We start from the raw sequence: 55,652 nt of genomic DNA, 5'->3' as shown, positions 1-55,652 counted from the left end.
CAGCACGCGATCGACCGTTGAAATGCTCACATTTGCGGCCTTTGCCAGGTCGGGGATCGTGGGGCGAGACATCAGCAACCTCTCATTATCTGATGCCATTTATGAGAGGTTTTGGGAGAAAAATCTACCAGTTCGTTGACAGATTGGGTAATTTTCGCGATTTCATCGTCCAGAAAATGCCAGCTTGGCAGGAGAGCTTGGGAGAGCTCTCTCATCTGGAGGAAAATACTCTCATGACTGCGACCTTTCAAAAGGTGGCGCCGCTTTCGGGCGGCGAAGGCGATCGCACGCCTATGAATAGCCGAGCTGGCCTCGTTCTTGAGATGCGGTCGATCACCAAGGCATTCCCTGGTGTTCTTGCGCTCGATGGCATGAGCCTGAAGGTGCGTGCCGGCACGGTGCATGTCCTCGTCGGGGAGAACGGCGCGGGCAAGTCGACGCTTATGAAGATCCTGAGCGGCATCTACGCAATTGACGGTGGAGAGATCTTTTTCAGGGGCGAGAAGCTCGATCACCAGAGCGCTGCCGGCGCGCTGGAACGAGGGATTTCGATGATCCACCAGGAACTCAGCCCGGTGCTCGACATGACCATCGCCGAAAACATCTTTCTCGGCCGCGAGCCCACTTATGGCCAGACGGGCGTTTTGTCCCGGTTCGTCGATTTTGATCGGATGAATTCTGAAACCCAGACGCTCCTCGATCGCCTGGGCCTCAAATACAGCCCCAAAACGAAGATGCGCGACCTGTCGATCGCGACGATGCAACTCATCGAGATCGTCAAGGCGATTTCCCGCAAGGCCTCTCTCGTCATCATGGACGAACCGACGTCGGCGATCAGCGACACGGAAGTTACGATGCTCTTCAGGCAGATCGCAGACCTGAAAGCAGCAGGCGTCGCGATCATCTACATCACCCACAAGATGGACGAGATCTTTCAGATCGCCGACGACATCACGGTGATGCGTGATGGCCAGTTCGTCGCAGCGGCGCCGGCGAGCGAATACGAGCCGGCAAAGCTGATTTCTCAGATGGTGGGCCGCACCATCTCCAGCATATTCCCGAAAGAGGAGGTGCCGATCGGCGAGGTCGTCCTTTCTGTCGAGAACCTCTCTCGTGACGGCGTTTTCGAAAACGTCAGCTTCGAAGTCCGTGCCGGCGAGATCGTCGGCCTTTCCGGCCTGATCGGCGCCGGGCGGACAGAGGTCGCCCGCGTGATCTTCGGCTTGGACGCGGCAGACGCGGGCGTCATCCGCCTGAATGGAAAACCGCTAAAGCTCGCGTCCCCGAAGGATGCCATCGCCAACGGCATCGCCATGGTCTCGGAGGATCGCAAGGCGGAAGGTCTGGTGCTTTGCCGGTCCGTCGGCGAAAACATTTCGCTTGCGAACCTCAAGAAATTCGCGTCCGGCCTTTTCATCAGCGAGCGGCAGGAAGAGACCGCCGCCCAGCGCATGATCAAGATGCTCCAGATCAAGACGCCCGATACGGCAACGATCGTGGAGAACCTCAGCGGCGGCAATCAACAGAAGATCGTTCTGGCCAAATGGCTGCTGGGTGATCTGAAGCTGCTCATTCTCGACGAACCCACACGCGGCATCGACGTCGGGTCGAAATCCGAAATTCACAGGCTGATGACCGAGTTCGCTCGCCAGGGGCTCGCAATCGTCATGATCTCATCCGAGCTGCCCGAGATCCTCGGCATGAGTGATCGCGTGGTGGTGATGAGCGAAGGCCGGGTCACCGGCGAACTGACAAGAGACGAGGCCAATCAGGAAAACATCATGCGCCTCGCCACGGGAGGACACTGATGAGTATTGAACGCGCAGACGCGGTCGCGAAACGAGAAGGCCATGTCATCTCAGGCTCTCGGAGCATGAGCTTTTCTCAGATCTATCGCAAGTACGGCACAATCCTGATCTTCGCCGGCATCTGCGTCCTTGCCTCGATCTTGAGTCCGACATTTCTGACTGAGGCCAACCTGACCAACGTCCTGCGCCAGGTCGTCGTGGTGAGCCTTCTCGCGTGCGGCGTTACCTTCATCATCATTCTGGGGCATATCGATGTGTCGCTGGGATCGGTCCTGGCGCTCTGCGGCGTCTTGGCGGCCAGCGTGATGGCGATGACCGGAAGCGTCGTTCTGGCGGTCGCCGCCGGTGTTGCGGTCGGGATCGTCACCGGTGTCATCAACGGCTTCATCATCACCTTTTTCCGCATCCCGTCATTCATCATGACCTTGGCGATGACGACGGTGGCGCGCGGCGCTGTACTGCTTTACACGGGCGGTTCGCCGGTGACGGGACTGGGCGACTTCAAAGTGATCGGCCAAGGCTCGCTCGGCCCGGTGCCGATTTCCGTGACCATTCTTGCGGCCATCGTCATTGTCTCCTGGATTCTTCTCAACAAGACCAAGTTCGGCCGATACGTCTATGCGGTAGGCGGTAACGAGCGTGCCGCCCGCGCTTCCGGCATCAATCCGGACAGCATCGTCGTGAAGGCCTTCATCTTCAACGGCATCCTGTGCGCGGTCGCAGGCATCGTGCTCATGTCTCGCATCAACTCCGGCCAGCCGGCCGGCGGCGTCGGCTACGAATTCGATGCGATCACCGCTGTCGTCGTCGGCGGCACCAGTCTGATGGGCGGGACTGGAACCATCACCGGCACGATCATCGGATCGATGATCATCGGCGTCATCAACAACATGCTCAATCTCATGAATGTCAGCTCGTACTGGCAGCAGATCATCAAGGGTCTGATCATCGCGATCGCCGTGATCCTCGACGTCTGGACCAAGTCTGCCCGCAGCAAAAAGAAGGCATGACCACCGTTCTTCAGCAGGCCCGCGCCTGCATGGGAACCAACTCCTTGTCGGCGGGGGCTTCCCGCATCCGGAATGAACCTGAAACTCTATGGGAGGATCCTATGAAAGCCATTTCCAAACTCGCTCTCGCCTGCGCCATATCCCTTGCCGCCATCTCCACCGGCGCCGCATTCGCCGCCGACAAGTTCGTCGTCGGTTACGCCAACATGGCGGATACTGATGTCTTCGTCATGGCACGCAAGAACGCTTTCATCGCAGCGTCGAAATCCGATCCAGCAGTCGAAGTGAACTTCTCCGACGCGAACAACGACGTCAGCAAGCAGCTCGACCAGATCGACAACTTCATTGCGCAGAAGGTCAACGCGATCGTCGTCGTGCCGGTCGACTATCAAGGCATCGTACCGGGCGTCGAGAAGGCGAATCAGGCGGGCATCCCCGTCATCGCTCTCGGCATCCAATCGGCGGGCGGCAAGTACACGTTCGTCGGCTCGAAGAACATCGATGCCGGCCGCCTTCAGGGCGAGTACATGAAAGAACGCCTGCCGAAAGACGCCAAGATCCTCTACCTCGAAGGCACGCCGGGGCTCTCGCACACGCAGGAGCGCAAAAAGGGCTTCGCGGATGCGCTCGGCCGTTCCGACGTGACCACTCTCGCCAGCCTCTCAGCCAACTACGACCGCGCAGAAGGCATGAAGGTCACAGAAGACTGGATCCAGAGCTTTCCGAAGTTCGACGCAATCGTCGCAGCCAACGACCAGATGGCGCTGGGCGCGCTGGAAGCACTTCAGGGCGCTGACCGACTCAAGGGCGTGATGATCTCGGGTGTCGATGGCACGGCCGATGCTCTGAATGCGATCAAGGCCGGCACCATGTCCCAGACCATCTTCCAGGACGCTGCAGGCCAGGCGAAGGCCGCCTTCGAGGTCGTGGAAGGCCTGAAAGAGGGAGGGGATGCTCCGGCCGAAAAGCTGGTGCCGTTCGCTTCGATTACCAAGGACAACGTTGACCAATACGCAAAGAAGTAAGCCCTCCTAAGGGTGCGTGCCGGGATGGGGCTCCCGGCACGCGTTTCCCGCCAGGGGCAGTGCTTGCAAGCCGCAAATCGCTGGTTCTCCAAACGACAGGAATTATCGAAATGACAGTAAGGATCGCCGTCATCGGGGCGGGACTGATGGGAGCCGACCACGCGCGTATCGTGGCGGAAGATCTGCCTGGGGCGCACCTCCAGGTCGTCTGCGACATGGATGCAGACCGCGCCCGCAGAGTGGCAGACGCCTACAACGCCCATGATGTCGACTCTGATCCCGACCGGGTCGCCGCTCGTCCGGACGTGGATGCGGTTATTATCGCAAGCCCCGATTTCACCCACGCGCCCTTGTCGCTCTCCTGCATAAAATCCGGCAAACGGGCTCTCTGCGAAAAGCCGCTGTCGCAGTCCTCGCAAGAATGCGTGGAGATCATGCAGGCGGAAGAAGCCTCGGGATCGAAGTTCATCATGCTCGGCTTCATGCGCCGCTTCGACCAGTCCTATGTCGAAATGAAGCGGGCTCTGGAGCACGGTGCGATTGGCCGAGCCTTGATGATGCACAATTTTCATCGAAATGTCGCAACGCCCGCCTCAGACTTCACCGGAGCGATGGCGATCACCAATTCCGCCCCGCACGAGTTCGATGTCGTCCGCCACGTCCTCGACACCGAATACGTATCGATCTCCGCCTTCCAGCCGAAGCGTTCCGACTCGCTGGTCGCACCGGTCTATATGGTGCTCGAAACGGCGGACGAACAGCTGGTCAATATCGAGATCAACAACAACGCAGCCTACGGATACGACGTCCGCGCCGAACTGGTTGGGGAGAAGGCGACTATTGCCATGAACGCCGTCAACTACACTCGCGTCGACCGGGAACTCGGCCAGAGCACAAGCTACGACGCTGATTGGCGCGGGCGCTATGCCGAAGCCTATCGCCGTCAGAACCGCGCCTTCCTTCGTTTCGTTGAAACCGGAGTATTCCCGAACATCGCCTCGAGCAGTTGGGATGGATACTGCGCCGCAAAGGTCGCCGAGGCCGGCGTCAAAGCCTTGAACGACGGCCGCAAGACACCCGTGGAAATGATCGCAAAACCGGAGTTTTACGCATGAAACTGGGATTCGTATCAGACAGCCTCGGTGGGCTGCCCTTCGAGGCGATGCTCGATCACGCTCGAAGGCTGGGGGTCTCCGGCGTCGAGGTCAATACCTGCGGCTGGTCGACGGCGCCGCATTTCAATCTGTCGACGATCCTGCGGGACAAGAATGCGCAGAAATCATTCCTCAGAGCTTTCGCCGACCGCAAACTGGAAGTGATCAGTTTGAACGCCAACGGAAATCCGCTGCATCCGACCGATCCTGCCCAGAGGCAGGGTCTTGAGGATACAATCCGCGCAGCGGGCGAGCTGGGCATTAAGACCGTTTGCGCGATGTCAGGACTTCCAGCCGGGAATGCTACCGACACCATGCCGAATTGGGTGGTTTCCTCGTGGCCGCCGGAAACGCAGGCGATCCTTCGCTACCAGTGGGAGGAGAAGCTCCTCCCGTACTGGACCAAGATCGTGGCGCTCGCCAGGGATCACGGTGTGGAACGCATCGCGTTGGAACTGCACGGCAACCAGTGCGTCTATAATGTGCCTTCGCTGTTGAAGCTTCGCGAAGCCGTCGGCCCGGTCGTCGGTGCGAATCTGGATCCGTCACATCTCTTCTGGATGGGTGCCGATCCTCTTGTGGCCGCAGAAGCGCTCGGCGACGCCGTCTACCACGTGCATGCCAAGGACACCTTCCTCAACGGGCCGAAGCAGGCCGTCACCAGCCTTCTGGAGAACGGCAGCCTGATGGACATCCCGGCGCGCAGTTGGTCCTACATCACGCTGGGATTTGGCCATGGCGAAGAATGGTGGCGGCAGTTTTGCTACAGGCTGAAGATGGCCGGTTACGATGGCTGGCTCTCCATCGAGCATGAGGACGTGCTTCTGAACAGCCTAGAAGGGCTGGAAAAGTCCGTAGCGCTTTTGCAGGGCGTCATGCCGGTTGCAGCGAGCGATTTCAAGCCGCAGGCGATCTAGCCGAGCGCAGCGCGCTTGCTCGAAAGGTGTTCTTTCGAAAGTGATTGCAATGCTACAGGATCAGCCCTCTCCTCCGTCGACACTGCACGAATTGAAGTGCCTGATCGCCCGCCGACAGCTCATGTTCCCAATTGGTCTCGAAGACGTCGCAAGGGAGATCCTGGAAAAGCCGGAGATGACGGCCTTTGAAAGTGCTGCCGCGGTTGCGCGCAGGTGTCGCGTTTCTCCAACGACGGTCCACCGATTCGTACGGCACATCGGGTTCCAGACATTCAGCGAATTTCGCGCGATGATAAGAGAACATCTCCGCAGGACTGCCGCCAGTCACTGCTGAAGATGTCGCGATTTCTGCCGCCGCATCAGGGGGCTTGAAGGCTCAGGCGCTTTTCCAACCCTGCCAGAGGCTGAAGGCGGAGACCGCAACCAGGAGCAGCCCGGCGAAGCGACCGACAAGGGCCGTGACGTCGGGATTGGCGACAAGCAGGTCACGGCTGCGGCCGGCCGTCATCGCCAGCGTGCCGTAGATGGCGAACTGGGTGGCAACCGTCATGGCGCCCATGATCAGGCCCTGCATCCAGACCGGGCCGTATTCCGGTCGCAGGAACTGCGGATAGACGGCGAACATGAAGATATAGGCCTTCGGATTGACGAGACAGGTGACGGCGCCCTGGCGGAAGGCGCGCCAGCCGGAGCGCGCCGTGCCCGGCCCGACCGCCTCGACGGTGATCGAACTGCGGATCAGCGAAATGCCGATCCAGATCATGTAGGCGACGCCGGCAACGAGCAGAACGTTGAAAAGCTGCGGCAGCATGGTGACGAGCAGACCGACGCCGGCCGCGCCATAGGCCGAATGCACGGCGCCGCCGGCCATGATGCCGCCTGTCGCCGCCAGCCCCCGCCTGACGCCGCCGGTCAGCGAATTGGCGAGCACGAAGAGCATATCCATGCCCGGCACGATGATGATGCCGAAGAGAAGGGTGAAGAAGAGCCAGAGGTTTTCATGGTAGTTCATGTCAGTTACCGCCTTGCCGGTGCATGGGCCGTTTTGAAAGACCCTGATTGATTTCAATCCGATAGGCGGCTCTATACGCAAACCCAACTGACAGTGTATTGTCAGGAGCCTAAGGGATGGGAGAGGCAAAATGCGCAAGGCCTCGCGGCTTTTCGAGATCATTCAGATCCTGAGGCTCGCCAGAAAGCCGATGACGGCGGCTGTGATGGCCGAAACGCTCGAGGTGACCGTGCGGTCGATCTATCGCGACATCGCCGCCCTTCAGGCGATGCGGGTGCCGATTGAGGGCGGGCGCGGCATCGGCTACATCATGCGGCCGGGCTTCGACCTGCCGCCGCTGATGTTCTCGATCGAGGAGATGGAAGCGATCGTGCTGTCGCTGGCGCTGCTCGAACGCACGGCCGACGAGGAGCTGAAACAGGCCGCCCGCCGGGTCAACCGGAAGATATCAGGCGCCGTGCCGGCGCCGCTCCGCCAGGCGATGGATAGCAAGGCACTCTATGCCTGGGGCTCGATCGCGCAGCCGGCGGGCTTCGATCTCGCGATCGTGCGCCGGGCGATCCGCGACGAATGCAAACTCATGCTCGGCTACCGCGACGAAGTCGGCCGCGCCAGCGAGCGGACGATCCAACCGATCGCTCTGATCTATTATTCGCAGACCGCCAACATCGTCGCCTGGTGCGAGCTGCGCCAAGCCATCCGCAATTTCCGCAGCGACCGGGTGGAGCACTGCGCGGCACGCGACGCGTTCTTCAAGGGTGATGGCGACAGGTTGCGGGAATTGTGGACGAGCGGCTGGACGGAGAAGGCTGTGCCGGTGTAGCGGACGGGCGTTTATGCGAACAGGTTGGCAGAGTTTAGGCACGAGCGGGAGATCAGCGCCATGCGGCCCCGGGGAAGCGCTTTCGTGCCTGGCACATCTTCGACGTCGCCAAAGGACCGCCGACATCTGCCCCCTCGGCTCAAAGGCCGAGGATGACGGAGGGTGGGGTTGCGTTCCGCCAAACTCACCGTCGGCGAGTTGGGCGCTTCTTCGGAGAGGTACCCCGCAATCTCGGTCAATTTCTGTCATAGGGTCGGTAAAGGCCGAGCATGACATAAGCAGCAGTTGGCCAACTTTTATCGACAATCTCTCCCAGCCTAATAATCCAGCGTCCGGCTCTCCTCACGACCGAAGCCGCGGATTTCAATATAGTCGGGGTGGAGTTCGACGATGGCGAAGGCGTTTTCGCTCTCGGTGTCGACCACGCCCTTAAAATTGACGAAGTGGCAGGCGCCGACCTTGCCGTAATTGCCGGCGTGGTTATGGCCGTTCAAATAGGCGACGACGTTGTCGTGCGCGGCGAGCAGCGCGACAATGTGGTCGCAGTCCCACATATCGTGCTCGCCCGCGGGGTAGACCGGATAGTGATTCATGACAATCACCTTCTCGCCGGCCGCGGCAGCGCTTGCGATCTCATCGCCGAGCCAGGCGAACTGCTCGTCGCTCAGCGCGCCGTTCCACGGATGGGCGTTTCTTTCGCCCCTCGCCTGCAGGTCCGCCAGCATCTTTGCCGCAAGGGCGCGATGCGGATGGCCTTCGGGCGGCGCGAAGGTGCTGACCTCGTTGCCGTCGAGCACGACGAAGCGCCAGCCGTGGCGGCGGAAGCTGTAATAGGGCGACGGCATGCCGAGACGCGTAGAGATTTCGGAAAGATGGCCCGCGGAGACCGAGAAGTCGTGATTGCCGAGCAGGAAGAGCGCCTCGTGCCGCAGTCTCTTATAGACCGACAGGATGTCGTCGAAGCTTTTGAAGCTGCGGTCGATGACATCGCCAAGCGTCATGACGAAGCTCAATTCCTCGCCGTTGAAGACCTCGATCGCCTCGGCGAGTTTGGCGAGGCTGTTGGCGTAATAGCGGTCCATGGCCGCATGCGGAGCGATTGCCGCATATTGCGGGTCGGCGATGATGCCGAAGCGGAACAGGGGAAGAGCGGAAGAGGACATGGAGCGTGATTAGGAGCGGCCGGTGACAGGGATGTGACGATGTCCTAAACCATGATCGAACTGCGTCAACTGTCGAGATCTCCGAGTGTGCGGAGCCTATCGATCAAAACCGCCAGAACGTCGTGTAGATCTGGTGCGACATAGGCACATAGATTTTCAATGTCCGGCGTCGGCTGAACGAGGTCGGGCACCATTATGGTCATCAGACCGGCACGAGATGCCGAAAGCACACCGTCGTGGGAATCCTCGAGTGCAACACAACGGAGCGGGTTCACCCCTAACCGGCTTGTGGCTTTCAGATACGGCTCCGGATGAGGTTTCGCCGCGGCATAATCTCCGCGGGCAATGATATGCACAAAGCGATCCTTCAGATTCACCGCCAGCAGATGGCTAAGCACTGTGTCATGATCGGAGGAGGTGACGATGGCCCACGGAAGTTGGATTTCCTCCAGCCAGTCCAATATTTCAATGACCCCCGGCTTGAGGTGCAGCTCTGTTGCGACCATCGTCTGGAACCGATCCGAAGCTTGTTTCCACAAGTCCTCGATGGGAAATTCACCGCCAAGGTGCATGCCCAAAAGCGCTCTGGCCGACGTGCTGGGTAATCCAACCGTTTCCAGATAGACGGAGACCGGGATTTCAAACCCATTTTCCTTAGCGGCCATGATAACGGCGTCCCGATACAAAGCCTCGGTATCGAAAATTAGGCCGTCCATGTCGAACAGGACGGCTTCGGGCTTGAAGGGAAGCTGCTTCATCATTGATCTTTGGGCGCTCAGAACTTCAAGGTTTCGCGACGGGCGCATAAAACGAAACACCCGGCGTTTGGGCGCCGGGTGCTGAATTGAAGAGCAGAGACATCGCCGCCCATGGCGGTGAGTCTGGTGCTGCTTACTTCGTGGCTTCTTCGTAGCGCTCGAGGACGTAGTCCCAGTTGATCAGGCTATCGACGAAGGCCTCGAGATATTTCGGGCGGGCGTTGCGATAGTCGATGTAATAGGAGTGTTCCCAGACGTCGACGCCGAGGATCGGGGTGGCGCCGTGGACGAGCGGGTTTTCGCCGTTCGGGGTCTTGGAGATTTCGAGCTTGCCGTTCTTGACGGAAACCCAGGCCCAGCCGGAGCCGAACTGGGTGGCGCCGGCATTGGCGAAATCGGCCTTAAACTTGTCGTAGCCGCCGAGATCGGAGGCGAAAGCTGCTTCGAGCTTGCCCGGCAGCTTGTTGCCGCCGCCGCCCTTCTTCATCCACTTCCAGAAATGGATGTGGTTGTAGTGCTGGGCAGCGTTGTTGAAGAGGCCGGCATTGGTGCCGAAGGACTTCTTGACGACGTCTTCGAGCGACAGATCCGAAAGACCGGCTTCGGCGGCGAGCTTGTTGCCGTTGTCGACATAGGCCTTATGGTGCTTGTCGTGGTGAAACTCCAGCGTTTCCTTCGACATGAAGGGAGCAAGCGCTTCGTAATCATAGGGAAGTTCAGGCAATTCGAAAGCCATGTCAGATCTCCTCTTGGCAATAGATTGCGTCATCGGCAGGTGTGGCGGAACATAGGAGGGGAAAGGGGAGAGGCAACCAGCGAAATGTCAAAAAACGATCCGTCGAAGGAAAATTTGCCTCAGTTGCAGCGTTGGAATCGGTCGCGCAAATCGCCTGGGATGCCCGCCTCGAAAACCGCTTCCCCGGCGATTCACTGCAACGGAGACCCGATATGAACAGGAATATAATCCCGCTTCTGACCATTGCCGCGCTTATTAGTCTCGCGGGCGCAGCTCATGCCTCTTCGGACGATGCCTGGAAACAGCTGGCAGCCGATGTCGAGGCCAAGTGCAAGAAGGCGGCGGTCACGCTCGAAAGGCCTGCCGCCCGCGTCGATCCCTTCGGCACCAGCCATTACGGGCTGGCCTTGGTGACGGGCAAGCCGAAGGGCGCCAAGGGGCTGGTCGCCCAGATCTGCGTTTATGACAAGCAGAAGAAAACCGTGGAGATCGGCAGCGAACTGGATGCCAAACAGCTTGGCCTCGCGCCGCCAAGATAGGCTGCGTCGGCCCGTGCTGTCTCCGCCAATCTGTGCCTTCGGTCACATTTTGAGGGGAACCGGACGCTACCCTTAGGAGTTGAAGTCTGGGCGTTAGGGAGGTGCGGGATGTCAGAGCTTGGCAGCAGGCCGGAAGATCAGCAGAAAATCTATCAGCGCTGGGCGCCGGTTTATGACCGCGTCTATCGCGGCCTCCTCAGCGACGGCCACCGCAAGCTGGCAGCACTCGCCGCCGCGGCCGGCACCGATATTCTGGAAGTCGGCGTCGGCACCGGCCTGACGCTCAGGCACTATCCCAGCCGCTGCCGGGTGACCGGCATCGACATTTCCGAACATATGATCGCCCGGGCGCGCGAAAAGGTGCGCCGCGAGACGCTGCAGCATATCAGCGCGCTCGAGGTGATGGATGCGCATGCGCTGCGCTTTGCCGACCGGTCTTTCGATGCGGTTTGCCTGCCCTTCGTCATCACGCTGATTCCCGAGCCCGAGCGGGCGCTCGACGAATGCGCCCGGGTGCTGCGGCCGGGCGGCGAGATCATTCTGGCCAGCAAGCTCGGCGACGGCGCCGGCCTGCAGGGCGCGATCGAGGCGGCGGTGGCGCCGCTGGTGCGTCACATCGGCTGGTCGTCGGCCTTCCGCATCCACCGCATTCTCGCCTGGGCCGAGCGGCGCGGCGATTTTTCCGCTGCCGAGATCCTGCCGGTCTTTCCGAACGGCTTCTTCAAGATCGTCCGGCTGAAACAGCGCGGACTTTCCGCCTGAATTAAAAATTTTCCCGCATCGCGGATTCTGATGCTACCGTTCGTCTGAGGGGACCGCATGACATCGGATATCTTCTTCTTCATCGTGGTGGGCTTCTGTGCGCAGATCGTCGATGGCGCACTCGGCATGGCCTTCGGCGTGCTGTCGACGACCAGCCTTCTCGCCTTCGGGGTGCCGGCGGCCAATGCCAGCGCCATGACGCATGTGGCTGAGATGTTCACCACGGCAGCATCCGGCATTTCGCATGCCTATCACCGCAATGTCGATTGGCGTCTGGTGGCGCGGCTGGCACCAGCCGGCATGATCGGCGGCGCGATCGGCGCCTATCTGCTGGCCAATATCGACGGCAAGGTGATCGCGCCCTTCGTGTCGGCCTATCTGATCGCCATCGGCCTGTTGATTTTCTACAAGGCCTTTCGGCCGCCGGCCAAGCGCGAGGTTCGCGACTGGGCGGTGCCGCCCGTCGGCTTTTGCGGTGGCGTTCTCGATGCGATCGGCGGCGGCGGTTGGGGCCCCGTCGTCACCAGCACGCTGGTCGGCCGCGGCCACGACCTGAAGCGGGTGATCGGCTCGACCAATTTTACCGAATTTGCAGTGACGCTGACGATTTCGCTGACCTTCATCCTGACGCTCGGCTGGTCGGAGCTCAATTCGGCGATCGGCCTGATCATCGGCGGCGTCATCGCCGCTCCTTTCGGCGCCATCCTCGTCAAGCGGCTGCCGGTGCGGGCGCTGATGGTGGCGGTGTCGATGATCATCATCGTGACATCGGCAATACGGCTGCTCTAAAGGCCCGGACTACAGATTTCGGCCGAAATAGACCTCTACGGAGGCAATCTTCTCACCGCGGAAGCGCAGGCTCTCCATGTTGGCGAAGCTTCCGCCTTCCAGTTTTTCGGCGCGGTACCGCACGGCTGCCTCGTCGCCGTCGACCGCCAGGAATTCGATGTGGATGGCGCGGAAGAACGGCTGCTTCGGCCAGCAGCGCTCGAAATAGGCCGCCCGGTCGATATGGTCGTCACGCGGGCTGGAGAAGGTGAAATCCTCCGTCAGCATAGCGATGACTTTATCCTTGCGGTCTTCCAGATAGGCGGCGTAGAGATCGCGGACGGTCTGCTGCCTCGTGCGCATATCGTTCATGGCAATATCCTCCGATTAACCGATTGCATCATGCAATCAGTATATCTAGCACTTTTACCCGAGATGATCCAGTTTCGGCGCAATCGCGCCTTCATGATCGACGCCGAGGCAAGGAATGACCGATACGCAATTGGACGCGGCGAGCGTGAGCGCAGGCTCGATCTACTGGAAGCGCAATCTGGCGATCTCGCTGATCGGCTCCTTCACCACCATCGTGGCGATGACGCTGCTGCTGCCTTTCCTGCCGCTTTATGTCGAGGAGCTCGGCGTCAGCGATCATGCGGCAATCGTGCAATGGTCTGGTATCGCCTATGGCGCCACCTTTCTGGCTGCGGCTCTGGTCGCGCCGCTCTGGGGGCGGCTCGGCGATATTTACGGGCGCAAGCTGATGCTGGTGCGCGCGAGCCTCGGCATGACGCTGGCGATCTCGCTGATGGGCATGGCCGGCAATATCTGGCAGCTGGTGGCGCTGCGCCTCTTTGTCGGGCTTGCCGGCGGTTATTCCTCCGGCTCGATGGTGCTGGTGGCGACGCAGACGCCGAAAGACCGCTCGGCCTGGGCGCTCGGCCTTCTCTCCTCCGGCATCATGGCCGGCAATCTCGTCGGGCCGCTGATCGGGGGCGTGCTGCCGCCCATCATCGGCATCCGCGGCACCTTTCTTTCCGCCGGGGCGATGATCTTCTTCGCCTTTCTCGCCACGACCTTTTTGATCAAAGAGGAAAAATCGCCGGCCCGCAAACAGGCGGCCAAGGCAAGCGGCGGCTGGAAATCCATCGCCGACAAACGGCCTGTCATCGCCATGCTGGCGACCGGCATGCTGTTGATGTTCGCCAATATGTCGATCGAGCCGATCATCACCGTCTATGTCGCGCAGATCGTGCCGGCCGCCGATGCGGTGACGATGATCTCCGGCATCGTCATGTCGGCGGCCGCCCTCGGCAGCATTCTTTCGGCCTCATGGCTCGGCAAGCTTGCCGACAGGATCGGCCATTGGCCGGTGATTTCAGGCGCGCTCGCCGTCGCCGGGCTGCTGCTGATCCCGCAGGCCTTCGTCACCAGCGCCTGGCAGCTGATCATCCTGCGTTTCCTGATGGGCGCGGCCCTCGGCGGGCTGCTGCCTTGCATCGCCGCCGTCATCCGTCACAGCGTGCCGGACAGTGCGGCCGGCAGCATTCTCGGGTTTTCCATCTCCTCGCAATATGTCGGCCAGGTGGCCGGCCCGATCCTCGGCGGCTTCGTCGGCGGGCATATCGGCATGCGGGCGGTTTTCCTCGGCACCTCGGTGCTGCTTGTCGCCGGTGCTGCCTATGCCTGGCTGGTGAGGCCAACAGATAAGCAGACATCCCACCTGGATTAGCGCCGTCCGCAGATCAGCTCGACGCCCGAGCGGGCGATCGCTTCCAGCGTCTCGCGGCTGTCACCGGCGCGGGCGCGCACGGCAAGCGAATGCATGACGGCTGAGGCGAGCCTCGCCATCATCTGCGGATCGGCGCCCTCGGGAAGCTCGCCGCTTTCGACGGCAAGGCGCATGCGCTTTTCGATCTCGCCGTCGAAATCGTTGAGGCTGCGGCCGAGCACCTCGCGGACGCGCTCATGCTGGATCGCCTCGGCCGTTGCCGTGCCGATCAGGAAACAGCCGCGGGCGGCGGTTTCACCATGCAGATAGATCGAAAGCGCGCTCTCATAGACGCGGGCGAGATTGTCGCGCAGCTGAAGTGACGGATCGAGCGCCTCTGCCAGCGCATCCATGCCGTCCTGCCGATAGCCCTCCAGCGTATCGAGATAGAGATCCTCCTTGTCGCCGAAAGCCCCGTAAAGGCTCGGGCGGTTGAGGTTGGTCGCAGCACTCAGATTGTCGAGCGAGGCAGCCGCAAAGCCCCTGTCCCAGAAAACGTCGCGCGCCTTGCCGAGTGCCGCCTTGGCGTCGAAAGCCCGTGGGCGACCGCGTTTCTTCTCGTCCTTCATATTCTGTACCGGTTCGCATTAAATTCTTGACGAGGGTTATTTTATGCGAAACAGTACAGATGTTCAACGCCATTAACGGCGGCATCGCCCGCCTCATCAGAAGGAAGCCTGTCATGAAACTCTATATGCACGCCGCCGCATGCTCGCTTTCGCCGCATATCGTCTGCCGGGAGCTGGGGCTCGACATCGAACTCGTCCAGGTCGACAGGCAGACCCACAGAACAAGCGACGGCAAGGATTATCTCGCCATCAACGGCAACGGCTACGTGCCGGCATTGATGCTCGACGATGGCAAGGTGCTGACCGAGGGACCGGCGATCGTGCAGTTCCTTGCCGACAGTGTGCCGCAAGGATCGGCCATGCTGCCCGAGGTCGGCAACCTCAAGCGCAACGAGGTGCAATCCTATCTGAATTTCATCACCGCCGAGCTGCACAAGCCGATGGTGCTGTTGTTCAACCCGCTTTACTCAAGCGTGCACGAGCAAATCCGGGCGCTGATATCGAAGCGGCTCGCCTGGCTGGACGGTCGCCTCGCCGGTCCCTATCTCACCGGCGAGGCCTTCACGGTGGCGGATGCCTATCTCTTCGTCTGCCTGAACTGGTCGCCCTGGACCGGCATCGATCTTCAGCAATGGCCGGGCTTGCACGGCTTCATGGCCCGCGTGGCGGCACGCCCGAAGGTGCACGAAGCGCTGCAGGCCGAAGAGCTCGAGGCCTTCGACGCGGACGGCGTCTATTTCGCGCCGCAGGCCTATCTCGCCTCGGCAGGCCGGACCGGCTCGCCGGTGCGGCCGTAACGTCGACTGCCCTCAGAGGGCGTTGACGGCCACCGGCAAAGCGCGCTTGTGGGCGGTGGCGCGATAGGCGGCAAGGATGCGGCGGCGGGCGATCTCGCCGACAGGCTTGCCTTCGAGGAAATCGTCGATCTCGTCATAGCTGACGCCATAGGCCTCCTCGTCGGGGCGCAGCGGCCGCTGGTCCTCGAGATCGGCTGTGGGAACTTTGAAGACCAGCTCATCAGGGGCGCCGAGCCGCTTTGCCAACAGGCAGACGCGGCGCTTGTTGAGGCCGGCGAGTGGCAGAATATCGGCGGCGCCATCGCCGAATTTGGTGAAGAAGCCCATCACCGCCTCGGCGGCATGGTCAGTGCCGATGACAAGGCTGCCGAGCGCGCCGGCAAGGGCGAACTGGGCAATCATGCGCTGGCGGGCCTTGATGTTGCCGAGGATGAAATCCTGCCGGCCGGCATCGGCAAAGGCAAGACCGCCGTTCTGAGCGGCCGCCAGCATCGCATCCGCCGCCGCCTTGATGTTGACCACCATCGAGCGGTCGGCGCCGATTGTCGCGAGCGCCCGCTCGGCATCGGCCTCATCCGCCTGGACGCCATAGGGAAGGCGCACGGCAATGAACTCCGCCGCATGGCCGCTGTCGCGCAGCTCACGCACCGCCTTCTGGGCAATCAGCGCCGCCGTCAGCGAATCGACGCCGCCGCTGATGCCGAGGACATAGCCGCGCATGCCCGAGGCCACGAGATAATCCTTGAGGAATTCGGTTCGTCGCTCGATCTCACGCTCGGGATCGATCTCGGCGGCGACGCCCAGCTCACGGATGATCTCGCCTTGTTCATCGGACAGCACGGTCATGGGGTTCTTCCTCTGTTGTGGGATTCGCGGGCACTATGGCGGAAAGATATGGGAAGGGTAAGGTGTGTGGCACCCCCCTCTGCCCTGCCGGGCATCTCCCCCACAAGTGGGGAGATCGGATGGGCGCGACGGCTTCCCCAACCAACACCCCTGACATCAATCGTAGATTTTGGGCGAGGCATAACCTCCTGCCAATCTCCCCCCTTGTGGGGGAGATGCCCGGCAGGGCAGAGGGGGGTGCTACCGCGCGCACCTACCTTGCGATCGTAAACAGCTCCACCGGCTCGGCGAAACCTTTCAGCCGATGCGCCCCGACGGAGACGGCATCCCCTGCCCCGGCCTCTTCGCAGAACGGCGCCGACATCAGCACGGGCTCGCCCAATTCGCTGCAGGCGGTCTGGATGCGGCTGACCAGATTGACGTCGCCGCCGATCAGCGTGAAGTCGAGGCGGCGGCCGGAGCCGACATTGCCGTAGCTGACTTCGCCGTAATGCAGCGCGATTCCGGCCTTCACGCCGATGCCTTCATATTGGAAATGGTCGATCTCATCGAGGATGTCGCGGGCCGATGCCAGCGCGGCGCCGCAGGAATGGGCGGCATCGTAACCCGGGAAGAAGGCAAGCACGGCGTCACCCATGAATTTCAGCAGTTCGCCGCCTTCGCGGGTGATCGCCGGCACGATCCTGTCGAAATAGGCATTGAGCAGGCCAAGCACCGTGCTGCCGGGCAGCCGGTTCGACAGCTCGGTAAAGCCGCGCAGATCGCAGAGCAGCAGCGCCGCTTGCATCGATTCGATCTCGCCGCGGCGGATGCGGCCGGCCAGAATCCGGCTCGCCGTCAGCGGACCGATATAGGTGTCGAGCAGGCTGAGCTCGACCTGGCGAAGAATGCGCAGTTCGCTGGTGTTGCGCAGCGCCGGCAGGATGCGTTCGATCAGCTGCTGCTCGGAGGCGCTGAAGCCGCCTGGCCGCCTGGTGCCGAAGACGGCGGCGCTGACCGGGCCGTCGCCATTGCAGAGCGGCGCGATGACGAGCTGCATCAGGCCGCGATCGGCAAAGACATCGATGTGCTGCCAGCGGCCATGCACACTTTCGCCGGCGCCGACGACCAGCGGTTCGCGGGTGTCCATGACCTTGCGCAGCGGCGTATTGGCAATCGCAACCCGGGCACCGTGTTCGCGGTCGTGGATCTCGACCGGCTCGCCCGGCGCCCAGGCGATGGTGCGGCCGATGAACTCGGGATGCAGCGTCATCAGGTGCAGGGTCAGCCGGTCGACGGGCAGACCAAGCGCCTGAAGCCTGCGGCCGAGGCCGGAGACGAGGCCCGCTTCGTCGAGCGCGTGGCATTCGTCGCCCGAGAGCCATTCGATGATCGAGAGCAGCGCGCCGGCGCTGACGGCATTGCCGGCCGCCTTCGGCTGAAACCGGGCGGGATCGGGGGCATGGATCGCTGATGTCATGGCGTTCTCCTCCTTCAAACTCTAGTGAGCGCCGCCGCCGGAGAGCTGGCCGGGTTTGCTGAGCAGCAGGCTTGCCAGCAGGGCGACGACCAGGGCGACGCCGAGCAGGAAGAAGGTGTCGCTGAAGGCCATGATATTGGCCTGCTTGCGTATTTTGAGCGCAATGGCGACGACGGCCTTGTGGCCGGCGAGCGCCTGATCGCTGACGCCGTGGCTCATGAAATAGGCCGTGAGTCTCGCGACCCGATCACGCGTGGCTTCCTCGAAGACGGAGACCGAGTTGGTCAGGATGTTCGAGTGGAACTGTTCGCGCTTCGACAGGAAGGTCTGCAGCGAGGCAATGCCGACCGCGCCGCCGAGATTGCGCATCATGTTGAACAGCGACGACGCCGAACCGGCATTCTCCGGCTCGATGCCTGAGGTGGCGATCGCCGAAAGCGGCGTGAAGACCAGCGCCTGGCCGATGGCGCGCACGATGTTCGGCCAGAACAGCTGGTCGCTGGCATAATCGCCGGTCATATGCACGTTCATGAAGTTCGAGGCAGCAAAAAGGGCAAAGCCGACGACGATCAGCAGGCGGAGGTCGAAACGCTTCATGAGCCGCGGCACCAGCGGGATCAGCAGCAGCTGCGGGATGCCGGTCCACGCGAGCACCATGCCGATCTGCTCGGAATTATAACCCTGGATACGGGTGAGATAGATTGGCAGCACGAAGACCGAGCCGTAAAGCGCGATGCCGAGCAGGAAGTTGGCGACGATGCCGAAGCCGAAATTGCGGCGCACCAGCAGACGCAGGTTCAGGAGCGGATGGGCCGTCTTCAGCTCGATCACGATGAACAGGGTCAGCGAGACGGCGGCGATAACAGTGAGGCGCAAGATGAAATCGGAGCCGAACCAGTCTTCCTTGTTGCCCTCTTCCAGCACCGTCTGCAGGACTGCCAAGCCAATCGCCATGGTGACGATGCCGGGCCAGTCGCCCTTGGCGAGCAGCTTCAGGTTCATCGGCGCCCGGTCGAGCGAGGCAAAGAGCAAGCCGATCATCAGCGCGCCGGGCACCAGATTGACGTAGAAGATATATTCCCAGCCCCAGTTCTCGGTGAGGTAACCGCCGATGGTCGGGCCGATGGCTGGTGCGAAGGTGGCCGAAAGGGCAAAGAGCGCCAGCCCGATCGGCTGCCTCGCCTTGGGCAGCAGGGTGATGATGATGGTGAAGGCCATCGGGATCAGCACGCCGCCGGAAAAGCCCTGAATGGCGCGCAGGACGATCATCTGCTGCAGATTGGCCGCAAAGGCACAGGCGACGGAGAAGATCAAAAAGAGGATGGCGTTGACGAGCAGATAGTTACGCAGCGAGAAGACCCGCGTCAGCCAGCCGCTCAAGGGAATGACGACGATCTCGGCGATCAGATAGGAGGTCGAGATCCAACCGCCGTCATCGCTGCCGGCGCCGATGGCGCCCTGGATATCGGCCAGCGAGGCATTGACGATCTGGATGTTCAAGACCGCCATGAAGGCGCCGAGGGTGGAGCCGACGACGGCCATCCACATGCGGACCGGGCTGATGGCGGCGGGCGCCGTAGCGGCGGGGCGCGTGAGCGAATTGCTGTTTGCGGCGATCTGAAGAGTGGCCATGGCTGATCTCTTTCCGGTTCTCGCGGAAAACCTTTCATGACGAGGTTCGGACGAATTTGGAAACGGCGGAAGGGCTATCCGGCGTGCCGGGATAATCCTTCCTCGGCCAGAGAGGTCTCTGCAGCCTTGGTATCGATTTCGGGTTCGACCGACATGCCGGAGCGCAACAGTCCGCTCAACGCCTCGTCGTCGATGACGATCTTGACCGGGATGCGCTGGACGATCTTGGTGAAGTTGCCGGTGGCGTTGTCCGGCGGCAGCAGCGAGAATTCGAGGCCGCTCGCCGGCGAAACACTGTCGACATGGCCTTTGATCGCCATGTCGGGAAAGCTGTCGACCTTGATCTCGACCGGCTGGCCGGGGCGGACACGGGTCAGCTGCGTTTCCTTGAAATTGGCGACGACATAGACGGCATGCAGCGGCACGACGGCCATCAGCTGCGTGCCCGAGGTGACATACTGGCCGACGCGGATCGAACGGGCGCCGACCGTGCCGTCGACGGCGGCGACGATATCAGTATAGGACAGGTTGAGTTCGGCCTGCTGGGCGGCGGCTGCCGCCCGGTCGCGCTCGGCAATCGCCTGCTGGCGCTGCGTTTGAAAGACCGGCACCTTGTTCTCGGCCGCGACGAGGGCTGCCCGGTCGCGCTCGACCGCGGCGGCGGCCTGGTCGCGGGCCGACTGGCTCTGTTCGGCGCGCGATTGCGTGCCGGCGCCGCTGGTGATCAGCCGGGCCGAGCGGGCGGCGTCGGAAACGGCAAAATCGAGCGAGGCCTGCGAGGCATCGATCGTCGCCTTGGCCTGGCCGATCACCGACTGCTGCAAAGCGATCTGGGCGTCGATATTGGCGATCGCGGCATCGGCCGCCTTCACGGCGGCCCTCGCCTGCGACAATGCGGCCTGGAAGTCGCGGTCGTCGATGCGGGCAAGAACCTGGCCTGATTTGACCGGGTCGTTGTCATTGACCAGCACCTGTCTGATATAGCCGGCGACCTTCGGGGCGACGGTGGTGTAATCGGCCTTCACATAGGCATCGTCGGTGGATTCGATGAAGCGGCCGACCGTCCAGTAGCGGTAGCCGAAATCGCCTGATAAACCGACGCCGGCAAGCAGTGCTGCGGCGATGACCGCGCGCTTGACGATCTTGCGGCCGGTTTTCTTCGGCGCGGCCGCGGCTGGGGCTTCGACGACAGCCGCTTCGGCTACCGGGGCGCTTGGCGCTTCGGCCGCAGGCGCGCCATCGGCCTGCCGGGCCGTGTCGAATACATCCTTGCGGGGCAACTCAACCATTGTGTTTCTCCTTCAATGCCGGCCCCCGTTTCAGAGGCCCTGTTCGATTGAAGGGACAATGCGCCCTGCCGTTCATTGTGATAATCTGCTTAAATCGGGAAGGATCATCAACTCTCAGCGGATAATCCGAGGGCAATATGGATCGGCTGACAAGCCTCACAGTCTTTGGCCGCGTGGTGGAATGCGGCGGTTTTTCCGCCGCCGCGCGCCGGCTCAACATGTCGGTCACCATGGTCGGCAATCATGTGCAATCGCTGGAAGACCGGCTTGGTGTCAGGCTCCTCAACCGCACGACGCGCAAGGTCAGCCTGACGGAAACCGGCAAATATTATTATGAACGCTCCTCGCAGATCCTTGCCGAACTCGACGAGGCCGACCGGACCGCGGGCGCGCTCAGCACCACGCCCCGCGGCACGCTGAAAGTCTATACCAGCAGCGCCATCGTGCGGTTCCTGCTGCCTGTCGTCAGCGAATATATGGAGCTTTATCCGTCGATCGCGCTCGATTTCAGCATCGGCGAGCGGATGGTCGACATGATCGAGGACGGCTACGATCTGGTGATCCGCACCGTGCCGCCGCCGGATTCCTCGCTCGTCGCCCGCAAGCTGACGCCCTGGCGCCATGTGCTCGTCTGCTCGCCGGCCTATTTCGAAAGCCATTCGATGCCGCAAAGGCCGGCCGAGGTCGCCGATCACAATTGCCTGCAATATGCCTATTACCCCTATGGCGAGGAATGGCGCTTCGAGGATGGCGAAGGCCGGCCGGAAAGCGTCAAGATCGGCGGCAATGCCGTCTCCAACAGCGCCGAGATGCTGCGCTTCCTGACGCTGAATGGCCAGGGCATCTTCCTGGCGCCGAGCTTCGTGGTCTTCGACGATATCGCCGAAGGACGGCTGGTGAAGATCATGCCGGACTACCGGCCGATCGAATTCAACATCAACGCAGTCTATCCCAACCGCAGCCATCTGGCGACGAAGGTGCGGCTGTTCATCGACCTCCTGGCGGAGAGATTTGCGGAGCATCGGAAGTGGATGACGTGAGGCGTGAGGCGGCAGACCTCAGCGCGAGAGGCTGCCCCTCACCCTAGCCCTCTCCCCGTTCTGACGGGGAGAGGGGACGTGCCCTGCGAGACGTTGACGAGGGACGGGGAGGTTCACGGCTTGTCGCCTTCGCCCCGCAGGCGGGGAGAAGGTGCCGGCAGGCGGATGAGGGGCGGACCGGGCTCTGCTTCGCCGAACCGCCCGGCCCTACGCTTGCGCTTCGGGCGTTCGTCATTGCAATCGATTCACTGGATCGATTGCTCCCGCTCCGCGGGACCATTCCTCACTCCTCGCTCTCGCTTCTGCCGTGGGCCCAGTCCATGTAGAGGTCCAGCGCCTTGCGGGTGACCGGGCCTTCCTGGAGGTTGCGGTCGTCGAGGCGGATGACGCCGACGACTTTGGAGTAGTTGCCGGTCGTGAAGATTTCGTCGGCGGCGAGGAAATCCTCGACGGACAGCGTGGCTTCGACGACGTCGAAGCCGGCCTTGCGCAGGAGGTGCATGACGCGGGCGCGGGTGATGCCGGCGAGGAAGGTGCGGTTGGCGGCGGGCGTCATCACCACGCCGTCGCGCACCAGGAAGACGTTGGACGAGGCGGTCTCGACGACGTTGCCGTTGAGATCGCGCACCAGCGCATTGTCGAAGCCGCGGCTGCGCGCCTCAGTGATCATGCGGCCGCTGTTCGGATAGAGCGAGCCGGTCTTCGCCTCGGTCATCGCCGTCTCAGGCGACGGGCGGCGATAGGGCGAGACGGTGAGGCTGGTGCCGCCATGGCCGCCCATCGGCGCCTCGAACAGGCAGAGCGCGAAGCGGGTCGATTCCGCATCGACGGAGACGACGCTGCCGGGCGAACCATGTTCGCCCCAATACATCGGCTTGATGTAGATCGGCGTGGCGCCGTCGAATTTTTCAACGCCCTCCCAGGCGAGCGCGGCGATTTCCTCGGCCGATTTCACCGGCTTCAGCCCCATGGCAAGCGCCGAGCGGTTGATGCGCTGGCAATGCAGGTCGAGATCGGGGGCGATGCCGTCGAACCAGCGGGCGCCGTCGAAGACCGTGGAGCCCAGCCACATAGCATGCGAGGTCGGCCCGATCAGCGGCGGATTGCCCGGAAGCCATTCCCCGTCGACGTGAGTCCAGGTGGTTGAACGCGGTGATGTATCGACGGCCATATTGCCCTCCCCTCTCAAGTCGGGACAGCAAAAGCCGCCGCGGCAGGCGGGGTCAAGGACAAATCCGGGCGGCAAATGCGGAAGCAAGAAAATGTTGAGGGATGGCGCCGGGCCGCAATATTCGTGCGCGGCGGCCGTGGCGTAAGCGATGGGTGCATCAGCAAAAATGATCGAATGGACCGTTGGAACGGAGGCATGCCGCATGCGATCATAGGTGCAAATCGCCGGACAGCAGCAAGGGAAGACGCCGATGAAAGCCATGTATTATGAAGCCTTCGAACAGGCGCCCGAGATCCGCACCCTGCCCGATCCGACGCCTTCCGAGGACGGCGTCGTCATATCGGTCGGCGCCAGCGGGCTCTGCCGCAGCGATTGGCACGGCTGGATGGGACACGACCCCGATATCCGCCTGCCGCATGTGCCGGGACACGAGCTTGCCGGAAAGATCGTCGCCACCGGCCGCGGCGTGATGCGTTTCAAGGTGGGCGACCGGGTGACAGTGCCGTTCGTTTCCGGCTGTGGCCATTGCGGAGAGTGCCATTCCGGCAACCAACAGGTCTGCCCCAACCAGTTCCAGCCGGGTTTCACCCATTGGGGATCCTTCGCCGAATATGTGGCGATCGATTATGCCGACACCAATCTGGTGCACCTGCCTGATACGATCGACGATGCGACGGCGGCAAGCCTCGGCTGCCGCTTCGCCACCTCGTTTCGCGCCGTTGCCGACCAAGCCCGCACCGGGCCGGGCGAATGGATCGCCGTGCATGGCTGCGGCGGTGTCGGCCTGTCGGCGATCATGATCGCCACCGCGCTCGGCGCCAATGCGATCGGCATCGATATTTCCGAGGAGAAACTTGCCTTCGCCAGAGAGTGCGGAGCAGTGGCAACGGTCAATGCCTCCGGCGTCGCGGATGTGGCGGAGGCGGTGCGCGAGATCACTAAGGGCGGCGCGCATGTCTCGATCGACGCGCTCGGCCACCCCGCCACCTGCTTCAACTCGATCAAGAACCTGCGCCGGCGCGGCCGGCATGTGCAGGTGGGGCTGATGCTCGGCGAATATGCCACGCCGCAAATCCCGATGGCGCAGGTGATCGGCCACGAATTGGAGATCTACGGCAGCCACGGCATGCAGGCCTGGCGCTACGACGCCATGCTGTCGATGCTCGCCGCCGGCAAGATCGCCCCGCAGAAGCTGATCGGACGGCGAGTCAGCCTGGAGGAGGCCGTGCCGACGCTGATGGCGCTCGACAAGGCGGAGGCCACGGGGATCAGCGTGATTACGCGGTTTTCGTGAGGGAGTTTTGCTGTCTCGCCTGTGACAAGCGTGAGAGGGAACCAAGGCGCTGCCACGATTCCGCTTCTCCCCCGCGGGGAGAAGATGCCGGCAGGCAGATGAGGGGGTGAGCGGCACTGCCGCGAATGCGCTGAGCGCAAGCGAAGGGCAATAATGAATGATGTGCCGTGCGGCCCCCTCATCCGACCCTTCGGGCCACCGACCGGGGTCGAGCCACAGGTCTCGACCCGTCCTTCGGACCCCCTCTGGGGAGAAGAGAGAACGGCAGGCGCCAGCCTTATTCAGCCACGCCGATCGAGGCCAGGTACTGCGCCGAAGCCCGGATCTTCGACTTGTCCTTGATCTCGATGATCAGGCGGGGATTGCTTTCGAGCTTGGCAAGGGCGGCGAAGACGGCGTGCCAGTGGATCGAGCCCTCGCCGAGGCTCCAGTGGCGATCGGCATAGCCGTCGGCATCCTGCAGATGCACATGTTGCAGGCGGTTGCCGGCGGCCTTGACGTAATAATCCACCGGCGGCGCGCCGGTATAGCCATGGGCATAATGGGCGTGGCCGGTATCGATCGAGACCGCGACGGCGGGCGAATTGAAGCTGTCGGCAAGCGCCACGCGGATATGAGGGTCCTTGTCCTCGATGTTTTCGAACACCATGGTACAGCCGATATCCTCGGCGCGCCTGACGGCATCACTGAGCGTCAGATGCACACGCTCGACCAGATCCTCGCGGGCGCCGTCATTGTTGTCGAGGTTGTTGTAGGACCACGAAGTGTAAGGGCTGTGGACGACCATCTGCGTCGCGCCGACGGCGGCGCAGACATCGAGGCCCTGCAGCAGGCGCCTGGAGACGACGGCGCGGATATCGGGATCTTCCGAGGCGATGGTAAAACCCCAGAACGGGCCGTGAATGCCGAGACGGCCGGTGTGACCGTCGAGAAGCCTGCGGGCGCGTTCGGCGAGCGGCGCCCAGTCGCCGTTCAAGACCTCGGCATCGACGAAACTCTGCAGTTCGAGATCGCGGGACTTTTCGAACAGCCAGTCGCGATGAAGCTCGACGTCATCGAGCGTCATGGCGGCGCCGACGACGGGAAGAGAAGACATGGGTGTGCTCCATCGATGAACGCCGTGACGGCGTGGGGGATGGCCGGAACAGCCGCCGCGTTCTATGCGCCCCTTCTGTGTCGGCGGTATTACAGGCGCGGAACCTTTCGAAACGCCGCAGCCCTGTCATTTCCGCACGGCTGGCACAGCGCTGGCGGACCTTGCGAAATAGATCCGCCGCACCGATATCAGCCTCTCAGCTTCGTGAGGCATGTCCCATGCCCGAGCTATGTGGCGACGGTGCCCTCGGTAACAAGGCTGTTGTCAAAGGCGGTGCAAAGGTCTAACGGCTGCGCCCGCAAGAAAAAGCCCCGGGAGAAAAGCCCGAATAAAGAAAGGGACATGATGTCCAACTCATTTGTGACAATGCCTGCCGGCGAAGAGGCGAAGCGCTTTTTCGTCCTCGGCGACCGGATCGAGCGACAGGTCCGTATCCGCGGAACCTGGCTCAACATCTTCGACGTCACCGTACCATCAGGCAGCCGCACCCCGAAACACGCGCATGCGAGCCCGGAAGTGTTTCGCATCCTCAAGGGACGTTTGACGATCTGGCGGCTCACCGACAACGGCCCTGAGGAGATCGAGGCCGGCGCAGGCGACATAGTCACCATCCCGCCCTTCATGGTGCACGGCTATTCCAACCGCGGGATGGCCCCGGCTGTCTTTTCCGCGATCGTCGATCGCGACATGGCGGAATTCATCGAAGCGGAAGGCACGACCGAGCCGCTGAAAGCCCCCTCGCCTGAGACTATTGCCCGCATGACGGCGGCGGCCAATGCTTACGGGATCACCATTCTGGCGGCTTGATGGCGCGAGCGCGTGATGCCGGGTCCCTTCGGGCGGCTTTCGGCATCATGCGGAAACACCAACAAGATTTTTAAAACCTTCAATCAGAACGCCGCACTGCCGCCGTTTCAAAACTGTCACATCAATAGGCTATGAGGATTTTTGCTTAGCGCCTCTTGCGCCGGCACCGTTTCACCGCCAAAATTGCGACATGCCCGACAGCGACCCATCCAGTACAAGCTCCGCCCGTTCCAGCCGGGATCTTCCGGCCGAGGAAGCTGGCGACCACTGTAGACGGCGCGATGACCTCCGCCTCGCCTCGGGTAGATCCCGCAGAGAGCGGCCTTCTTCCAGATCATTGCGAATGACGCGCCGCCACATGGGCGGCTCCTGCCGAATCACTAATGTTTTTCGACCGCATTCCCGACCCTTCCGCCCGGGTCGGTCTTGCCGCCTCACGGAATTCTGAAGACCGATGAAAGCGACACTGATGTGATACGATGACGGAATGACGATGGGTGACGCTGATATAGCGTCGCTTCGAACCCCTCGCCGCGCCGCCTTGTCGATGCGGCATTGAAACCTCAACGAATAGGGTCCCTGTGTTTCTGGAAATCGGAATTGTGGCGTTTCTCACCATCGTCAATGGTGTGCTCGCCATGTCGGAGTTGGCTGTTGTGTCTTCTCGAACAGCCCGCCTAAAAGTTCTCTCCGACCATGGGAGCAAGGGGGCAGCTCAAGCCATTAAACTTGCCGAAAACCCCGGTCGTTTTCTCTCTACGGTTCAGATCGGCATTACGCTGGTCGGTGTTCTCTCGGGCGCTTTCTCAGGGGCCACCCTCGGCAGCCGCTTGACCGGATGGCTGGAGACACAGGGGATGTCATCGACGTTAGCCGACGCGATTGGCGTCGGTTCGGTCGTTGTGGCGATCACCTATCTTTCTTTGATTGTCGGCGAACTTGTTCCGAAGCAGATCGCATTGCGAGAACCCGAAGCCGTTGCGGCGAAGGTCGCACCGGCCATGGCGGTCCTTTCAAAAATCGCGCTGCCGCTCGTGTGGCTTCTGAACGCTTCCGGAAATCTTGTGCTGAAGCTCCTGGGCCAAGCCGGAAAAGGCGGCGACAACGTTTCTGACGAAGAGATCAAAACCGTTCTGGCCGAGGCGCAGTCGGCCGGCGTTATCGAAAGCGAAGAGTCCGCGATGATATCAGGCGTCATGCGCCTGGCGGACCGCACCGCCCGAGCGCTTATGACGCCCCGACGCGATGTCGAAATTATCGATATCGACGACAGCCTTGATGAAATTCGCACTCAATTGCACCGGACGAAACGGTCTCGGCTGCCCGTTCGCAAAGGCAGTTCGGACGAGGTGATCGGCATCCTTCCGGTCAAGGATTTTTACGACTCGATGTCGGAACACGGCAGTGCCGATATTAAGGCCCTGACGCAGGACGTCCCGGTGGTTTCAGACCTTTCGACCGCGATCAATGTGATTGAAGCCATCAGGAAATCGCCAGTCCACATGGTGCTGGTTTTTGACGAGTACGGCCATTTCGAGGGGATTGTTTCGTCAGGCGACATTTTGGAAGCGATCATGGGGGCTCTGCAGGAGGGACCTGTGGACGAGCAGGCCATCGCGCGCCGCGACGACGGTTCCTATCTGGTGTCCGGCTGGACGCCGATCGACGAATTCGCCGAGTTCCTGAATCTCAAGCTCGATGACGATCTCGAATATCAGACTGTGGCCGGCCTGGTGCTGGAAGAGCTGAAACATCTGCCCGAGTTGGGTGAGAGTTTCACGCGAGGCGGATGGCGCTTCGAAGTCATCGATCTCGACGGCAGGCGCGTCGACAAGATACTTGTGTCTGCGGAGTGAAGCTCGGCGGGGCATACTTGGCTTGAGATCATCGAGCCGGACGGCCGCAACCTGGACAAGATCCGCATCCGCCACATGGAAAATGTGGCCTGATATCAGGAGTAAACGCCATGGCATGGTCCGCAAGCCAATATGTGAAATTCGAGGATGAACGCACACGGCCGGCGCGTGACCTTCTGGCGCAAGTGCCGCTGCAAAAGATCCGCCGCGCCGTCGATCTCGGCTGCGGGCCGGGCAATTCGACCGAGCTCATCATCGCTCGTTATGGGGCGGAAGGCGTTTCGGGCATCGACAGCGATCTCAACATGCTGGAGGCGGCCCGCAAGCGGCTTCCCGGCACCGCCTTCGTCGAGGCCGATCTCGGCAGCTGGCAGCCGACTGAGACCGCCGACCTGCTGTTTGCCAATGCCGTCTTCCAATGGCTGCCCGATCATCTCGATATTTTCGACCGGCTGATGGACGGGCTTTCCCCGGGCGGGGCGCTGGCGGTGCAGATGCCCGACAATCTCGGCGAACCCACCCATCTCTTGATGGAGGAGACGGCGCATGCGGGGCCGTGGAAGGCCGCCTTCGAGGAAAAGAGCGTGCGTCGGCAGGCCTTGGCGCCGCCTTCGGCCTATTATTCCAGGCTGATCGCCAAGGCCGCGCGCGTCGATATCTGGCACACCATCTACAATCACCCGATAGCGGATGGCGCGGCGATCGTCGAATGGGTGAAGGGCACCGGGCTGATGCCCTATCTCGCCCATGCCGGCGAAAAGCATCGCCAGGCCTTTCTGGCGGATTATCTCGCGCGGGTGGAAAATGCCTACCCGAAGATGTCGGATGGGCGGGTGCTGCTGCGGTTTCCGCGGATTTTCATGGTGGCGGTGAAGGGGTAGTCGGTTGCTGCCGGCGGGCTCGGTTCGGGCCGAGGCGCTGCCCCTCACCCTCCCCGTAAACGGGGCGAGGGGACGTGCCATACGAGAGTTCGATGGGGAATCGGGAGGTTGCGGCTATCCCCCTTCGCGCCGTTTGCGGGGAGAAGGTGCCGGCAGGCGGATTAGGGGCACGCCCCACATGCTGTCAAATGCCTGTTATCCCCCGCCCGCATATGTTGCGGCGAAATCGATGCGCATTATAGTCGGCCGGAAAATCTCAGGAGATGACACATGGACGCTGCCCCTACCCCGCCGGTCACCCTCGTCATTTTCGGCGCGACGGGAGACCTGACGCGCCGGCTGCTGGTGCCGGCGATCATCAACCTGACGCGCGGCCGCCTCGTCGGCGAGGATCTCCACATTCTCGGTATCGGCATCGAACCGGGCGACGACGAATTCCTGCGCAAGCGGCTCGACGAATTCCTCAACCATCTGGGCGGTGATGAACAGGCGCTAAAGGACGAGGCCTGGGAAAGCCTGCGCCGGCGCATTTCCTATATGGCGGGAGATTTCACCAAGGACGATATTTTCCTCGAAATCGGCAAGCGGCTGGGACCGGATGCCAATGCCGCTTTCTATCTGGCGGTGCCGCCGTCCTTCTTCGGCTCTATCGTCGAGAAACTCGCCGCCCATGGACTGACCGACGAGAAGGACGGCACCTTCCGCCGCGTCGCCATCGAAAAGCCGTTCGGCACCGACCTCGCCTCGGCGCGAGCGCTGAATGCGCAGATCCTCGCGCAGATCGCAGAAAGCCAAGTCTATCGGCTCGACCATTTCCTCGGCAAGGAGACGGTGCAGAACCTGATGACGGCGCGTTTTGCCAATATGATCATCGAGTCTTTGTGGAACAGCCGCTATATCGACCATGTGCAGATCACCGCCGCCGAGATCGTCGATGTCGGCAGCCGCGGCAAGTTCTACGATGCGACAGGCGCGCTGCGCGACATGGTGCCGAACCATCTCTTCCAGCTCTTGGCGATGATCGCCATGGAGCCGCCGAACAGCTTCGATGCCGAGGCGATCCGCAACGAGAAGAGCAAGGTGCTGAAAGCGCTGCGCATCTATACGCCCGAGGAGGCGAAGACGCATGGCGTGCGCGGCGCCTATACGGCCGGGCCGCTCAACGGTGCCGATCTTCCGGCCTACCGCGACAGCAAGGACGTTTCGCCCGACAGCCGGACCGAGACCTATGTGGCGCTGAAGCTCTATGCCGATACCTGGCGCTGGGCGGGCGTGCCCTTCTACCTCAGAACCGGCAAGGCGCTGACGGCACGCGACACTGAGATCGTCATCACCTTCCAGCCGGTTCCCTTCGCGCAGTTCCGCGAGACCGAGGTCAATCGCCGCCTGCCGCCGAACCGGCTGGTGATCCAGGTGCAGCCGGACGAGGGCATGAGCATGGAAATCTCGATCAAGTCGCCAGGGCTTTCGGTCGATACCACGCCGGTCTCCCTCGACTTCCGCTATGCCGATAAGTTCGATATCGGCAAGACCACCGGTTATGAATCGCTGCTCTACGATCTCTTTATCGGCGACCAGACGCTGTTCCAGCGCGCCGACGGCATCGAGGCCGGCTGGGCGGCGGTGCAGCCCTTCCTGGATATCTGGGGCAAGGACGAGAGCGTGCCCGACGCTTACGCGCCAGGGAGCATGGGACCGGCCTCAGCCGACCAACTCATCGAGCGCGACGGGCGGCGCTGGCATGAACTCGGCGTGATCCTGCAGCAGGACAAGAAGGACGGCAAATAGCGCCCTTCCCTCGTCCTGTCAGTTTCCGCGATCACGGCATGCCGGGCTGACGGAAGCGCCGCTATTGCCGCCTTCGGTGGCAAGCGCGCCGCGGGCCTTGCGCGGCGGGCAGCGCGCCCAATCGACGCGGCCGCTCGGGACGCCGTTGTCGACGCTGCCGGTTTCGATCGAGTCGAGTGGGATGACCAGCCCGCTTTCAGGCTCGTTGCCCGGCGACGTGCCGAGCGGCGGCGTGCCGTCGAACCGGCTGCTGGCATCCATGCCCATATTCGATTGGGCGAGAACCGGGGTGGAGAGGCTGAGGAGAGCGATCGAGGCTGCTGCAATAAACCTGCGCATGATGCTATTCCTTCTGGTTTCAGCGATGCTGATAGAAACAGCAATCCGGCCTGCTTGTTCCCTATGGAACGGGCGCAGATGATCAAAGTTTGGCGAGGGGCATGGAGCATCGCAGTGACACCATTTCCGATGGTGGCGGCGGCCAAGTTCGAATGCAATTCGTCGATTGAATTTCTGCAGTAGCTGCCCATACTGATGATAACGAAAGGAACGCCGCATGCCCAACGTCGCGCTCGGAAAGCACCCCGAGGAGTTCGCCCGGAGGCAGCAGAAGGCAGCCCGCGAGCGCTGGCTCAATCAGGAAATCTCGGCGCGCTATGATTAACTGATGAACACGCCCGGGCTTGGAATTCCGGCCGAAACCGTGCGCGTCCGCTTTGAAACCAAGCGCCGGAAGGACGCGATGAAAGCCAGATAGGCGTATGCTCGCCGTGCGGCAGATCGGCGACTTCATCAAATCGAGGTGAATCTTTGCCTCGATGCTTCCAGGATTAAATGAAAGCCCCGCAGCGACGCCGCAGGGCTCCTTCTGTTCGGCTGTCGTTTTAGACGAACTGGCTGAGGCCGGGGACGGAAGCCACGACTTCGTCGACAACCTCTTCGCCGGCATATTGCTTGGCGATGGCGATGGTTTCCTTGGCGAGCGAGGTAATCTCACCCATGCCGAGGCCCTCGCCCATCAGCTGCTGGCCGAGGCCCATGATGCCGCCGCCGCCGAGCGAGTTCATCAGCCCGCCGAGCAGACCGCCGCCGCCGGCGCTTGCGCCGTTGAACTGGGCGACGAGATCGGCACCGCCGGGGATCGCCTCGATCATCCGGGCGACCGGACCGTCGGCCGCCTCGCGCTGCAGGAAGCCGAGCATCATGCCGAGCGCCTTTTCGGCGACATCAGGCGCGATACCCACACGATCGGCGATCTGGGTCACAATTTCATTCATCGTCAGCCTCCTGTTTTTTTGACGTTAACGTCAGCGTTAATCGAGATTCGAGCGCAACTCAATGTCCGGTTTTGCTTTCGATGCAAACAGTTGTCCGCATCCGCCTGCCTGCTTATAACAGAGAAACGATGGTTCGATGAAGGCGGCGCAAGCCCGTCTTCCGACAAAGAGCGGCAGCGCCGAAGGGAGAATTGCGGATGATCGAGGATGGCAAGATTTTCATCGGCGCGAGCCGCAATCCCGACGACAGCATCAACAAGCCTGAATATCTCGATCTGAAATTCGGCAACCGCCACGGCCTCGTCACCGGCGCCACCGGCACCGGCAAGACGGTGACGCTGCAGGTGCTGGCCGAGGGCTTCTCCCGCGCCGGCGTCCCGGTTTTTGCCGCCGACATCAAGGGCGATCTTTCCGGCATCGCCGCCAAGGGCGAGGCCAAGGATTTCCTCACCAAGCGGGCCGAACAGATCGGCTTCACCGACTATGAATTCGATCAGTTTCCGGTGATTTTCTGGGATCTGTTCGGCGAGAAGGGCCACCGGGTGCGCACCACCGTCGCCGAGATGGGGCCGCTGCTGCTCGCCCGGCTGATGGATGCCTCCGAACCGCAGGAGGGCGTCATCAACATCGCCTTCAAGATCGCCGACCAGGCCGGGCTGCCGCTGCTCGACCTCAAGGATTTCACCTCGCTGCTGAATTATATGGGCGAGAACGCCAGCGAGCTTTCCAATCAGTACGGGCTGATCTCCAAAGCCTCGGTCGGCTCGATCCAGAGGGCGCTGCTGGTTCTCGAACAGCAGGGCGCCGAGCACTTCTTCGGCGAACCGGCGCTGAAGATTTCCGACATCATGCGCACCAGCAACAACGGCTACGGCCAGATCTCGGTGCTGGCCGCCGACAAGCTGATGATGAACCCGCGGCTCTACGCCACCTTCCTGCTCTGGCTGCTCTCGGAGCTGTTCGAGGAACTGCCCGAAGTCGGCGACCCCGACAAGCCGAAGCTGGTCTTCTTCTTCGACGAGGCGCATCTGCTCTTCAACGACGCGCCGAAGGTGCTGACCGAACGCGTCGAGCAGGTGGTGCGGCTGATCCGCTCCAAGGGAGTCGGCGTCTATTTCGTGACGCAGAACCCGCTCGACGTGCCGGAAACGGTGCTCGCCCAACTCGGCAACCGCGCCCAGCATGCGCTGCGCGCCTATTCGCCGCGCGAGCAGAAGGCGGTGCGGACGGCGGCCGATACCTTCCGCCCCAACCCGGCCTTCGATTGCGCCACCGTCATCACCAATCTCGGCACCGGCGAGGCGCTGGTCTCGACGCTCGAAGCCAAGGGCGCGCCGTCGATCGTCGAGCGCACGCTGATCCGCCCGCCCTCCGGCCGCGTCGGCCCGCTGACCGATAGCGAGCGCCAGCAGATCATGGACAGAAGCCCGGTTCTCGGCGTCTATGACGAGGACATCGACCGCGAATCCGCCTTCGAGATATTGGCGGCCCGCGCCAAGAAGGCAGCCGACGCCGATGCCGCCAAACGGGCGCAGGACGAAGCCGCAGAACAGCAGCCGGGCAGCACCACCTCCGGCTGGAGCCTGCCGGGCTTCGGCGGCAGCAATGACGACAACCAGCAGGGCCGCGGCCAATCACGCGGCCGGTCTTCCGGCTACCAGCGCGAAACGGTGGTGGAAGCGGCGATGAAGAGCGTCGCCCGCACGGTGGCAACCCAGGTCGGCCGGGCGCTTGTGCGCGGGATCTTGGGGAGCTTGAAGCGGTAGGCGTTTCTAGGGGCACGCCCCTCATCCGCCTGCCGGCACATTCTCCCCGCATGCGGGGAGAAGGGGATGTGCCGCGACCTCTCCGTCCCCCTTGCCTCCAGCAGGGCACGTCCCCTCGCCCCGTTTTATACGGGGAGAGGATTAGGGTGAGCGGCAGCTTGCTCTTCCTCTAGAAGGAGGCAAGATCGTTCCCCGCCTTGAACCGCAAGCCTTCATCCCCTAAATTACCTGCCATCGACCATTTCAACAGGATGTGTGCCGCAATGGATTTCAACCCGATCGCAATGCCAGTTCGCCTTGCCAACGGGGAAATCCATATCCATGCCTGCATCCATCACTCTCTCCAAAATTTCATGGGCCACGCCTGACGGGCGGCCGCTTTTTTCCGGTCTCGATTTAAGTTTCGGGGCGGAGCGTATCGGTCTGGTCGGGCGCAACGGCGTCGGCAAGACGACGCTGCTGAAGCTCGTCTTAGGTGACGCCAGGCCGCGGTCGGGAACGGTATCGGTCGGCGGCAGCCTCGGCATCCTGCGTCAGAACGTGCAGGTGGCATCTCACGAAACCATTGCCGATCTCTTCGGCGTCGCCGGGGCGCTTGCGGTTCTCCACCGCGCCGAAACCGGCGAAGCAACGGCCGACGAGCTCGCCTCGGCCGACTGGACGCTGGAAGCGCGCATCGCAGCTGCGCTCAATCGAACAGGGCTCGACGCACAGCCGGAAACGCCGCTCGCCGAACTTTCCGGCGGGCAGCGCACCCGGGCCGGGCTTGCCGCCCTTGTTTTCAACGAACCGGATTTTCTGCTGCTCGACGAACCCACCAACAATCTCGACCGCGACGGCCGCGAGGCTGTGATCGCGCTGCTATCGGGCTGGCGGGCCGGGGCGATCATCGTCAGCCATGACCGGGAATTGCTCGAAAGCATGGATGCGATCGTCGAACTGACATCGCTCGGCGCGACGCGCTACGGCGGCAATTGGAGCCATTATCGCCAGCGCAAGGCGCTGGAGCTTGCGGCGGCAGAGCACGATCTTGCCGATGCCGAAAAGCGCATGGCCGAGGTCGCGCGGAAGGCGCAGGCGACGGTGGAACGTCAGGCGCACAGGGACAGCACGGGGCGGAAGATGGCCGCCAAGGGCGGCATCCCGCGCATCATGCTCGGCGGCATGAAGGAGCGCAGCGAAACGACCGGCGGCGACAATGCCCGCCTTGCCGAACGCCGGCGCACCCAGGCGCTGGACGAGGCGAAGGCCGCGCGCGAAAAAATCGAGATCCTGCAGCCCTTGTCGGTGACCTTGCCGCCGACCGGATTAGCGGCCGGCAAGATCGTGCTGAGGGTGGATCGTATGACATCGGGCTATCTGCCGGGTGACCCCGTCATCGGCGATCTCTCCTTCGACGTGACGGGGCCGGAACGCATTGCCGTCACCGGCCGCAACGGCTCGGGCAAGACGACACTGCTTTCGCTCATCACCGGCGAACTCAAACCCTGGGCCGGCACGATCGCCGTGATGACCGACTTTGCGATGCTCGATCAGAAGGTCAGCCTTCTCGATCCGTCGGCCTCGATCCGCGACAATTTTCGCCGGATCAATCCGCTTTCCGATGAGAACACCTGCCGGGCCGCCCTTGCCCGCTTCATGTTCCGGGCGGATGCGGCGCTGCAGGCGGTCTCGACGCTCAGCGGCGGGCAATTGCTGCGCGCCGGCCTCGCCTGCGTTCTCGGCGCCACACCACCGCCGCTGCTGATCCTCGACGAGCCGACCAACCACCTCGACATCGACTCGATATCCGCGGTCGAGGCGGGCCTCAGCGCCTATGACGGGGCGCTCATCGTCGTCAGCCATGACGAGACGTTTCTGGAAAGCATCGGGATCACGCGGCGGCTGGAATTGGCTGGCGGTGATCCGGCGGGTTAGGCGGCACTCATTGAGGCACGCAGCCCATAGGGCGGAGCCTCGAGGGACGCGTCCAGCACCGCGTCTTGCGCCCATCAACGCCGGTGGCCGACCTCGTCCTTCGAGGCCCCTTCGGGGCACCTCAGGATGAGGTCGGAGAAAGGCCGCGGCACCCTCCAACCTCCCTCATCCTGAGGCGCGTAGGCCAAAGGCCGGAGCCTCGAAGGACACGCTCCAGCGCTGCTCCTTGCGTCCAACCACCAGTGCACCCGCCTCGTCCTTCGAGGCCCCTGCGGGGCACCTCAGGATGAGGCTCTCTTGGGCGCCGGGGAACGGCGCCTCCCTTGCCTCCTAGTCCAGGCAATGGTATTTCAGTCCTGCAACCCTTTCGAGAAAGGAGGATCACGTAATGCAATATTATTTCCGGCATCATCGCCAGCGTGGTCCCGTCAACGCCCTGCAAATGCGTTTGCAGGGCTGACCAGAGACCGTTTCCCGACATCTCCTCGTGGTCTGCCCTTCGTGGCCAATGCGGCGCCGTATCCTAAGGTTCGAGCGCGCATTCCTGTAATTTCCCGGGCCAATTACCCGCAATTCCGTGATGGCTGAACGCCCCGGATCGCGCCCCCCGGTCAAGACCAGAGAATAATCATGACCCTCATCAATATCCGCAATCTCGGCGTGACGCTGGGCAATCCGCTGTTTACGAAACTCAATCTCGTCGTCAATTCAGGCGACCGCATCGGCCTCGTCGCCGCCAACGGGCGGGGAAAGTCGACGCTGCTTGCCTGCATCACCGGCGCGCTGGAGCCGAGCGCGGGCGAGATCACCAAGGCGCGCGGGCTGACCGTCGGCCATGTCGCGCAGAACGTGCCGGCGGCACTGTTCGACACGCCGTTCTACGATGCGGTGCTGCAGGCGCTGCCGGCCGATCAGGCCGACAGCGAGAGCTGGCGCGTCGACGTGGTGCTGGAATCGCTCGAGGTGCCGGAGGTCATGCGCTCCCGGCCGCTGAAGCAATTGAGCGGCGGATGGCAGCGGCTCGCCATGCTTGCCCGCACCTGGGTCAGCGAACCCGACGTGCTGCTGCTCGACGAGCCGACCAACCATCTCGACCTCGAAAAGATCGCCCAGTTGGAGGGTTGGCTGAACGCGCTGCCGCGCGACGTACCGGTCATCCTCTCCAGCCATGACCGCGCCTTTCTCGATGCGACGACCAACCGGACACTGTTCCTGCGGCCGGAGCAATCGCCGGTCTTCGCCCTGCCCTATACCCGGGCGCGCGCCGCGCTCGATGAGGCCGACGCCTCGGAAGCCCGGCGCTACGAGCGCGACATCAAGGTGGCGGAGCAGTTGCGCAAGCAGGCGGCCAAGCTCAACAATATCGGCATCAATTCCGGCAGCGATCTGCTCGTCGTCAAGACGAAGCAGTTGAAGCAGCGGGCGGAGAAGCTCGAGGATGCGGCAAAACCGGCGCATCTCGAACGCTCGGCCGGCTTCATCCGGCTCTCCAACCGCGGCACCCATGCCAAGGTGCTGGTGACGCTGGAGGATGCGGCGGTGACGACGCCGGATGGCACGCTGCTATTCAAGACCGGCCGCCAGTTCATCTGCCAGGGTGACCGGATCGTGCTTCTCGGCCTCAACGGCGCCGGCAAATCGCGACTGGTCTTGAAGCTGAAGCAGGCAATCGAAAGATCGGAGGCGGGACAGGATGGCCTCAAGGCGACGCCGTCGGTCGTTCTCGGCTATGGCGACTGTCGATGTCGACGACGTCGATCAGTCGGCCAAGGATTTCGTTGCCAATGGCGGATCGGTCCGCCGTCCGCCGGACGATATTCCCGGTATCGGCCGCTTCGCCGTCGTCGCCGATCCGCATGGCGCAGTGCTCTGCATCATGACGCCGGCGCCGATGGACAAAACCTGGCCGGAACTGGCACCCGATGCCCCTGGCAATATCGGCTGGCACGTGTCGGGCGTGAAAGTGGAGGGCATGCCGACCTATACGATCTTCGAGGCGAACGGCATCGGCGTCGCCGGCCTGATGGAATTTCCGGCCGAACTCGAGGGGAAGGGCATTCCGCCGAACTGGACGGGTTATGTCGTCATCAACTCGCACCAGATGAACTTTCCATGCGTCTCAGACATCGTACTCTCCCTTTAGAGGCGCCCCTTTTCAAGGTTCGAGCGCCGTGATTGTCAGATCTGCCGGGCGTAATGCGCTTCCATGAACTGTTTCCAGGCGCCGTCGGGCTGCCTGGCGCTGGAGATGAAGGTGCGGTGATCGGCGTCGACGAAGGTGATCTGCTCGCGGTAATCGGCAAGCCCCTCGCCGTTGAAATCGGGCCCCGTCGTATAGAGGTCCAGCACATTGCCCGAAGCGTCGAGCTCGCCCTCGTAGACCCACATGAAGTCCATCATGCTGCCGATCCAGCTGCCGACATACTTGGCCTTTGCGGCGTTATAGCCGAGCGTCAGGATGCTGGTGGCCTGTTTGCCATCGGGCATGCGGCCGGTGCCCTCGGCGACGAACCAGATGCCGTGCAGCGAGCGGACGGTCTCCGTCCAGGGCTCGCCGCCGGACATTTCCGGTGCGGTGACGGTCCAGTCGCCCACCAGTCTTTCCAGGAAGGAATGTTCCTTCAGCACTTCTGCGGTCTTCATCATCCTTCTCCCTTGTGATGTCGGCCAATGGCTTTGTCAGCGCAATTCCCAGGAAGTCGCCTGGTGACGTCTGCTCGAATTTGCGCTGGCCAGCCAGGGCATGATGCCGAATACCGCTGACAGTTTCCGGCATCATGCTTTGGCTCAGTGACAGCAGGATGGCGCCTTGGGGACCTCCTCATATTCGTCATGACGGCGCACGAAATTCATCGTGCTGTCCTCGTTGCGGCCTTTCGGGGCGCGGTCGAGGATCATCAGGGTGCCGATCAGTTCCTCCGGCCCGCGGGCGTAGCTCGAATAGGTATGGAAAACCTCGCCCTTGTCGTTGCGGTAGAAAGCGCTCAGACCCGGCAGTTCGTCATTGGCGTCAGCCGGCTGCATGGGAGTGAAATTGTAAAAGACCTTGTCTTTGGCAAGATCCTCGGGGCTGAAAGAGACATGATAATCGAAATTGAAGTCGCTGCCGAAGGAGGAGACCCAGGGAAATTTCCAGCCCATGCGGCTTTTGTAGGCGGCGATCTTGTCGAGCGGCGCGCGTGAGACGGCGACCCAGGTGACGTCGTGATGGTTGAGATGCGGCAGGGCGCCGTCGACGTGATCGGACAGGAAGGAGCAGCCGGGGCAGCCGGCATCCCAATCCGGGCCGAGCATGAAATGATAGATCAAAAGCTGGCTGCGGCCGTCAAAGAGATCGGCGAGCGATTTCTTTCCCTCGGGCGTGTCGAAGACGTAATCCTTGTCGACCTTCACCCAGGGCAGCGCCAGCCGTTCGGCGTTGATGCTGTCTCGCAGCTTCGTCGCCTCCTTTTCCTTCAGCAGCAGGGCACGGCGGGCTTCGATCCATTGCTCACGGGACACAACCTCATTCTGCATGGGATGCGCCCTCCTCCGGCGCTGCCGGCGAGCCGGCTCTCTCCTTCTCCTTGACTAAATACATTGATATCAATAGAAATAGAGCATGTCAAATTCGGTCGAGATTCCCTTTTCCACGACGCTCTTGGTGCGCGACACCTGCCTCTGCCTGCATGTGCAGCGGGCGGCACGGGCGCTCGCCCGGCTGTTCGACGATGCGCTGCGGCCGGCCGGGCTGACCAACGGGCAGTTTTCGCTGATGATGTCGCTGAACCGGCCGGAACCGCCGCCGATGGGACCGGTCGCCGCGCTGCTTGCCATGGACCAGACGACGCTGACGGCGGCACTGAAGCCGCTGCAGCGCAAGGGCTGGGTGACGGTGATGGAAAATCCGAAAGACCGGCGTGGCCGGCTGCTTGGTCTCACGCCCGATGGCAAGGCTGCGCTGGCAGAGGCGCTGCCGATCTGGAAAACCACGCATGCCGCCCTCGACGACGCGCTGCCGGAAGGCGGCCCCGCACGGCTGAGGCAGGATCTGCAGGCTGTATCAGGGATGATGGGTGAGACGGTGAAAGCCTCCCCTCGCCGGCCGCGTCGCAACGGGCGGGCGATGGCCGGTTAGAGCGGGCGGAGCTCGCCTTGGGTTCTCAAGAAATCGCGTCGTTCCGCCATGCAACCACAGTGGCCGGGCGTGGGTGCTCGGGTCAAGCCCGAGCACGACGGAGATTGAGGGTACGCTTGGCTAGAGGCGAAAGGTCGCCCCTTGCTCCGTCGTCCTCGGGCTTGACCCGAGGACCCATGTGACGAGCACGCCGTTCGTGTCAGCAGCAAGAAAAGCGACGGCCTCCAACCGAAGTCGGAAGCCGTCGCCCGCATTTTCACCGATAGCGTCTGGATCAGGAGACCGTGACCGGAACTTCGGTCGAAGTGCGCATGGCGTGGCTGTAGGGGCAGACGATGTGGGCTGCGGCGGCGAGCTTTTCGGCGGTTTCGCGGTCGAGACCGGGAATGTTGACCGTCAGGGCCACTTCGATGCCGAAGCCGGTGCCATCTTCGCGCGGGCCGATGCCGACCTTGGCGGAGACCGTCGTTTCCTCGGGAATCTTGACCTTCTGCTGGCCCGCGACAAATTTCAAGGCACCGAGGAAGCAGGCGGAGTAGCCGGCGGCGAAGAGCTGCTCGGGATTGGTGCCGGTCGCGCCGTCGCCGCCGAGTTCCTTCGGAACGGTCAGCGTCACGTCCAGAACGCCGTTTTCGGAAACGGCGCGGCCGGCGCGGCCGCCGGTGGCAGAGGCTTTGGTCGTATAGAGAATTGGCATGACGATCTCCTTTGGTTGGCCCTTCGATCGGGTTGGATTTTTACTATCGCACAATTAAATTGTACGCAAGTGAATTTTGCAAATTGCATTTCGACATGGAAAAGAAGACAATCACGGCCTTAAGGATGATGGATATGAGAGCGCAGACGATAAAAACGATGGAGATACCGCAGGAGGAGAAACGGCTGGAAAAGCAGCTGTGCTTCGCGGTCTACGCAACGGCGCATGCTTTCACCCGCGCCTACAAGCCGATCCTCGACAGGGTGGGCCTGACCTATCCGCAATATCTGGTGATGCTGGTGCTGTGGGAACGCGGCGAGCTGCCGGTGAAGACGATCGGCGAACAGCTCGACCTCGATTCCGGCACGCTGTCGCCGCTGTTGAAACGGCTGGAGCAAAGCGGGCTGATCAAGCGGCTGCGCGACCTGCGCGACGAGCGCCAGGTGATCGTGTCGCTGACCGCTAGAGGTGAGGCAATGAAAGGGGAAATCGATACGATCATGACGGCGATCGGCCAAGCGGCAGGCTGCACGCTCAAGGAAATGGCTGACATGCGCGACATGCTGCATCGGCTGCGGGGCAATCTCGGCCGGGCCGGCGCGAACGGCGGCTGACCACATGCGCCTGGTTAGCCTAAGACGGTGTCGGCCTGAGGATCAGGGCCGCTTCACCGCCGCCTTGGCCGGCGACCGGCGTTTCTTTGCGGGCGCTGCTTCAGGTGCTGCCTCGGCCTCCTGCTGCAGACGCAGGGCCTTCAGCTTTTCCGTCTTCTTGTCACGGGCCGATGCCTCGGCCGCGATGATGGCGCGCGCCGTGTGATCGGTCGCTTCCGCCTTGTCGCGAGACGAAAGCTTGGCGGGATTGAAGAATTCTCCCTTGGTGGCGGTCATGTGCCCCTTTCTCAGGTGATGCCGGAGGCCTTAGCCATGGCTAAGGGCCGTGATTCCGCGGCCGAGCCGTGAGGCCACGGCTGACCGCGATGCCGCGAGTCCGCAGTTGGCCGCGATGCCGCGGCCGGGGATTAGCGGGCGCGAAGTACCTTCTTCGGCGCCGGCAGCAGACCTTCGCGCTGCAGCTTCTTGCGGGCAAGCTTGCGCTGGCGGCGAATGGCTTCGGCCTTTTCGCGGGCGCGCTTCTCGGACGGCTTTTCGAAAGCGCTGCGCGCCTTCATTTCCCGGAACAGGCCTTCCCGCTGCATCTTCTTCTTGAGCACGCGGAGCGCCTGATCGACGTTGTTATCCCTGACGAGAACCTGCAAAACGATATCCTTCCTGTCGGCGGCCGGGCCGCGCTGTGATGGTAAAAACGGCGGGACTACTTGCCCGTCCGGATGCTCGAAAACTTCAGCCAAGGCTCGGCGCCATCAGACTTGGCCGCTGCCTCGGGGGAAATCCTGGAGGGCGATTCCCCGGTGTCGATGTCGGCCTCGGTGATGCGCCGCTCGAAATTCTCAGCGTCGAACCGGACGCGATATTGCACATGCCCGTGGTCGTTGGGCAGAATGCTGGCGATCCGGCACCGCTTATCGGCTTTTGCCGTACGGGTGAGGCCCGATTTCAGCACGATCATATCGCCGATTTGATAGTTTGGTCTGCCCATTTCAGCGTCCCTTCAACTCTTCGGCTGCTCACCGGTCAATCAGAATAGTCGCGGTCAATTCTTATATACCGGCGATCAAAGCAAAAAGGCCGGGTTGGCACCCGACCTCTTCCAGTCACTCAGCCATTTCTCCGCCAGTCGGTCAGCTCGCTGCCAGTACATCCGTGGTCAGCGCGCTGCCAGCATCTGGACAGCATAGGCGAATGACAAATCATGCGGCCTGAAGGTTGTCAGCCGAATTCTTGCCCGACTTCTTGTCGCGGACGAGATCGTAGCGGATCTTCTGGCCTTCAACGAGTTCGCGCATGCCGGCGCGTTCGACCGCTGAAATGTGGACAAAAACATCCGTAGAACCATCATCGGGCTGAATGAAGCCAAAACCCTTGGTGCCATTGAACCACTTGACGACGCCTGAATTCATAACGATCTCCTTTTCAACCGTTGTGTTCGCCTGCGGAAGAATGTCCGACAAGCCGTATCGATGTTGAGAGGATATCTGACGGAGCGCTTCAGCGCGTGGACAAAGGTCGCAAGCAATTCGATACGCACCATGTAGGTTATTTACCGAATTAAGCAATGGTTTTCTGAAAATAAAACTTTTCCGGGCGTGGAAAACGAGGGCATTTACCCATGGAATGCCGGCTCGGCCGGGCAAGATTGAGCCGGGGCGGCCGGATCGCGACCGCCCCGCTGACGTCACTGCAAGACGACGATCGGCGCCTTTGTCGGCACGCGGTCGTAGAGATCGATGATATCCTGGTTCATCAATCTGACGCAGCCCGAGGAGACGGCCTTGCCGATCGAACGCCAGTCGGGATTGCCGTGCAGGCGATAGAGCGTGTCTTCGCCGTTCGAGAAGATATAGAGCGCGCGGGCGCCGAGCGGGTTCTTCAGGCCCGGCTCCATGCCGCCGTTCTCGATCGAATATTTAACCAATTCGGGCTGGCGGGCGACCATCTCGTTCGGCGGCTTCCAGCGCGGCCACTTCTGACGCCACTGGATGACGCCCGAGCCCTGCCAGGCGAAACCCTCGCGGCCGATGCCGACGCCATAGCGCATCGCCATGCCGTCACCCTGGACGAGATAGAGAAAGCGCGACGGCGTATCGACGACGATAGTGCCGGGCGGCTGGCCGGTGGGATCGAGAACGCGTTGGCGATAATAGCGCGGGTCGATCTGCTCATAGGGAATGGCGGGAATGAGAAAGCCGCCATCCTCGACAGGGCCATACATGACGGCAAGCTCGGCGCCACTCGGCACGCTCGACGCCCCGGGCGATTGAAACAGGCGCATCGGCGAACGGTAGATGATCGTCGTATCGCCCGATGTGACCGTATTGGCCGAAGAGGCGCAGCCGGTGAGCGCGGAGGCTGCGGTCAATGCCGAAAAGGAAAGAAAGCTGCGGCGGGAAAGATGTCTATCGAAGCTCATGACGCGGGACTGATTTCCTCTGATGCGGGAGCCGGACGAGATCTGGCGTAAGCGGCGATTCGTCCGATGCCGAGAACAACATCAGAAGATCTATCGGCTTGCGCCAAATAAACCATAGCTTCACGCAGACGTGTCCGGCCTTGGGCCGACGATATCAGCGGCGCTGTTGCAGCGCTACATCACAACGATCTCCGCCTTGGCAGGGAGGCGGTCATAGAGATCGACGACATCCTGGTTCAGCATGCGCACGCAGCCCGACGAGGTGGCCTTGCCGATCGACTGCCAGTCGGGCGTGCCGTGGATGCGATAGAGCGTATCCTGCCCGTCCTTGAAGATATACATGGCGCGGGCGCCGAGCGGGTTCTGGAGCCCCGGATTCATGCCGCCGTTTTCGGCCGAAAAGGCGCGAACCTCGGGCTGGCGCGAGACCATCTCGACCGGCGGCGTCCAGCGCGGCCATTTCTGCTTCCACTGAATGACGCCGCGGCCCGACCAGGCGTAACCATCGCGGCCGAGGCCGACGCCGTAGCGCAACGCCTTGCCGTTTTCCTCGACGAAATAGAGGAAATGCGCCTTGGTATCGACGATCACCGTGCCGGGGCGCTCGGTCGTCTGGTAATCGACTTCCTGGCGCAGGAACTGCGGCTGTACCCGGCTGACCGGGATCGCCGGCAGGGTGAAATCCTCGTCGCGCACCGCGCCATACATGGCCATATGCACCGGATTGCTGACCGGCAGGCCGTAGGTCTGATGGAACTGGGTCTTGTAGAGTTCGCGGGTCTGCGGCACCGGCTGATCGGGTATCGGCCGCACCCGGCGCGGATCGACACCCGGCGGCTGATAGAAGACCGGCGAGGTCTCCTGAACGAAGCGGGCGGGCGAATCGGCGGCGACATCGGGAATGAGGATGTTGCAGCCGCTCAGCGACCCGGCTGCAATGACGAGCCCGGCAATCGGGAAGACCCGGCGCAGAAATTTCATGGAACCACCCTTATCAACGATCGGCGAGACAGCGATATCGATCGTGACGATGGCATCCGCGGCTGGCGCGAGGCTGGTGTTGAGGGTGGGAAAGGCCGGAAGCCAACGCATGCGACCCGAAGGGCGCAGCAAAAAGCACTATGCCTCAGGGCCATCCCCACTGCCCAGCTAAACTTCCTGCAGTGGCGAAGGCGGCAAACAGGAGCATCAGAGGAAAAACCCGCTTGGCATACCAGCCATGCTCGGCTGGAGTCATTTTCGTCAAGTCGCGACGGCTCGCGATGCGCGGAAGCATGAGCCAGATTACAACTGCTAAAGTGAAGGCAGCGGCGGCGAAGAATATATTGCCAGTCATGACTTGAGACGACCACCTGTGGAGACCGGTAAGCCACTAATAACCGGAAATCACGAAGCGAGCAAAACGCCTTTGAAGCGGCGGCGAAAAATCAGGCCGCCACCCCGTGGAAGAAGCGGATGCTCTGTTCGATCTCGGCCGGCAGCGCCGAAGTGTGGTTGCCGGCGACGGTTTCTGTTTCGATATGGATGCCGGCGGCGCGGGCGCGGCGGGAGAGAAGATCGGCCCGATCGTTGAAATGGGCCTCTTCCGTGCCGTGGACGACACGGACGGGACATTTGAAGCTCTGGGCGTAACACAGCGCCGACCGCACTTCGAACTCATGCGCATTGCTGTCGTCGAAGCGGATATCCTGGGGATAGCGCTTGAAGAAGCGGAAGGCGTCGGGATTGCCCGATATCGGCGCGGCGGCGCGGAATTTCTGAGTGCTCATCGCCGTCAGCATGGTCAGCGTGCCGCCGATGCTGTGGCCAGCAATGAACAGCCGCCCTGGATCGACGCCCGGCAGATGCGCCAGCCGCTCGGTGGCGGCAAGAACGTCGTCGACCTCGTCGTAGAAGCCGGAGAAATTGCCCATCTGGCCGTTTTCGCCGCGCAGCGACGGCATCATCACGACGTAGCCGGCATCCATATAGGGTTTCATCAACTGCCAATGGCCGATGCCCATGGCATTGCCGCCGTGCAGGAAGAGCACCGCGGGCTTGGCGGCCCGCTCACGCTTATACTTCGAGACCCAGGCGGCGAGCTCAAGTTCGCCGTAGCCGGAGCGGTAAAAGATCTTGTCGGCGTCGGCCGGCGCGTTCAGCGGTTCGTATTTGTCCGGTGCCGGGCCCTTCTGCAAAAGCTTGGTGCGGAACTGGTGGCGGACCTTGGCATAGTCATGCTTGGCAAGCCGCGGTTCATCCGGAACATCGAACGCCGCTGCCACTTGCGGCAGGACGAGTGCGCCGGCAAGACCCGCCAGCACGGCACGGCGTTGGCGGAAAAAGGCATTTCGTTCATGCGAGCTCATAACGCAGCACCCAAATCACTTCCCCGGCACAGAAGATTTGCACCGGAAGATCGTTGCCGCCAATACACATCCTGTTGAAATTTTGGGACTGCGGCATTGTTGCACAGGAGATTGGCCCTCACCCCGGCTTGGCGTCGATCATGGCGATCAGCGTGCGCAGCCGATCGGCCTCATAAGTGGGCTTGTCGGGGCGAAGACGGGCGATACGGGGAAAGCGCATGGCGACGCCCGATTTGTGCCGGGTCGAGCGGTTGATGCCTTCAAAGGCCACTTCGACGACGAAGCCGAAATCCTTGTCGGCGCGCACGGCGCGCACCGGTCCGAAACGCTCGGTGGTATTGTTGCGCACGAACTTGTCGAGCACTTCGAGCTCGGCATCGGTGAAACCGAAATAGGCCTTGCCGACGGGCACCAGCTGTTCGCCGTCCTCATCGTCGGCCCAGACGCCGAAGGTGAAATCGGAATAGTAGCTCGAGCGCTTGCCGTGGCCGCGCTGGGCATACATCAGCACCGCATCGACATTATAGGGATTGCGCTTCCACTTGAACCAGGGGCCCTTCATCCGGCCGGCCTGGTAGATGCTGTCGCGCCGCTTGATCATCACGCCCTCGATGACCGGATCTGGCGGGGCGGCACGGAGACGGTCGAGCTCCTCCCAGGACGAGAAAGGCACGAGCGGCGAGAGGTCGAAGCGGTCGTGGGGAGCGCGGTCGATGATCTCGGCCAGCCGATCGCGCCGATCGATATAGCCACGGCCTCGTACATCCTCGTCATCGTCGAAGAGCAGGTCGTAGGTGCGGATGAAGGCGGGGTAGTCGGAAAGCATCTTTGCCGTCACCGTCTTGCGATTGAGGCGCTGCTGCAGGTCGGAGAAGGTGCGGGTCGGACTGTTGGAACGGGCGGTGCCGCCGACCAGCAGCTCGCCGTCGACGACGCCGGAAAAACTGATGGCGTCGAGAATATCGGGAAAGGCGCCCGAAATATCGTCGCCGGAGCGGGAATAGATCTTGCGCCGATCGCCGGAGCGGGAGAGCTGGACACGGATGCCGTCCCATTTCCATTCGGCGGCGTAATTGGCCGGATCGAGACCGTTAAGGTCCCCCTCCTCCACCGCATTGGCAAGCATGACCGAATGGAAGATCGCCGGTGTCGCCAGCACCGGTTTTTCGCCGCCCGCCAGCCATTCGAACAATGTCTCGTAAGGCGGCTGCAGGCCGTGCCAGAGCGTTTCGATTTCGGTGACGTCCTTATCGCCGAGATCGGCCAGCGCCTGTTTGGCAAGACGGGCAGAAACGCCGATGCGCATGGCGCCGGTCGCCAGCTTGATGAAAGCGAACCGGCCGGAGGAATCCAGCCGATCGAGCAGGTCGCGGACGAAGCCGCGCACTTCGGTGCGGCCGAGCGCATTCATATCGGTGACAACAGTCCCGAGACGCGGCTGGGAAAGGGCCGAGCGGTCGATATCCCGCTCATTGTCCCAGACCAGCGAGATGGTTTCGGCGAGATCGCCGACATAATCGTAGGAATAACGGAACAACACCTCGTCCATGCGCTCCAGCACCAGTTCGCGCAGCATGGCGGGCTTGACGTTGCGCACTTCAAGCGTGCCGGCGATGGCGGCAAGGCCGTAGCCGCGATCAGGGTCCGGCGTGTCGCGGAAATAATCGGTGAGCAGCTTCAGCTTGCCGTTGCGGCTGGGGGTGAGAACGAGGCGGTCGAGGAGATCGGCGAAGGCTTTCATATCGGCCTCCGCATTCCGGGGAAAGGCTCAATGGGTACGCCCTCATTCCTGTGCTCGTCACAGGAATCCAGTGCGCCCAAGTCCTTGGGCGCGAGAAACTCTTCGGTGTCACATAAGTCATTCACCGCGCCGACGCGCGGTGGCTGGATTCCTGTCACAAGCACAGAAATGAGGGAGCGAGGGGCGTGCATAGCCACCAGCGCGCCGGCGATGGCGGCAAGGTCGGCTGGAGCGGGGTTTCGGCGCGGCACGCAGCTCATCTCAATCCGCCTCATCCTCATATCCCACAAGATGCAGCGGCTTCGCCTTGATGCCCTGGAGCTGGCACCAGCGCACCAGGGCCTCCTCGCGGCCGTGGGTCACCCAGACTTCGGCCGGGTGCAGTTCGCGGATGGTTTCCGTCAGTTCCGGCCAGTCGCAATGATCGGAGATGACGAGCGGCAGTTCGACCCCGTGCTGTTTGGCGCGCTGGCGCACCATCATCCAGCCGGAGGCGAAGGCCGGCAGCGGCTCGTTGAAGCGGCGCGCCCAGCGGTCGGCGAAGGCCGAGGACGGGCCGATGACGACCGCGCCCTTGAAGGCGGATTTGTCGCGGCTTTCGATCGTCGCCGGCAGCAGCTCGCCAAGATCGATGCCCTCGCCGACATAGTAGTCGCAGAGCTTTTCCATGGCGCCGTGGATATAGATCGGTTCGCTGTAGCCGGCATCGCGCAGCAGCCTGATGACGCGCTGGGCCTTCCCCAGCGCATAGGCGCCGACGAGATGGGTGCGCTCGGGAAATTGCCGGAGCGAGGCGAGCAGTTTGCCGATCTCGTCCATCGGATCGGGATGATGGAAGACCGGCAGGCCGAAGGTCGCCTCGGTAATGAAGACATCGCAGGCGACCGGCACATAGGCGGCGCAGGTCGGATCCGGGCGGCGTTTGTAATCGCCGGAGACGACGATGCGGGTGCCGTTTTTCTCGATGGCGATCTGCGCCGAGCCGAGCACGTGGCCGGCAGGATGAAAGCTCACCTTGACGCCATTGACGAGCAGGTCCTCGCCGAAGCCGGCAGCCTGCTCGCTGACGCAGAAGCCCTCGCCGTAACGCAGGCGCATGATGTCGAGCGTCTGGCGAGTGGCAAGCACGTTCACATGGCCCGGCCGGGCGTGATCGGAATGGCCGTGGGTGACGAGCGCCCGCTCTACCGGCCGCACAGGATCGACATAGAAGCCGCCTTCGGGGCAATAGAGCCCTTCCGGGGCGGGATAGAGCAGCGCATCAGGTCTCATGAAACAAGAGATAGCCGGAAATCGGCGCGGGGCCAGAGGTCGTCATCAGGCTATCCCATCGAGAAAGGACAGCATTGCGGCATTGAACTCGGCCGGCCGTTGCAGCGGCGCAAAATGGCTGACGCCCTTCAGATAGATCATCTGAGCGTCCGGAATGCTGCGGGCGAGATATTCGGCATGCTCCGGCTTGATGAATTCGTCGCGTTCACCAAGCACGATCGCGACCGGCACGCGGATGCGGTTGAGGTCGCCGGCCTGATAATTCGGCTCCGTGCGCATCATCAGGCTGACCGCCTCGACGAAGGAATTGAAATCATCCGGCGTGGCGGACAGTGCCGCATAATCCCTCGCGTGGCGGCTGAAACAGCGGTCGATGACCGGCGTCGGAACGAATTCCAGCGTCCCGCTCGGATCCATGTTGCAGGCGAAGAAGAAGACGCCGTCGACACGCGACGGGGCCGTCGCGGCGAGGATCAGCGCGATGCAGGCGCCGTCGCTCCAGCCGATGAACGCTGCCTTTTCCAGACGCAGTTCGTCCATGACATCAAGCACGTCTGATGCCATCAGTTCATAGCTATAGGGACGGGCATCGCGGCTGCTGCGGCCATGGCCGCGGCTGTCGATCAGCACGACGCGGCGGCCGCTGTCCAGCAGCGCCGGGAGCTGATAGCCCCAGTTGCCGCTATGGCCGAGACCGCCATGCAGCAGGATGACGGCAGGGCCGGTCCCGTAGCTCGCATACCAGATGCGGGCGCCATCGCGCCCGACATGGCCTTCGACGGACGCCGGCGGCAAGGCGGCCGCGCCGTGTTCTGCAAAACGGATGAGCTCGTCGTCCTGTTGTTCCATGGCGATGCCGATCCTCTCCGGGGAATAAACTGCCGGCATAGAAAAGCCGGAAAACAGCCCAAGAACAACCAGAATCGCTTTCTAGCTGTTGCCTTCTTTGATGCAATCAGGGGGAGCATGATGGGCAGGAAGCTTTTCTATTGCGTGGGCGCGGTCGCACTTGTCGCGGCCGGCATCTATCTCAACAACACCAGCCTGCTCGCCGAGCATCGGCCGGGAAAGCCGGTGCTGCTCGCCCATCGCGGCATCGCTCAGCGGTTCGACGAGACCGATCTGAAGAACGACACCTGCACGGCGAGCCGCATGCTGGCGCCGAAACATGACTATCTCGAGAATACCATCCGCTCGATGCAGGCAGGCTTTGCGGCCGGCGCCGATATCGTCGAGATCGACGTGCATCCGACGACGGATGGCGAATTCGCCGTCTTTCACGACTGGACGCTCGACTGCCGCACCGACGGCCACGGCGTCACCCGCGAGCATTCGATGGCGGAGCTGCGCAAGCTCGACATCGGCTACGGCTATACCGCCGATGGCGGCAAGAGTTTTCCCTTTCGCGGCCGCGGCATCGGCATGATGCCGACGCTGGCGGAGGTGCTTTCCACCTTTCCGGATCGGCGCTTCCTCATCAACGTCAAGAGCCGCGATCCTTCAGAGGGCGAAAAGCTCGCCGCCGTGCTCAACGGGCTTCCGTCCGCACGGCGGGCAGACATCATCGTCTATGGCGGCGACGAGCCGATCGATGTCCTGCGCCGGCTGGTGCCCGAGATCAAGACCGCCTCGCGCAAGAGCCTGAAAGGCTGCCTTTTCGGCTACATCGGCTATGGCTGGACCGGCGTGCTGCCGGATGCCTGCAAACACGCCATGATGCTGGTGCCGATCAATATTGCGCCATGGCTCTGGGGCTGGCCGGACCGTTTTCTCAACCGGATGCAGGATGCCGGAACCGAGGTCTTCGTGCTCGGCCCCTATCGCGGCAGTGATTTTTCCACCGGCATCGACGATCCCGCGCTACTGGCACGACTGCCGCCAGACTATGCGGCGGGCATATGGACGAACGAGATAGAGGCGATCGGCAAGCTTGCGAAATGAAGTCCGTCCTCAACGAGAGTTGCCGACGCGTCCCACGGCATGCGGCTTACGCCGCTCTTGCCTGATGCGCGGCGGCCTCGACACGGTCGCGTCCGTGCTTCTTTGCCGCGTAGAGCGCCTGGTCAGCGGCCGAGACCAGTTCTGCCGGCGTCGCAAATCTGTCGCAGATGTTGGCCACACCGATACTCACCGTCACGATCGCCTTGCTGCTTTCGCTATGTGGTATTGCGCGCCGATGCAACGCCGAGCGCAGCATCCTGGCCAGCCGCAGCGCGCCATCCCGGTCCGTGCCGGGAAGCAGTATGGCGAACTCCTCTCCGCCAAATCGCGCTGCGAGGTCTGAGGGCCGCTTGGCAATGGACCTGAGAATCTCGCCGATCATCCTCAGGCAGTTGTCTCCTTCGAGGTGACCGTAGGTATCGTTGTAAGCCTTGAAGTGATCGACATCGATCAGCAACAGGCTGAGAGAGGATTCGGCTCGACGGGCGCGTGCAAACTCCTCCGAGATCGCCTCGTTGAACACTCTTCGATTGGCAATACCGGTCAATGCGTCGGTGTCGGCCAGCCCCTTCATCTTCAGGGCGAGTTGCGTCAGCCTTTCCTCGGAATGCTTCATCGAGGTGATATCCGAAACCACCACCAGGGCGGAGCCATCGGCGGCCAAACGCGTGCGCTGTCTGAGCCACCGCCCATCGAACATCGGTATTTCGCTATCCTGAGTCAGGAAAAGCTGCGCCGCGGAGGTCTCGATCCAGTCATCGCCGGCATCCGGGCTCACATCGACCCGCTCACCACTGCGCACGACCGCTTGCAGGATAGCGGTTATGTCGGTGCCGGGTTGTCTGGCATGGGCGGAACTGGGAAAGGCGGCACGATATTGATCGTTGCAAAACACCAGCCGGCCCTCGGGATTGAACATGGCAAGCCCATCGGACATTTCGGTCATCGCTTGGGAAAGCACAGTCTTGCTGTCGAGGGCTTCCTGAATCAGACGTTTTTTCTCGGTGATATCGCGGGTCACGCCGGCAAGTCCAACCAGATCGCCGTGGCGGTTTCGCAGCGGGATTTTCGACGTCAGGAACCAACGCTCCCGGCCGTTTTCTTCAACAAGAGGCTCCTCGAAATCCACCAGGGCTTCCCCGCTCGCCATGATTTCCTGCTCGCGATCGAAGAATGCTTGCGCCATCTCGCGAGGATAGAGATCGAAATCCGTCAGGCCGACCATCTCCGAAGATTTGGTGCGGTCATGGTTTCGCGCGACGTTGAGGTTGGTGACGACGAACCGGCTATTGCGGTCTTTGACATAGTGGAAATCAGGCGCCTGGGTCAAAGCGGCCTTCAAGATATCACGCTCGAGGGTAAAGGCATGGAAATAGGTGATGACGCATGCCGCGGCCAAGGTCGCGGCGAACTTCACGCCTATTCCGGCAAGGCTAACGGTGGTGATATGCGACCAGCCACCTCGATGGAAAATGCTCATCGCCAGTGTGACCGTGGCCACCATGACCGCACAGGCAAGTGCCTTTCTGACATCCGCCGAGCCCCTGCCGAACAGGACGTGGAGCGCCAGTCCAAACACGGACACCAGCATGATCGAGATCAATGCCGGTTCGACACCGGCGCCACCCATGGAGATCCTCTGGACGCAGGTGAGGACTGCGGTCATCAGAACCGCCAGCGGACCACCGTAGACGGCCGAAACCGCCAGCAAGGTCGAACGCAGGTCGAGATAATAGCCGCTATCGACCTCGACGGACAGCAGCATCGACAAGACTGCCCCAAGGCCCATCATCAAGCCGAAGCCAAGTTCTGCCTGGACCTTGGAAAGGCGGTAGAACTTGTAATGCAGGTGCATCCACACCGAAATGACGAGCGCTACCGCAGCCACATTTCCGATCAAGACTTGCCAAGGCACAACAGATTCCTCTAATATTTACAGTTACTTAATGAAAACGCGTTGATGAAATCCGATTGGCTGGAGACGTTGCCGGTTGGCGCCCTCATGGGCTTGGCATCGGATACCAACCAGCATGCGTTTCCTTTTATGCGATCCCCTAAGCGAGTAACTACCGCGATCCCACGCGGAGGTTCCCTGGCCGAGCAATCTGAAGATAAAATCCTGTAAATTCTTTAAGTATCCATTAACCCGGTCATGCACCAATGCAGCCTCTGCAAAACAGTCTCATAGAAAAGAAATGTGTCAATAAAATCAGATCGATATAAGTATCCATTTCGAACGTCTCGGTTTGCTACAAGATTTTCCAACGCGACGAGATTGGCGATTTTTCGCCGTTTTTGCGCCCAGAAGCCGAAAGGCGCCTTTACGATTTGTTAAGGTCCAGTTGTCTCATAAGCTTACCTTCCCGGTGACGGGCAAGCCTTGTATTTTGTCTGCCGCTGCCAAGCGCCCGGACGCGAACTGCCGATCGGAGAAGAACATGAAGCTCGAGGCCGAATTCAATCGAATTGAGGAAGTCGCTGCGGGCTTCAACACGCATTACGAAGTTTTCAAATATATGAAGGGACTCACGCAGGATCTTGGAATGACGGCTTTCCTGATCATGACGCTGCCCACGGTCGACTTCGTCGAAATCGGCGCGACAAAGATCATCACCAACTGGCCGGCGGAGATGGTGGATTATTACGACGCCCATAACCTGATGGTCGACAGTCCGGTCATCCGCCGGATGCTGCGATCGACCAGCCCGTTCAATTATGATGTCGAAGCGATCAATACCGATCGCGGCGAAGGCAAGAAGTCCACGGTCATCGAGTTGTTCAAGCGCTACGGCATGGAAAAAGGCGCCTATTTTCCTGTTCACGATGCGGCGGGCGGACGCGGCGCCATGTCGATTTCGGGGTCCCGGAACTTCAGCATGATCGAAATGGCGAAGCTCCTGTTTATCGCCACACTCATCTATGACCGGCTCTCACAACTCACATTGAACGAGAAACACAAGCCCATCGAGTTTACACGCAACGAACTGGATTGCTTGAGGCTGACCGCCGGAGGAAGGAAGGGCGCCGAAATCGCAAAACTTCTCGATCTCACGGAAAATGCAGTCAACAATCACATCGGCAGCGCAATCAAGAAGCTGGGATGTACGACAAGAACGCAAGCCGTCGTCAGCGCTCTCAGACTCAACATCCTTCGTGTTTAGAGGCTGCGCGCCCGCAGCAATCCGGGGATTTCCTCCGGGGAGACGGGCTTGGAGAAGCGGTAGCCCTGCGCCTCTTCGCAATGCGCGTGACGCAGGAAATCCATCTGGGCGTCGGTTTCGACACCTTCGGCGAGGACCGAAAGCTTCAGCGTCTGCGCCAGCGAAATGACCGCCGAGGCGATGGCGACGGCGGTCTTGTCGCCCGGCAGGGCCTCGACCAGCGAACGGTCCATCTTCAGGCGGTCGAAGGGGAAGGTCTTCAGCGCCGCCAGGCTGGAATAGCCGGAGCCGAAATCGTCGATCGACAGGCGAACACCGAGCGCCCGCAGCGATTCCATCATGGCGAGCGCGCGTTCGGCATCCTGCATCACCACGCTTTCGGTAACCTCGAGCTCCAGCCAGCGCGCTTGCAGGCGGTGGCGCTCCAGCGCTTCGGCGACGTGGCTTGCAAAATCCGGATCGGCGAACTGCTTGGCCGAGACGTTGACGGCGATGGTCAGCGGCGTCAGGCCCATATCCTGCCATTGGCGCGCCTGGCGGCAGGCCTCGTTCAGCACCCAGAGGCCGAGGGGAACGATGAGGCCGGTCTCTTCGGCGAGCGGAATGAAATTGACCGGCGGCACCCTGCCCTTGGCCGGATGGTTCCAGCGCACCAACGCCTCGATGCCGGTGATGCGGCCAGTGGCGACATCGACCTGCGGCTGATATTGCAGGAACAGCTGGTCGCCGGTGATCGCCTGGTGCAGCTCCTCCTGCTCGCCGAGCGGCATTCCCACAGGCGTGCCGCCGCCATCGTGATGCTGCAGGGTGTTGCGGCCGAGCTCCTTGGCGCGATACATGGCGCGGTCGGCATTGGCGAGAAGCTCTTCCGAGGTCGCGCCATCGAAGGGAAAGGCGGCAACGCCGATGCTCGAGGTGACGGTGATCTCACCGCCATCGCTGGGGATCGGTCGGTTGATCGCCTTCTGCAACTCGCGGAGGCGGCGCGTGATGCCGGCATCGTGGCTCGACTGGTGAACGAGCACGACGAGGAATTCATCGCCGCCAAGACGCACCACCATATCCGAGGCCCGGATGCTGTTGGCCATGCGGGCGGCGGTTTCCTTCAGCACCTCGTCGCCGGCGGCGTGGCCGCGGCCGTCGTTGATGTCCTTGAAATTATCGAGATCGATATAGGCGACGGTCACCTTGCGGGTGTGGCGCCGGGCCTGGTCGAGGATATTGGCGAGCCGCTCCTTCAGGAAAGCCCGGTTCGGCAGACCGGTGAGATCGTCGTGATGGGCCATGAAATGGATGCGATCGTCCACACGCTTGCGCTCGATGGCGATACCGGCGATGTGCGTGGCGAGCGCCACCAGCTTTATTTCGTGCTCCGTGGGCCGGCGGACTTCCCTGGAGTAGAGGGCGAAGGTGCCGAGCACATTGTTCTGCGAGGTGACGATCGGCGTCGACCAGCAGGAGCGAAAGCCGAAGGGCGCGACCAGCGCGCGGAAATCCTCCCACAGCGGATCGCTCATCACGTCCTCGACGATCACCGTCTGGCCGCGCCAGGCGGCGGTGCCGCAGGAGCCCACCTTGGGACCGATGGTGACGCCGTCGATCAGCCGGCTGTAGCCG

Annotated in this window: 54 protein-coding genes and 2 pseudogenes (2 of these 56 cut by a window edge); 26 read left to right on the top strand and 30 right to left on the bottom strand. The window is 62.1% G+C overall.

The window, feature by feature from the left end; all coding sequences use genetic code 11:
- Positions 1-72, bottom strand: the beginning of a protein-coding gene (locus CO657_RS04580; RefSeq protein ID WP_054181673.1) for a LacI family DNA-binding transcriptional regulator. Its footprint begins 963 nt before the window's first position; the window shows 72 of its 1,035 coding nt (coding positions 1-72); the start codon lies at positions 70-72; the stop codon falls past the left edge of the window.
- Positions 73-233: 161 nt separating this feature from the next.
- Between CO657_RS04580 and CO657_RS04575 the strand changes: the two genes are divergently transcribed.
- The 6 genes from CO657_RS04575 to CO657_RS04550 all read left to right on the top strand — a co-directional run bounded on the left by CO657_RS04575 (position 234) and on the right by CO657_RS04550 (position 6,248).
- Positions 234-1,808, top strand: coding sequence for a sugar ABC transporter ATP-binding protein (locus CO657_RS04575; RefSeq protein WP_054181672.1), 1,575 nt, complete (start codon positions 234-236; stop codon positions 1,806-1,808).
- Positions 1,808-2,818: an ABC transporter permease gene (locus CO657_RS04570; RefSeq protein ID WP_054181671.1), complete on the top strand. Its 1,011-nt coding sequence runs from the start codon at positions 1,808-1,810 to the stop codon at positions 2,816-2,818. Before CO657_RS04575 ends, CO657_RS04570 begins: the two co-directional genes overlap by 1 nt.
- 101 nt (positions 2,819-2,919) lie before the next feature.
- A complete protein-coding gene (locus CO657_RS04565) occupies positions 2,920-3,843 on the top strand; it encodes a sugar ABC transporter substrate-binding protein (RefSeq protein ID WP_054181670.1) in 924 nt (307 codons plus the stop codon).
- A gap of 110 nt (positions 3,844-3,953) precedes the next feature.
- On the top strand, positions 3,954-4,958 hold the full coding sequence (locus CO657_RS04560; protein WP_054181669.1) for a Gfo/Idh/MocA family oxidoreductase: 1,005 nt from the start codon (positions 3,954-3,956) through the stop codon (positions 4,956-4,958).
- Entirely contained in the window at positions 4,955-5,914 is a 960-nt protein-coding gene (locus tag CO657_RS04555; protein ID WP_054181668.1) for a sugar phosphate isomerase/epimerase family protein, read from the top strand. The genes CO657_RS04560 and CO657_RS04555 overlap by 4 nt, the downstream gene beginning before the upstream one ends.
- Positions 5,915-5,963: 49 nt before the next feature.
- Positions 5,964-6,248 (top strand): MurR/RpiR family transcriptional regulator, encoded by a 285-nt coding sequence (locus CO657_RS04550; protein ID WP_054181667.1) that lies wholly within the window; start codon positions 5,964-5,966, stop codon positions 6,246-6,248.
- Positions 6,249-6,290: 42 nt separating this feature from the next.
- Here CO657_RS04550 and CO657_RS04545 read toward each other — a convergent pair whose 3' ends face one another.
- Complete coding sequence (locus CO657_RS04545; protein ID WP_054181666.1) at positions 6,291-6,926, bottom strand: LysE family translocator; 636 nt, start codon at positions 6,924-6,926, stop codon at positions 6,291-6,293.
- Between the two features lie 130 nt (positions 6,927-7,056).
- Here CO657_RS04545 and CO657_RS04540 point away from each other — a divergent pair, with 130 nt between their 5' ends.
- Positions 7,057-7,749, top strand: a complete 693-nt coding sequence (locus CO657_RS04540; RefSeq protein WP_054181665.1) for a helix-turn-helix transcriptional regulator — start codon at positions 7,057-7,059, stop codon at positions 7,747-7,749.
- 317 nt (positions 7,750-8,066) lie between these two features.
- On the opposite strand, the gene CO657_RS04535 is transcribed toward CO657_RS04540, so the two are convergent.
- The 3 genes from CO657_RS04535 to CO657_RS04525 form a co-directional block, all read right to left on the bottom strand.
- Positions 8,067-8,912, bottom strand: a complete 846-nt coding sequence (locus CO657_RS04535) for a metallophosphoesterase (protein ID WP_054181664.1) — start codon at positions 8,910-8,912, stop codon at positions 8,067-8,069.
- A gap of 65 nt (positions 8,913-8,977) precedes the next feature.
- Positions 8,978-9,673 carry an HAD family hydrolase gene (locus CO657_RS04530; RefSeq protein WP_425375991.1) on the bottom strand — a complete coding sequence of 232 codons (696 nt, stop codon included), beginning with the start codon at positions 9,671-9,673 and terminating at the stop codon, positions 8,978-8,980.
- Between the two features lie 130 nt (positions 9,674-9,803).
- The gene (locus tag CO657_RS04525) at positions 9,804-10,406 is read right to left on the bottom strand and encodes a superoxide dismutase (RefSeq protein WP_003569477.1); all 603 of its coding nucleotides are present in this window, start codon (positions 10,404-10,406) and stop codon (positions 9,804-9,806) included.
- Positions 10,407-10,618: 212 nt separating this feature from the next.
- On the opposite strand from CO657_RS04525, the gene CO657_RS04520 reads away from it, so the two are divergent.
- From CO657_RS04520 to CO657_RS04510, 3 genes are all read left to right on the top strand, one after another.
- Complete coding sequence (locus CO657_RS04520; RefSeq protein ID WP_054181933.1) at positions 10,619-10,945, top strand: hypothetical protein; 327 nt, start codon at positions 10,619-10,621, stop codon at positions 10,943-10,945.
- 108 nt (positions 10,946-11,053) lie between these two features.
- Positions 11,054-11,707: a class I SAM-dependent methyltransferase gene (locus tag CO657_RS04515; protein WP_003587794.1), complete on the top strand. Its 654-nt coding sequence runs from the start codon at positions 11,054-11,056 to the stop codon at positions 11,705-11,707.
- A gap of 57 nt (positions 11,708-11,764) precedes the next feature.
- On the top strand, positions 11,765-12,496 hold the full coding sequence (locus CO657_RS04510; protein WP_003587795.1) for a sulfite exporter TauE/SafE family protein: 732 nt from the start codon (positions 11,765-11,767) through the stop codon (positions 12,494-12,496).
- 9 nt (positions 12,497-12,505) lie between these two features.
- Here CO657_RS04510 and CO657_RS04505 read toward each other — a convergent pair whose 3' ends face one another.
- Positions 12,506-12,847: a nuclear transport factor 2 family protein gene (locus CO657_RS04505; RefSeq protein WP_054181663.1), complete on the bottom strand. Its 342-nt coding sequence runs from the start codon at positions 12,845-12,847 to the stop codon at positions 12,506-12,508.
- A 115-nt stretch (positions 12,848-12,962) separates the two neighbouring features.
- Here CO657_RS04505 and CO657_RS04500 point away from each other — a divergent pair, with 115 nt between their 5' ends.
- A complete protein-coding gene (locus tag CO657_RS04500; protein WP_054181662.1) occupies positions 12,963-14,204 on the top strand; it encodes a multidrug efflux MFS transporter in 1,242 nt (413 codons plus the stop codon).
- Here CO657_RS04500 and CO657_RS04495 read toward each other — a convergent pair.
- The gene (locus tag CO657_RS04495) at positions 14,201-14,812 is read right to left on the bottom strand and encodes a TetR/AcrR family transcriptional regulator (RefSeq protein WP_054181661.1); all 612 of its coding nucleotides are present in this window, start codon (positions 14,810-14,812) and stop codon (positions 14,201-14,203) included. The two genes, CO657_RS04500 and CO657_RS04495, sit on opposite strands and share 4 nt — an antisense overlap.
- Positions 14,813-14,925: 113 nt before the next feature.
- Here CO657_RS04495 and gstA point away from each other — a divergent pair, with 113 nt between their 5' ends.
- Complete coding sequence (gene gstA / locus CO657_RS04490) at positions 14,926-15,609, top strand: glutathione transferase GstA (RefSeq protein WP_054181932.1); 684 nt, start codon at positions 14,926-14,928, stop codon at positions 15,607-15,609.
- A gap of 12 nt (positions 15,610-15,621) precedes the next feature.
- Here gstA and nadE read toward each other — a convergent pair whose 3' ends face one another.
- From nadE to CO657_RS04465, 4 genes are all read right to left on the bottom strand, one after another.
- Entirely contained in the window at positions 15,622-16,455 is an 834-nt protein-coding gene (gene nadE, locus CO657_RS04485; protein WP_054181660.1) for an ammonia-dependent NAD(+) synthetase, read from the bottom strand.
- A 253-nt stretch (positions 16,456-16,708) separates the two neighbouring features.
- Complete coding sequence (locus tag CO657_RS04475) at positions 16,709-17,914, bottom strand: adenylate/guanylate cyclase domain-containing protein (protein ID WP_054181659.1); 1,206 nt, start codon at positions 17,912-17,914, stop codon at positions 16,709-16,711.
- Positions 17,915-17,935: 21 nt separating this feature from the next.
- Entirely contained in the window at positions 17,936-19,546 is a 1,611-nt protein-coding gene (locus CO657_RS04470; protein ID WP_054181658.1) for an MDR family MFS transporter, read from the bottom strand.
- 74 nt (positions 19,547-19,620) lie between these two features.
- On the bottom strand, positions 19,621-20,835 hold the full coding sequence (locus CO657_RS04465; protein ID WP_054181657.1) for an HlyD family secretion protein: 1,215 nt from the start codon (positions 20,833-20,835) through the stop codon (positions 19,621-19,623).
- A gap of 137 nt (positions 20,836-20,972) precedes the next feature.
- On the opposite strand from CO657_RS04465, the gene CO657_RS04460 reads away from it, so the two are divergent.
- Positions 20,973-21,875 (top strand): LysR family transcriptional regulator, encoded by a 903-nt coding sequence (locus CO657_RS04460; protein ID WP_054181656.1) that lies wholly within the window; start codon positions 20,973-20,975, stop codon positions 21,873-21,875.
- Between the two features lie 283 nt (positions 21,876-22,158).
- Here CO657_RS04460 and CO657_RS04455 read toward each other — a convergent pair whose 3' ends face one another.
- A complete protein-coding gene (locus CO657_RS04455) occupies positions 22,159-23,046 on the bottom strand; it encodes a branched-chain amino acid aminotransferase (RefSeq protein ID WP_054181931.1) in 888 nt (295 codons plus the stop codon).
- A gap of 250 nt (positions 23,047-23,296) precedes the next feature.
- Between CO657_RS04455 and CO657_RS04450 the strand changes: the two genes are divergently transcribed.
- Positions 23,297-24,340, top strand: coding sequence for a zinc-dependent alcohol dehydrogenase family protein (locus tag CO657_RS04450; protein WP_054181655.1), 1,044 nt, complete (start codon positions 23,297-23,299; stop codon positions 24,338-24,340).
- Between the two features lie 277 nt (positions 24,341-24,617).
- Here CO657_RS04450 and CO657_RS04445 read toward each other — a convergent pair whose 3' ends face one another.
- Positions 24,618-25,436, bottom strand: a complete 819-nt coding sequence (locus CO657_RS04445; RefSeq protein WP_054181654.1) for a sugar phosphate isomerase/epimerase family protein — start codon at positions 25,434-25,436, stop codon at positions 24,618-24,620.
- Positions 25,437-25,778: 342 nt separating this feature from the next.
- Here CO657_RS04445 and CO657_RS04440 point away from each other — a divergent pair, with 342 nt between their 5' ends.
- From CO657_RS04440 to zwf, 4 genes are all read left to right on the top strand, one after another.
- Positions 25,779-26,243 carry a cupin domain-containing protein gene (locus tag CO657_RS04440; protein WP_054181653.1) on the top strand — a complete coding sequence of 155 codons (465 nt, stop codon included), beginning with the start codon at positions 25,779-25,781 and terminating at the stop codon, positions 26,241-26,243.
- A gap of 581 nt (positions 26,244-26,824) precedes the next feature.
- Entirely contained in the window at positions 26,825-28,099 is a 1,275-nt protein-coding gene (locus tag CO657_RS04435) for a hemolysin family protein (RefSeq protein WP_003587816.1), read from the top strand.
- 110 nt (positions 28,100-28,209) lie between these two features.
- Positions 28,210-28,980 (top strand): trans-aconitate 2-methyltransferase, encoded by a 771-nt coding sequence (gene tam / locus CO657_RS04430; RefSeq protein ID WP_054181652.1) that lies wholly within the window; start codon positions 28,210-28,212, stop codon positions 28,978-28,980.
- A gap of 270 nt (positions 28,981-29,250) precedes the next feature.
- Positions 29,251-30,768: a glucose-6-phosphate dehydrogenase gene (gene zwf, locus CO657_RS04425; RefSeq protein WP_054181651.1), complete on the top strand. Its 1,518-nt coding sequence runs from the start codon at positions 29,251-29,253 to the stop codon at positions 30,766-30,768.
- Between the two features lie 18 nt (positions 30,769-30,786).
- On the opposite strand, the gene CO657_RS04420 is transcribed toward zwf, so the two are convergent.
- Positions 30,787-31,107, bottom strand: a complete 321-nt coding sequence (locus tag CO657_RS04420; RefSeq protein ID WP_054181650.1) for a hypothetical protein — start codon at positions 31,105-31,107, stop codon at positions 30,787-30,789.
- Between the two features lie 545 nt (positions 31,108-31,652).
- Entirely contained in the window at positions 31,653-32,045 is a 393-nt protein-coding gene (locus CO657_RS04410) for a hypothetical protein (protein ID WP_054181649.1), read from the bottom strand.
- A 197-nt stretch (positions 32,046-32,242) separates the two neighbouring features.
- On the opposite strand from CO657_RS04410, the gene CO657_RS04405 reads away from it, so the two are divergent.
- The 4 genes and pseudogenes from CO657_RS04405 to CO657_RS38035 all read left to right on the top strand — a co-directional run.
- The gene (locus CO657_RS04405; protein ID WP_054181648.1) at positions 32,243-33,811 is read left to right on the top strand and encodes a helicase HerA-like C-terminal domain-containing protein; all 1,569 of its coding nucleotides are present in this window, start codon (positions 32,243-32,245) and stop codon (positions 33,809-33,811) included.
- Positions 33,812-34,132: 321 nt separating this feature from the next.
- Entirely contained in the window at positions 34,133-35,728 is a 1,596-nt protein-coding gene (locus CO657_RS04400) for an ABC-F family ATP-binding cassette domain-containing protein (RefSeq protein WP_054181647.1), read from the top strand.
- A gap of 630 nt (positions 35,729-36,358) precedes the next feature.
- A pseudogene (locus CO657_RS04390) lies at positions 36,359-37,465 on the top strand (ATP-binding cassette domain-containing protein); the annotation flags it as partial.
- Between the two features lies 1 nt (position 37,466).
- Positions 37,467-37,673, top strand: a pseudogene (locus tag CO657_RS38035) (VOC family protein); the annotation flags it as partial.
- A 233-nt stretch (positions 37,674-37,906) separates the two neighbouring features.
- Here CO657_RS38035 and CO657_RS04380 read toward each other — a convergent pair.
- Together CO657_RS04380 and CO657_RS04375 are read right to left on the bottom strand one after the other, a co-directional pair.
- On the bottom strand, positions 37,907-38,374 hold the full coding sequence (locus CO657_RS04380; protein WP_041671343.1) for a DUF1579 domain-containing protein: 468 nt from the start codon (positions 38,372-38,374) through the stop codon (positions 37,907-37,909).
- A gap of 141 nt (positions 38,375-38,515) precedes the next feature.
- The gene (locus tag CO657_RS04375; protein ID WP_012556984.1) at positions 38,516-39,244 is read right to left on the bottom strand and encodes a DUF899 domain-containing protein; all 729 of its coding nucleotides are present in this window, start codon (positions 39,242-39,244) and stop codon (positions 38,516-38,518) included.
- Between the two features lie 85 nt (positions 39,245-39,329).
- On the opposite strand from CO657_RS04375, the gene CO657_RS04370 reads away from it, so the two are divergent.
- On the top strand, positions 39,330-39,845 hold the full coding sequence (locus tag CO657_RS04370; RefSeq protein ID WP_054181646.1) for a MarR family winged helix-turn-helix transcriptional regulator: 516 nt from the start codon (positions 39,330-39,332) through the stop codon (positions 39,843-39,845).
- Positions 39,846-40,119: 274 nt separating this feature from the next.
- On the opposite strand, the gene CO657_RS04365 is transcribed toward CO657_RS04370, so the two are convergent.
- Positions 40,120-40,542, bottom strand: coding sequence for an organic hydroperoxide resistance protein (locus CO657_RS04365; RefSeq protein WP_012556982.1), 423 nt, complete (start codon positions 40,540-40,542; stop codon positions 40,120-40,122).
- 125 nt (positions 40,543-40,667) lie between these two features.
- Between CO657_RS04365 and CO657_RS04360 the strand changes: the two genes are divergently transcribed.
- Positions 40,668-41,156: a MarR family winged helix-turn-helix transcriptional regulator gene (locus CO657_RS04360; protein WP_054181645.1), complete on the top strand. Its 489-nt coding sequence runs from the start codon at positions 40,668-40,670 to the stop codon at positions 41,154-41,156.
- Positions 41,157-41,198: 42 nt separating this feature from the next.
- Here CO657_RS04360 and CO657_RS04355 read toward each other — a convergent pair whose 3' ends face one another.
- The 10 genes from CO657_RS04355 to CO657_RS04300 all read right to left on the bottom strand — a co-directional run bounded on the left by CO657_RS04355 (position 41,199) and on the right by CO657_RS04300 (position 49,782).
- Positions 41,199-41,432, bottom strand: a complete 234-nt coding sequence (locus CO657_RS04355; RefSeq protein WP_003580252.1) for a hypothetical protein — start codon at positions 41,430-41,432, stop codon at positions 41,199-41,201.
- A gap of 131 nt (positions 41,433-41,563) precedes the next feature.
- A complete protein-coding gene (gene rpsU, locus CO657_RS04350; RefSeq protein ID WP_003569533.1) occupies positions 41,564-41,800 on the bottom strand; it encodes a 30S ribosomal protein S21 in 237 nt (78 codons plus the stop codon).
- Positions 41,801-41,856: 56 nt separating this feature from the next.
- Entirely contained in the window at positions 41,857-42,141 is a 285-nt protein-coding gene (locus tag CO657_RS04345) for a hypothetical protein (protein WP_003587843.1), read from the bottom strand.
- Positions 42,142-42,352: 211 nt separating this feature from the next.
- A complete protein-coding gene (locus CO657_RS04340; RefSeq protein ID WP_003546468.1) occupies positions 42,353-42,562 on the bottom strand; it encodes a cold-shock protein in 210 nt (69 codons plus the stop codon).
- 275 nt (positions 42,563-42,837) lie between these two features.
- The gene (locus CO657_RS04335) at positions 42,838-43,572 is read right to left on the bottom strand and encodes a L,D-transpeptidase family protein (RefSeq protein WP_003587844.1); all 735 of its coding nucleotides are present in this window, start codon (positions 43,570-43,572) and stop codon (positions 42,838-42,840) included.
- Between the two features lie 174 nt (positions 43,573-43,746).
- The gene (locus tag CO657_RS04330; protein ID WP_054181930.1) at positions 43,747-44,553 is read right to left on the bottom strand and encodes a L,D-transpeptidase; all 807 of its coding nucleotides are present in this window, start codon (positions 44,551-44,553) and stop codon (positions 43,747-43,749) included.
- 446 nt (positions 44,554-44,999) lie between these two features.
- Positions 45,000-45,920 carry an alpha/beta hydrolase family protein gene (locus CO657_RS04320; protein ID WP_003587848.1) on the bottom strand — a complete coding sequence of 307 codons (921 nt, stop codon included), beginning with the start codon at positions 45,918-45,920 and terminating at the stop codon, positions 45,000-45,002.
- Positions 45,921-46,038: 118 nt separating this feature from the next.
- Positions 46,039-47,661, bottom strand: coding sequence for a cisplatin damage response ATP-dependent DNA ligase (locus CO657_RS04315; protein ID WP_054181643.1), 1,623 nt, complete (start codon positions 47,659-47,661; stop codon positions 46,039-46,041).
- Between the two features lie 261 nt (positions 47,662-47,922).
- Positions 47,923-48,933, bottom strand: a complete 1,011-nt coding sequence (locus CO657_RS04305; RefSeq protein WP_054181642.1) for a ligase-associated DNA damage response exonuclease — start codon at positions 48,931-48,933, stop codon at positions 47,923-47,925.
- A 45-nt stretch (positions 48,934-48,978) separates the two neighbouring features.
- Positions 48,979-49,782: an alpha/beta fold hydrolase gene (locus tag CO657_RS04300; protein WP_054181641.1), complete on the bottom strand. Its 804-nt coding sequence runs from the start codon at positions 49,780-49,782 to the stop codon at positions 48,979-48,981.
- A gap of 120 nt (positions 49,783-49,902) precedes the next feature.
- Here CO657_RS04300 and CO657_RS04295 point away from each other — a divergent pair, with 120 nt between their 5' ends.
- Positions 49,903-50,874 (top strand): glycerophosphodiester phosphodiesterase family protein, encoded by a 972-nt coding sequence (locus tag CO657_RS04295; RefSeq protein ID WP_054181640.1) that lies wholly within the window; start codon positions 49,903-49,905, stop codon positions 50,872-50,874.
- 46 nt (positions 50,875-50,920) lie between these two features.
- Here CO657_RS04295 and CO657_RS04290 read toward each other — a convergent pair whose 3' ends face one another.
- Positions 50,921-52,789 carry a diguanylate cyclase gene (locus CO657_RS04290; RefSeq protein WP_054181639.1) on the bottom strand — a complete coding sequence of 623 codons (1,869 nt, stop codon included), beginning with the start codon at positions 52,787-52,789 and terminating at the stop codon, positions 50,921-50,923.
- Between the two features lie 523 nt (positions 52,790-53,312).
- Here CO657_RS04290 and CO657_RS04285 point away from each other — a divergent pair.
- Positions 53,313-54,035 (top strand): LuxR family transcriptional regulator, encoded by a 723-nt coding sequence (locus tag CO657_RS04285; RefSeq protein WP_054181638.1) that lies wholly within the window; start codon positions 53,313-53,315, stop codon positions 54,033-54,035.
- Here the strand turns inward: CO657_RS04285 and CO657_RS04280 are convergent.
- Positions 54,032-55,652, bottom strand: the 3' portion of a protein-coding gene (locus CO657_RS04280; protein ID WP_054181637.1) for a sensor domain-containing protein. Its footprint extends 677 nt past the window's final position; 1,621 of the gene's 2,298 nt are visible here — the last part of the coding sequence; the start codon falls outside the window, past its right edge; the stop codon is at positions 54,032-54,034. The genes CO657_RS04285 and CO657_RS04280 overlap by 4 nt on opposite strands.

It is taken from the genome of Rhizobium acidisoli, from assembly GCF_002531755.2.
GTDB classification, from domain to species: domain Bacteria; phylum Pseudomonadota; class Alphaproteobacteria; order Rhizobiales; family Rhizobiaceae; genus Rhizobium; species Rhizobium acidisoli.
Note: the sequence above shows the minus strand (reverse complement) of the source record. Positions and strands in the feature narration are given on the sequence as shown.

What these genes read in the sequence shown, in the direction of transcription:
- CO657_RS04575 (WP_054181672.1), top strand. Translation starts at nt 234, where the DNA reads ATGACTGCGACCTTTCAAAAGGTGGCGCCGCTTTCGGGCGGCGAAGGC.
- CO657_RS04570 (WP_054181671.1), top strand. Translation starts at nt 1,808, where the DNA reads ATGAGTATTGAACGCGCAGACGCGGTCGCGAAACGAGAAGGCCATGTC.
- CO657_RS04565 (WP_054181670.1), top strand. Translation starts at nt 2,920, where the DNA reads ATGAAAGCCATTTCCAAACTCGCTCTCGCCTGCGCCATATCCCTTGCC.
- CO657_RS04560 (WP_054181669.1), top strand. Translation starts at nt 3,954, where the DNA reads ATGACAGTAAGGATCGCCGTCATCGGGGCGGGACTGATGGGAGCCGAC.
- CO657_RS04555 (WP_054181668.1), top strand. Translation starts at nt 4,955, where the DNA reads ATGAAACTGGGATTCGTATCAGACAGCCTCGGTGGGCTGCCCTTCGAG.
- CO657_RS04550 (WP_054181667.1), top strand. Translation starts at nt 5,964, where the DNA reads ATGCTACAGGATCAGCCCTCTCCTCCGTCGACACTGCACGAATTGAAG.
- CO657_RS04545 (WP_054181666.1), bottom strand. Translation starts at nt 6,926, where the DNA reads ATGAACTACCATGAAAACCTCTGGCTCTTCTTCACCCTTCTCTTCGGC.
- CO657_RS04540 (WP_054181665.1), top strand. Translation starts at nt 7,057, where the DNA reads ATGCGCAAGGCCTCGCGGCTTTTCGAGATCATTCAGATCCTGAGGCTC.
- CO657_RS04535 (WP_054181664.1), bottom strand. Translation starts at nt 8,912, where the DNA reads ATGTCCTCTTCCGCTCTTCCCCTGTTCCGCTTCGGCATCATCGCCGAC.
- CO657_RS04530 (WP_425375991.1), bottom strand. Translation starts at nt 9,673, where the DNA reads ATGATGAAGCAGCTTCCCTTCAAGCCCGAAGCCGTCCTGTTCGACATG.
- CO657_RS04525 (WP_003569477.1), bottom strand. Translation starts at nt 10,406, where the DNA reads ATGGCTTTCGAATTGCCTGAACTTCCCTATGATTACGAAGCGCTTGCT.
- CO657_RS04520 (WP_054181933.1), top strand. Translation starts at nt 10,619, where the DNA reads ATGAACAGGAATATAATCCCGCTTCTGACCATTGCCGCGCTTATTAGT.
- CO657_RS04515 (WP_003587794.1), top strand. Translation starts at nt 11,054, where the DNA reads ATGTCAGAGCTTGGCAGCAGGCCGGAAGATCAGCAGAAAATCTATCAG.
- CO657_RS04510 (WP_003587795.1), top strand. Translation starts at nt 11,765, where the DNA reads ATGACATCGGATATCTTCTTCTTCATCGTGGTGGGCTTCTGTGCGCAG.
- CO657_RS04505 (WP_054181663.1), bottom strand. Translation starts at nt 12,847, where the DNA reads ATGAACGATATGCGCACGAGGCAGCAGACCGTCCGCGATCTCTACGCC.
- CO657_RS04500 (WP_054181662.1), top strand. Translation starts at nt 12,963, where the DNA reads ATGACCGATACGCAATTGGACGCGGCGAGCGTGAGCGCAGGCTCGATC.
- CO657_RS04495 (WP_054181661.1), bottom strand. Translation starts at nt 14,812, where the DNA reads ATGAAGGACGAGAAGAAACGCGGTCGCCCACGGGCTTTCGACGCCAAG.
- gstA (WP_054181932.1), top strand. Translation starts at nt 14,926, where the DNA reads ATGAAACTCTATATGCACGCCGCCGCATGCTCGCTTTCGCCGCATATC.
- nadE (WP_054181660.1), bottom strand. Translation starts at nt 16,455, where the DNA reads ATGACCGTGCTGTCCGATGAACAAGGCGAGATCATCCGTGAGCTGGGC.
- CO657_RS04475 (WP_054181659.1), bottom strand. Translation starts at nt 17,914, where the DNA reads ATGACATCAGCGATCCATGCCCCCGATCCCGCCCGGTTTCAGCCGAAG.
- CO657_RS04470 (WP_054181658.1), bottom strand. Translation starts at nt 19,546, where the DNA reads ATGGCCACTCTTCAGATCGCCGCAAACAGCAATTCGCTCACGCGCCCC.
- CO657_RS04465 (WP_054181657.1), bottom strand. Translation starts at nt 20,835, where the DNA reads ATGGTTGAGTTGCCCCGCAAGGATGTATTCGACACGGCCCGGCAGGCC.
- CO657_RS04460 (WP_054181656.1), top strand. Translation starts at nt 20,973, where the DNA reads ATGGATCGGCTGACAAGCCTCACAGTCTTTGGCCGCGTGGTGGAATGC.
- CO657_RS04455 (WP_054181931.1), bottom strand. Translation starts at nt 23,046, where the DNA reads ATGGCCGTCGATACATCACCGCGTTCAACCACCTGGACTCACGTCGAC.
- CO657_RS04450 (WP_054181655.1), top strand. Translation starts at nt 23,297, where the DNA reads ATGAAAGCCATGTATTATGAAGCCTTCGAACAGGCGCCCGAGATCCGC.
- CO657_RS04445 (WP_054181654.1), bottom strand. Translation starts at nt 25,436, where the DNA reads ATGTCTTCTCTTCCCGTCGTCGGCGCCGCCATGACGCTCGATGACGTC.
- CO657_RS04440 (WP_054181653.1), top strand. Translation starts at nt 25,779, where the DNA reads ATGATGTCCAACTCATTTGTGACAATGCCTGCCGGCGAAGAGGCGAAG.
- tam (WP_054181652.1), top strand. Translation starts at nt 28,210, where the DNA reads ATGGCATGGTCCGCAAGCCAATATGTGAAATTCGAGGATGAACGCACA.
- zwf (WP_054181651.1), top strand. Translation starts at nt 29,251, where the DNA reads ATGGACGCTGCCCCTACCCCGCCGGTCACCCTCGTCATTTTCGGCGCG.
- CO657_RS04420 (WP_054181650.1), bottom strand. Translation starts at nt 31,107, where the DNA reads ATGCGCAGGTTTATTGCAGCAGCCTCGATCGCTCTCCTCAGCCTCTCC.
- CO657_RS04410 (WP_054181649.1), bottom strand. Translation starts at nt 32,045, where the DNA reads ATGAATGAAATTGTGACCCAGATCGCCGATCGTGTGGGTATCGCGCCT.
- CO657_RS04405 (WP_054181648.1), top strand. Translation starts at nt 32,243, where the DNA reads ATGATCGAGGATGGCAAGATTTTCATCGGCGCGAGCCGCAATCCCGAC.
- CO657_RS04400 (WP_054181647.1), top strand. Translation starts at nt 34,133, where the DNA reads ATGCCTGCATCCATCACTCTCTCCAAAATTTCATGGGCCACGCCTGAC.
- CO657_RS04380 (WP_041671343.1), bottom strand. Translation starts at nt 38,374, where the DNA reads ATGATGAAGACCGCAGAAGTGCTGAAGGAACATTCCTTCCTGGAAAGA.
- CO657_RS04375 (WP_012556984.1), bottom strand. Translation starts at nt 39,244, where the DNA reads ATGCAGAATGAGGTTGTGTCCCGTGAGCAATGGATCGAAGCCCGCCGT.
- CO657_RS04370 (WP_054181646.1), top strand. Translation starts at nt 39,330, where the DNA reads ATGTCAAATTCGGTCGAGATTCCCTTTTCCACGACGCTCTTGGTGCGC.
- CO657_RS04365 (WP_012556982.1), bottom strand. Translation starts at nt 40,542, where the DNA reads ATGCCAATTCTCTATACGACCAAAGCCTCTGCCACCGGCGGCCGCGCC.
- CO657_RS04360 (WP_054181645.1), top strand. Translation starts at nt 40,668, where the DNA reads ATGATGGATATGAGAGCGCAGACGATAAAAACGATGGAGATACCGCAG.
- CO657_RS04355 (WP_003580252.1), bottom strand. Translation starts at nt 41,432, where the DNA reads ATGACCGCCACCAAGGGAGAATTCTTCAATCCCGCCAAGCTTTCGTCT.
- CO657_RS04345 (WP_003587843.1), bottom strand. Translation starts at nt 42,141, where the DNA reads ATGGGCAGACCAAACTATCAAATCGGCGATATGATCGTGCTGAAATCG.
- CO657_RS04340 (WP_003546468.1), bottom strand. Translation starts at nt 42,562, where the DNA reads ATGAATTCAGGCGTCGTCAAGTGGTTCAATGGCACCAAGGGTTTTGGC.
- CO657_RS04335 (WP_003587844.1), bottom strand. Translation starts at nt 43,572, where the DNA reads ATGAGCTTCGATAGACATCTTTCCCGCCGCAGCTTTCTTTCCTTTTCG.
- CO657_RS04330 (WP_054181930.1), bottom strand. Translation starts at nt 44,553, where the DNA reads ATGAAATTTCTGCGCCGGGTCTTCCCGATTGCCGGGCTCGTCATTGCA.
- CO657_RS04320 (WP_003587848.1), bottom strand. Translation starts at nt 45,920, where the DNA reads ATGAGCTCGCATGAACGAAATGCCTTTTTCCGCCAACGCCGTGCCGTG.
- CO657_RS04315 (WP_054181643.1), bottom strand. Translation starts at nt 47,661, where the DNA reads ATGAAAGCCTTCGCCGATCTCCTCGACCGCCTCGTTCTCACCCCCAGC.
- CO657_RS04305 (WP_054181642.1), bottom strand. Translation starts at nt 48,933, where the DNA reads ATGAGACCTGATGCGCTGCTCTATCCCGCCCCGGAAGGGCTCTATTGC.
- CO657_RS04300 (WP_054181641.1), bottom strand. Translation starts at nt 49,782, where the DNA reads ATGGAACAACAGGACGACGAGCTCATCCGTTTTGCAGAACACGGCGCG.
- CO657_RS04295 (WP_054181640.1), top strand. Translation starts at nt 49,903, where the DNA reads ATGGGCAGGAAGCTTTTCTATTGCGTGGGCGCGGTCGCACTTGTCGCG.
- CO657_RS04285 (WP_054181638.1), top strand. Translation starts at nt 53,313, where the DNA reads ATGAAGCTCGAGGCCGAATTCAATCGAATTGAGGAAGTCGCTGCGGGC.